51 protein-coding genes and 2 pseudogenes (2 of these 53 cut by a window edge) are annotated in these 55,899 nt (G+C 70.6%); 22 read left to right on the forward strand and 31 right to left on the reverse strand.

Features of this window, described 5'->3' with window-relative positions; genetic code table 11:
* The 7 genes from AB0D14_RS22190 to AB0D14_RS22220 all read right to left on the reverse strand — a co-directional run.
* A protein-coding gene (locus AB0D14_RS22190; protein WP_362781510.1) for an acyl dehydratase crosses the window boundary here: on the reverse strand, nt 1-343 show its 5' portion. The gene continues 113 nt to the left of window position 1, outside the view; only the first 343 of its 456 coding nucleotides appear in the window; its start codon is at nt 341-343; the stop codon falls past the left edge of the window.
* On the reverse strand, nt 340-897 hold the full coding sequence (locus AB0D14_RS22195) for a MaoC family dehydratase N-terminal domain-containing protein (protein ID WP_362781511.1): 558 nt from the start codon (nt 895-897) through the stop codon (nt 340-342). The genes AB0D14_RS22190 and AB0D14_RS22195 overlap by 4 nt, the downstream gene beginning before the upstream one ends.
* A complete protein-coding gene (locus AB0D14_RS22200) occupies nt 894-1,628 on the reverse strand; it encodes an IclR family transcriptional regulator (RefSeq protein ID WP_362781512.1) in 735 nt (244 codons plus the stop codon). The genes AB0D14_RS22195 and AB0D14_RS22200 overlap by 4 nt, the downstream gene beginning before the upstream one ends.
* Nucleotides 1,629-1,791: 163 nt before the next feature.
* Nucleotides 1,792-2,652, reverse strand: coding sequence for an alpha/beta fold hydrolase (locus AB0D14_RS22205; RefSeq protein ID WP_362781514.1), 861 nt, complete (start codon nt 2,650-2,652; stop codon nt 1,792-1,794).
* Nucleotides 2,649-3,614 (reverse strand): catechol 1,2-dioxygenase, encoded by a 966-nt coding sequence (locus tag AB0D14_RS22210; RefSeq protein WP_362781516.1) that lies wholly within the window; start codon nt 3,612-3,614, stop codon nt 2,649-2,651. Before AB0D14_RS22210 ends, AB0D14_RS22205 begins: the two co-directional genes overlap by 4 nt.
* Nucleotides 3,611-4,966 carry a deacylase gene (locus tag AB0D14_RS22215; RefSeq protein WP_362781518.1) on the reverse strand — a complete coding sequence of 452 codons (1,356 nt, stop codon included), beginning with the start codon at nt 4,964-4,966 and terminating at the stop codon, nt 3,611-3,613. Before AB0D14_RS22215 ends, AB0D14_RS22210 begins: the two co-directional genes overlap by 4 nt.
* A 115-nt stretch (nt 4,967-5,081) precedes the next feature.
* Nucleotides 5,082-6,296 carry a Rieske 2Fe-2S domain-containing protein gene (locus AB0D14_RS22220; protein ID WP_362781519.1) on the reverse strand — a complete coding sequence of 405 codons (1,215 nt, stop codon included), beginning with the start codon at nt 6,294-6,296 and terminating at the stop codon, nt 5,082-5,084.
* 362 nt (nt 6,297-6,658) lie between these two features.
* On the opposite strand from AB0D14_RS22220, the gene AB0D14_RS22225 reads away from it, so the two are divergent.
* The 6 genes from AB0D14_RS22225 (at nt 6,659) to AB0D14_RS22250 (ending at nt 14,418) form a co-directional block, all read left to right on the forward strand.
* The gene (locus tag AB0D14_RS22225; RefSeq protein ID WP_362781521.1) at nt 6,659-7,606 is read left to right on the forward strand and encodes an ABC transporter ATP-binding protein; all 948 of its coding nucleotides are present in this window, start codon (nt 6,659-6,661) and stop codon (nt 7,604-7,606) included.
* On the forward strand, nt 7,603-8,421 hold the full coding sequence (locus AB0D14_RS22230; RefSeq protein WP_362781523.1) for an ABC transporter permease: 819 nt from the start codon (nt 7,603-7,605) through the stop codon (nt 8,419-8,421). The genes AB0D14_RS22225 and AB0D14_RS22230 overlap by 4 nt, the downstream gene beginning before the upstream one ends.
* A gap of 32 nt (nt 8,422-8,453) precedes the next feature.
* On the forward strand, nt 8,454-9,431 hold the full coding sequence (locus AB0D14_RS22235; RefSeq protein WP_362781525.1) for a zinc-binding alcohol dehydrogenase family protein: 978 nt from the start codon (nt 8,454-8,456) through the stop codon (nt 9,429-9,431).
* A gap of 157 nt (nt 9,432-9,588) precedes the next feature.
* The gene (locus AB0D14_RS22240) at nt 9,589-10,455 is read left to right on the forward strand and encodes an alpha/beta hydrolase (protein ID WP_362781527.1); all 867 of its coding nucleotides are present in this window, start codon (nt 9,589-9,591) and stop codon (nt 10,453-10,455) included.
* 28 nt (nt 10,456-10,483) lie between these two features.
* A complete protein-coding gene (locus AB0D14_RS22245; RefSeq protein WP_362781529.1) occupies nt 10,484-12,823 on the forward strand; it encodes a CoA transferase in 2,340 nt (779 codons plus the stop codon).
* Nucleotides 12,824-12,888: 65 nt separating this feature from the next.
* Complete coding sequence (locus AB0D14_RS22250; RefSeq protein ID WP_362781531.1) at nt 12,889-14,418, forward strand: AMP-binding protein; 1,530 nt, start codon at nt 12,889-12,891, stop codon at nt 14,416-14,418.
* Here AB0D14_RS22250 and AB0D14_RS22255 read toward each other — a convergent pair.
* Nucleotides 14,387-15,358: an SGNH/GDSL hydrolase family protein gene (locus tag AB0D14_RS22255; RefSeq protein WP_362781533.1), complete on the reverse strand. Its 972-nt coding sequence runs from the start codon at nt 15,356-15,358 to the stop codon at nt 14,387-14,389. The genes AB0D14_RS22250 and AB0D14_RS22255 overlap by 32 nt on opposite strands.
* Nucleotides 15,359-15,577: 219 nt before the next feature.
* Here AB0D14_RS22255 and AB0D14_RS22260 point away from each other — a divergent pair, with 219 nt between their 5' ends.
* The gene (locus AB0D14_RS22260; RefSeq protein ID WP_362781534.1) at nt 15,578-16,840 is read left to right on the forward strand and encodes an MFS transporter; all 1,263 of its coding nucleotides are present in this window, start codon (nt 15,578-15,580) and stop codon (nt 16,838-16,840) included.
* Here AB0D14_RS22260 and AB0D14_RS22265 read toward each other — a convergent pair.
* The 3 genes and pseudogenes from AB0D14_RS22265 to AB0D14_RS22275 all read right to left on the reverse strand — a co-directional run.
* The gene (locus AB0D14_RS22265; RefSeq protein ID WP_362781536.1) at nt 16,827-18,221 is read right to left on the reverse strand and encodes a pyridoxal-dependent decarboxylase; all 1,395 of its coding nucleotides are present in this window, start codon (nt 18,219-18,221) and stop codon (nt 16,827-16,829) included. The genes AB0D14_RS22260 and AB0D14_RS22265 overlap by 14 nt on opposite strands.
* 132 nt (nt 18,222-18,353) lie before the next feature.
* Nucleotides 18,354-18,920 carry a hypothetical protein gene (locus AB0D14_RS22270; protein ID WP_362781538.1) on the reverse strand — a complete coding sequence of 189 codons (567 nt, stop codon included), beginning with the start codon at nt 18,918-18,920 and terminating at the stop codon, nt 18,354-18,356.
* A gap of 255 nt (nt 18,921-19,175) precedes the next feature.
* Nucleotides 19,176-20,195, reverse strand: a pseudogene (locus tag AB0D14_RS22275) (MMPL family transporter); the annotation flags it as partial.
* 222 nt (nt 20,196-20,417) lie between these two features.
* Here AB0D14_RS22275 and AB0D14_RS22280 point away from each other — a divergent pair.
* Together AB0D14_RS22280 and AB0D14_RS22285 are read left to right on the forward strand one after the other, a co-directional pair.
* Nucleotides 20,418-21,113 carry a L,D-transpeptidase gene (locus AB0D14_RS22280; RefSeq protein ID WP_362781540.1) on the forward strand — a complete coding sequence of 232 codons (696 nt, stop codon included), beginning with the start codon at nt 20,418-20,420 and terminating at the stop codon, nt 21,111-21,113.
* 106 nt (nt 21,114-21,219) lie between these two features.
* Nucleotides 21,220-21,924 (forward strand): response regulator transcription factor, encoded by a 705-nt coding sequence (locus tag AB0D14_RS22285; RefSeq protein ID WP_362781542.1) that lies wholly within the window; start codon nt 21,220-21,222, stop codon nt 21,922-21,924.
* Here AB0D14_RS22285 and AB0D14_RS22290 read toward each other — a convergent pair whose 3' ends face one another.
* From AB0D14_RS22290 to AB0D14_RS22305, 4 genes are read right to left on the reverse strand one after another with little or no spacing between them, the layout of a single operon-like run.
* The gene (locus AB0D14_RS22290) at nt 21,925-23,121 is read right to left on the reverse strand and encodes a Gfo/Idh/MocA family oxidoreductase (protein WP_362781620.1); all 1,197 of its coding nucleotides are present in this window, start codon (nt 23,119-23,121) and stop codon (nt 21,925-21,927) included.
* A gap of 44 nt (nt 23,122-23,165) precedes the next feature.
* The gene (locus AB0D14_RS22295) at nt 23,166-24,527 is read right to left on the reverse strand and encodes a sugar ABC transporter substrate-binding protein (RefSeq protein WP_362781544.1); all 1,362 of its coding nucleotides are present in this window, start codon (nt 24,525-24,527) and stop codon (nt 23,166-23,168) included.
* Nucleotides 24,528-24,537: 10 nt separating this feature from the next.
* Nucleotides 24,538-25,491, reverse strand: a complete 954-nt coding sequence (locus tag AB0D14_RS22300; RefSeq protein ID WP_362781546.1) for a carbohydrate ABC transporter permease — start codon at nt 25,489-25,491, stop codon at nt 24,538-24,540.
* An 18-nt stretch (nt 25,492-25,509) separates the two neighbouring features.
* On the reverse strand, nt 25,510-26,481 hold the full coding sequence (locus AB0D14_RS22305) for a sugar ABC transporter permease (protein WP_362781547.1): 972 nt from the start codon (nt 26,479-26,481) through the stop codon (nt 25,510-25,512).
* 163 nt (nt 26,482-26,644) lie between these two features.
* Between AB0D14_RS22305 and AB0D14_RS22310 the strand changes: the two genes are divergently transcribed.
* Both AB0D14_RS22310 and AB0D14_RS22315 read left to right on the forward strand, forming a co-directional pair.
* Nucleotides 26,645-27,811: an ROK family transcriptional regulator gene (locus AB0D14_RS22310; RefSeq protein ID WP_362781549.1), complete on the forward strand. Its 1,167-nt coding sequence runs from the start codon at nt 26,645-26,647 to the stop codon at nt 27,809-27,811.
* 100 nt (nt 27,812-27,911) lie between these two features.
* Nucleotides 27,912-28,124 carry a hypothetical protein gene (locus AB0D14_RS22315; RefSeq protein WP_362781551.1) on the forward strand — a complete coding sequence of 71 codons (213 nt, stop codon included), beginning with the start codon at nt 27,912-27,914 and terminating at the stop codon, nt 28,122-28,124.
* A 54-nt stretch (nt 28,125-28,178) separates the two neighbouring features.
* Here AB0D14_RS22315 and AB0D14_RS22320 read toward each other — a convergent pair whose 3' ends face one another.
* From AB0D14_RS22320 to AB0D14_RS22335, 4 genes are all read right to left on the reverse strand, one after another.
* Nucleotides 28,179-29,006 (reverse strand): carbohydrate ABC transporter permease, encoded by an 828-nt coding sequence (locus AB0D14_RS22320; RefSeq protein ID WP_362781553.1) that lies wholly within the window; start codon nt 29,004-29,006, stop codon nt 28,179-28,181.
* On the reverse strand, nt 29,003-29,902 hold the full coding sequence (locus AB0D14_RS22325; RefSeq protein WP_362781555.1) for a sugar ABC transporter permease: 900 nt from the start codon (nt 29,900-29,902) through the stop codon (nt 29,003-29,005). Before AB0D14_RS22325 ends, AB0D14_RS22320 begins: the two co-directional genes overlap by 4 nt.
* On the reverse strand, nt 29,892-31,238 hold the full coding sequence (locus AB0D14_RS22330) for an extracellular solute-binding protein (protein ID WP_362781557.1): 1,347 nt from the start codon (nt 31,236-31,238) through the stop codon (nt 29,892-29,894). Before AB0D14_RS22330 ends, AB0D14_RS22325 begins: the two co-directional genes overlap by 11 nt.
* 64 nt (nt 31,239-31,302) lie before the next feature.
* A complete protein-coding gene (locus AB0D14_RS22335; RefSeq protein WP_362781559.1) occupies nt 31,303-32,037 on the reverse strand; it encodes a sugar isomerase domain-containing protein in 735 nt (244 codons plus the stop codon).
* Nucleotides 32,038-32,236: 199 nt separating this feature from the next.
* Between AB0D14_RS22335 and AB0D14_RS22340 the strand changes: the two genes are divergently transcribed.
* From AB0D14_RS22340 to AB0D14_RS22355, 4 genes are all read left to right on the forward strand, one after another.
* The gene (locus AB0D14_RS22340) at nt 32,237-34,429 is read left to right on the forward strand and encodes an alpha-N-acetylglucosaminidase (RefSeq protein WP_362781561.1); all 2,193 of its coding nucleotides are present in this window, start codon (nt 32,237-32,239) and stop codon (nt 34,427-34,429) included.
* Between the two features lie 27 nt (nt 34,430-34,456).
* Entirely contained in the window at nt 34,457-35,209 is a 753-nt protein-coding gene (locus tag AB0D14_RS22345; RefSeq protein WP_362781562.1) for a GntR family transcriptional regulator, read from the forward strand.
* A 153-nt stretch (nt 35,210-35,362) separates the two neighbouring features.
* On the forward strand, nt 35,363-36,052 hold the full coding sequence (locus AB0D14_RS22350; RefSeq protein ID WP_362781564.1) for an ATP-dependent Clp protease proteolytic subunit: 690 nt from the start codon (nt 35,363-35,365) through the stop codon (nt 36,050-36,052).
* Nucleotide 36,053: 1 nt separating this feature from the next.
* On the forward strand, nt 36,054-36,659 hold the full coding sequence (locus AB0D14_RS22355) for an ATP-dependent Clp protease proteolytic subunit (RefSeq protein ID WP_362781565.1): 606 nt from the start codon (nt 36,054-36,056) through the stop codon (nt 36,657-36,659).
* A gap of 10 nt (nt 36,660-36,669) precedes the next feature.
* On the opposite strand, the gene AB0D14_RS22360 is transcribed toward AB0D14_RS22355, so the two are convergent.
* The 4 genes from AB0D14_RS22360 to AB0D14_RS22375 all read right to left on the reverse strand — a co-directional run bounded on the left by AB0D14_RS22360 (nt 36,670) and on the right by AB0D14_RS22375 (nt 41,179).
* On the reverse strand, nt 36,670-37,113 hold the full coding sequence (locus AB0D14_RS22360; protein ID WP_362781567.1) for a helix-turn-helix transcriptional regulator: 444 nt from the start codon (nt 37,111-37,113) through the stop codon (nt 36,670-36,672).
* An 83-nt stretch (nt 37,114-37,196) separates the two neighbouring features.
* Nucleotides 37,197-38,201, reverse strand: a complete 1,005-nt coding sequence (locus tag AB0D14_RS22365) for a cation diffusion facilitator family transporter (protein ID WP_362781569.1) — start codon at nt 38,199-38,201, stop codon at nt 37,197-37,199.
* Nucleotides 38,202-38,397: 196 nt separating this feature from the next.
* Nucleotides 38,398-39,816 (reverse strand): CAP domain-containing protein, encoded by a 1,419-nt coding sequence (locus AB0D14_RS22370; protein ID WP_362781571.1) that lies wholly within the window; start codon nt 39,814-39,816, stop codon nt 38,398-38,400.
* 103 nt (nt 39,817-39,919) lie between these two features.
* Nucleotides 39,920-41,179, reverse strand: a complete 1,260-nt coding sequence (locus AB0D14_RS22375) for a serine hydrolase domain-containing protein (RefSeq protein WP_362781572.1) — start codon at nt 41,177-41,179, stop codon at nt 39,920-39,922.
* Nucleotides 41,180-41,470: 291 nt separating this feature from the next.
* On the opposite strand from AB0D14_RS22375, the gene AB0D14_RS22380 reads away from it, so the two are divergent.
* Nucleotides 41,471-42,454 carry an aldo/keto reductase gene (locus tag AB0D14_RS22380; protein WP_362781574.1) on the forward strand — a complete coding sequence of 328 codons (984 nt, stop codon included), beginning with the start codon at nt 41,471-41,473 and terminating at the stop codon, nt 42,452-42,454.
* A gap of 107 nt (nt 42,455-42,561) precedes the next feature.
* On the opposite strand, the gene AB0D14_RS22385 is transcribed toward AB0D14_RS22380, so the two are convergent.
* Nucleotides 42,562-42,885, reverse strand: coding sequence for a YkvA family protein (locus AB0D14_RS22385; protein ID WP_362781576.1), 324 nt, complete (start codon nt 42,883-42,885; stop codon nt 42,562-42,564).
* Nucleotides 42,886-43,082: 197 nt separating this feature from the next.
* Between AB0D14_RS22385 and AB0D14_RS22390 the strand changes: the two genes are divergently transcribed.
* The 3 genes from AB0D14_RS22390 to chvE all read left to right on the forward strand — a co-directional run bounded on the left by AB0D14_RS22390 (nt 43,083) and on the right by chvE (nt 49,352).
* A complete protein-coding gene (locus AB0D14_RS22390; protein WP_362781622.1) occupies nt 43,083-44,324 on the forward strand; it encodes an FAD-dependent monooxygenase in 1,242 nt (413 codons plus the stop codon).
* A gap of 79 nt (nt 44,325-44,403) precedes the next feature.
* Nucleotides 44,404-47,595, forward strand: a complete 3,192-nt coding sequence (locus AB0D14_RS22395; protein ID WP_362781578.1) for an amidohydrolase family protein — start codon at nt 44,404-44,406, stop codon at nt 47,593-47,595.
* A 665-nt stretch (nt 47,596-48,260) separates the two neighbouring features.
* Nucleotides 48,261-49,352, forward strand: a complete 1,092-nt coding sequence (chvE, locus tag AB0D14_RS22400; RefSeq protein ID WP_362781580.1) for a multiple monosaccharide ABC transporter substrate-binding protein — start codon at nt 48,261-48,263, stop codon at nt 49,350-49,352.
* Nucleotides 49,353-49,432: 80 nt separating this feature from the next.
* Here the strand turns inward: chvE and AB0D14_RS22405 are convergent, their stop codons facing one another.
* On the reverse strand, nt 49,433-50,098 hold the full coding sequence (locus AB0D14_RS22405) for a Tat pathway signal sequence domain protein (RefSeq protein WP_362781582.1): 666 nt from the start codon (nt 50,096-50,098) through the stop codon (nt 49,433-49,435).
* Nucleotides 50,099-50,871: 773 nt separating this feature from the next.
* Between AB0D14_RS22405 and AB0D14_RS22410 the strand changes: the two genes are divergently transcribed.
* Together AB0D14_RS22410 and AB0D14_RS22415 are read left to right on the forward strand one after the other, a co-directional pair.
* Nucleotides 50,872-51,564 (forward strand): DUF6230 family protein, encoded by a 693-nt coding sequence (locus AB0D14_RS22410; RefSeq protein ID WP_362781584.1) that lies wholly within the window; start codon nt 50,872-50,874, stop codon nt 51,562-51,564.
* Nucleotides 51,564-51,959: a DUF6114 domain-containing protein gene (locus AB0D14_RS22415; protein WP_362781586.1), complete on the forward strand. Its 396-nt coding sequence runs from the start codon at nt 51,564-51,566 to the stop codon at nt 51,957-51,959. The genes AB0D14_RS22410 and AB0D14_RS22415 overlap by 1 nt, the downstream gene beginning before the upstream one ends.
* 60 nt (nt 51,960-52,019) lie before the next feature.
* Here AB0D14_RS22415 and AB0D14_RS22420 read toward each other — a convergent pair whose 3' ends face one another.
* From AB0D14_RS22420 to AB0D14_RS22445, 6 genes and pseudogenes are all read right to left on the reverse strand, one after another.
* Entirely contained in the window at nt 52,020-52,646 is a 627-nt protein-coding gene (locus tag AB0D14_RS22420) for an alpha-ketoglutarate-dependent dioxygenase AlkB (RefSeq protein WP_362781588.1), read from the reverse strand.
* Nucleotides 52,647-52,798: 152 nt separating this feature from the next.
* Nucleotides 52,799-53,635, reverse strand: a complete 837-nt coding sequence (locus tag AB0D14_RS22425; RefSeq protein ID WP_362781590.1) for an EamA family transporter — start codon at nt 53,633-53,635, stop codon at nt 52,799-52,801.
* 54 nt (nt 53,636-53,689) lie between these two features.
* A complete protein-coding gene (locus AB0D14_RS22430) occupies nt 53,690-53,914 on the reverse strand; it encodes a CDGSH iron-sulfur domain-containing protein (protein ID WP_362781591.1) in 225 nt (74 codons plus the stop codon).
* A gap of 6 nt (nt 53,915-53,920) precedes the next feature.
* Nucleotides 53,921-54,967: an iron-containing redox enzyme family protein gene (locus AB0D14_RS22435; RefSeq protein ID WP_362781593.1), complete on the reverse strand. Its 1,047-nt coding sequence runs from the start codon at nt 54,965-54,967 to the stop codon at nt 53,921-53,923.
* 105 nt (nt 54,968-55,072) lie between these two features.
* On the reverse strand, nt 55,073-55,231 hold the full coding sequence (locus AB0D14_RS22440; protein ID WP_362781624.1) for a DUF6479 family protein: 159 nt from the start codon (nt 55,229-55,231) through the stop codon (nt 55,073-55,075).
* Between the two features lie 10 nt (nt 55,232-55,241).
* A pseudogene (locus AB0D14_RS22445) lies at nt 55,242-55,430 on the reverse strand (DUF6479 family protein); the annotation flags it as partial.
* A 314-nt stretch (nt 55,431-55,744) separates the two neighbouring features.
* On the opposite strand from AB0D14_RS22445, the gene AB0D14_RS22450 reads away from it, so the two are divergent.
* A protein-coding gene (locus AB0D14_RS22450) for an RNA polymerase sigma factor SigF (RefSeq protein ID WP_362781594.1) crosses the window boundary here: on the forward strand, nt 55,745-55,899 show its 5' portion. Its footprint extends 742 nt past the window's final position; the window shows 155 of its 897 coding nt (coding positions 1-155); its start codon is at nt 55,745-55,747; its stop codon lies beyond the right edge, outside the window.

The raw sequence follows: 55,899 nt of genomic DNA on the forward strand, positions 1-55,899 counted from the left end.
GGACGTCGAGCGTCACCCGCACCCCCGAGTCGCAGGGCGCCACCGTACGCACGGTCGCGGTCCAGATGAGGGGCTCGCCGGCCACGGCGGTCGTGACGTTGCGCCAGCTCACCGACTCCGGGTGCGCGTCGGGCCCGGCCCACTCCAGCGCGTACCGGGTGAGCGTCTGACCGTGCAGCGTGGACTGCACGACCACGTCGGGGAAACCCTCCGACGCGGCGAAGTCGGCGTCGTAGTGGATGCGATGGGAGTTCCACGACACGGCGCTGAACCGGAACAGCTGCAGCCTGCTGTGCGTGTACCGGCGCGAGGGGCAGACGTCGCCGACGGCAGGGGTGTTCACGGGGCGGCTCCGCTCTTCGGGGCGTCCTCGGCGTCCTGGACGTCCGGGACGGCCAGGGCTTCCAGGACGACGACCGACTCGGCCACGACGGTCAGTTCGTTCCCGTCCGGCGAGGTGAAGCGGGTGGTCAGACCGAGCAGGACGAAGTCACCGGACCGGCCGTGCTTCAGCTCGGCCGAGGTGACCGCACGCGACGCGGTGACCCGGGTGCCCGCGAGGGGCGCCCGGGTCAGGCGTACCGACTGCCCGCCGTGCACCTGACGGACCGGGAGGCCCTGGGTGCAGGGCGACTCCCGGACGGCCAGGCCGTCGGGCCGCAGATCCTCCTCGGCGGGTCCGTCCTCCCAGCTCATCGTCGCCGCGAGGAAGAGCGGCGGAGCCTCGACCGGTTCCCCGGCCGCCTCACGGGCCCGCGCCCGCCGCACGTAGCCGATGTCGTCGACCGCCGCCGCGTACCGGCAGAAGTCCTTGACGGTCACCGTCCCGCAGTCCTCGGCCTCCCACCTGCCGATGAGTCCACGGGACCGGGACAGTACGTCGTCCAGCGCGCTCACAGGGCCGCCCGCAACGACCGGCCGATGCCCAGACCCGCGGCGCGCAGCGCGCTCGCGTGCGCGGTGGCGTCCACGCGGTACGTGGGCGCGGTGATGGACAGCGCGCCCACCGGCGCGTCCTGCCGGCCGAAGACCGGCACGGCCATGCTCATGTAGCCGAGCCGGATCTCCTCCGCCTCGGTGGCGATGCCCTGCTCCCGGATCCGTTCCAGCTGACCGCGCAGCAGACCGGGCGACGTGATCGTGCGGCGCGTGAACGGCTTCAACCCGTTCCTGACCACCTCACCGAACAGGGTGGCGGGGGAGAAGGCGAGGATGGCCTTGCCGGTGGCGGTGCAGTACAGCGGGAGCCGGCCCGCCACCCGGGACTCCTCGCTCAGGCCACGGTGGGGCAGGATCTTCTCCAGGTAGACGACGTCGAGTCCGTCGTGGATCGCGAAGTGGATGGTCTCCCGGGTGGCCAGCAGAAGGTCCTCCATGTACGGCTGGGCCACGTCGCGCAGGATTCGCTGCCGGTGCACCCGCTGGCCGATCTCGAACAGCCGCAGCCCCAGCCGGTAGTTGCAGTCCGCCCTCTCCAACAGCCCCCAGACGACCAGCTCCTGGCAGAGCCGGTGCACGGTGGCCTTCGCCACGCTCGTACGGCGCACGAGGTCGGCCAGCGAGAGGGAGTCGTCGTCGACGGTGAACGCCTCAAGGATGGGCCTGACCTTGCCGAGGACGGAATTCATCGGGTCGGGACCAGGAGGGGCGACGGAATCAGGAGTGGCGGGACAGGGCGGGGCGACGGGGCAGGGAGAGGGAGAGGAGTCGGGACAAGGAGCGGAGGAGGCCGGGGCCGGCGCGGACCGCGCCACGGCGTGCTCGATCGGGATGACGGTCATGGCAGGCACCTCACGACGACTCGGCGAGAAAGGCCAGGCTCAGCGGATTGTAGAGATCGGCCTTCTCGTGCTGCGGCCAGTGTCCGCACTCGTTGAACACCTCAAGGCGGGCCCCGGGGATCGCGGCGGTGATCGCCTCGGCCTCCGGGACGTCGCCGAGCGGGTTCTTGTTGCCCCAGACCACCAGGGTCGGGGCCTTGATCCGCGCCATGCGGTCGGGGCGGAGCAGATTGCGTTCGCGCGCCTCGGGCTCCTGCAGGGCCAGCAGGTTGTGCAGGTTCCGCTGGAACTCCGGGTGGTGGTAGATCTCGTACCGCACCCGGGTCAGTTCCTCGCCCAGTTCCTCGTCCCAGTCGGCCCACAGCAGCCGCAGCCGCTCCCTGGTGTAGGAGAGGTCGTCCTTGAGGGCGGCGTCGCGGGTCGATGTCTTGAGCCGCTCCATCACCTTGGGGTTGACCTTCGTACCGCCCATGCACAGCAGCTGGAGGGAAGCGACCCGGTCGGGGAACTCGCTCGCCGCCCAGGACGACACCCAGCCGCCCAGTGACTCCCCGACCAGATGCGCCCGCTCGGCGCCCACCGCGTCGAGGTAGGCCGTCAGGTGCTCGACGTAGGCCGGGATCTCGCCCGGACGGTCCGGCTTGCCGGTGTATCCGTGGCCGAGCATGTCGATGGCGTGGCAGCGGTAGCCGGCCGAGGCGTGCGCCGGGATGTTGCGTACGAACGCCTCCAGATGGCCGGTCGTGCCGTGCAGGAAGACCACGTGCTCGCCGTCCTCGGGCCCCGCCTGCAGGGCGCGGGTCCTGTAGCCACCGGTTTCGACGTACGCGTGCCGGTAGTCGATGCCCGACAGTTCGGTCCAGATGCTCATGACGTCCCTTCCTGGGGGTGTTGGGGGTGTGCGGGGTCGAGGACGGCGACGGCCATCCCGGTGAGCCACTCGGGTATGGGCTCGTACGCCAGCGGCCGGCCGGGGACGTGGTCGAGCAGCGCCGACATGACCAGCCAGGTGCGCACTTCCTGCGCCCCGTTGCCGGCCGCCTTCCCCAGCTCCTCGGTGGTGTACTCGGTGACGCGGTGCGTCTCGCCGCGCCGTACGAGGGACAGGAACTCCTCGTCGAACTCCGGGTTGAGCGAGGCCTCCGCGGCCCGGATGATCTCGCGGCGCCTGACGTCGTACTCCTGCCAGTTCTCCCGGCCGTCGAGCCAGGCGCCGACCATGAACTCCTCGTCGTCGCCGTGCGGGTCGCGCCAGTCCGGCCACGGCAGCCGGTGCGAGAGACCGCCGGAGCCGATCACCGCGACGCGGCGGTCCGCCGGGAACGCCAGCACCGCGTCCCGTATCGCCCGGCCCAACTGCTCGCAGCGCGCCAGGGTGGGCAGGGGAGGGGCGAAGACGTTCACGACGAGCGGCACGATCTCCACGTCGAGCCCGTCGAGCAGGTACTGGATGGCGTGCGACTGGCCGTGGTCGATCTGCAGCCGTGCCGAGAAGGCCGGATCGAAACGGCCGTTCTCCACCAGGGAGCCCGCGATGTGCCGGGCGAGCGGTACGTCCACCGGCTGCGGCCCCTTCGGGGTGCCGGACTCGCCGCTCGCGACACACTCGCCCACGCCGATCGTGAAACTCGGGATCAGGTCCAGCCAGAACCCCCGGAAGTGGTTGGAACCCACGAGGATCACCGTGTCGGGCCGGGCCGCGGCCAGTTCGTCACGCGCCGACCGCAGCGCGTCCCGGAACCGTTCGGCGCGATCCCTGTGGAGCGTCTCCTCCCAGTGGGTGTTCATCAGCGTGCTGTGCGACGCGCCCACACCCAGGACGATCTCGGTCATGCTCGCTTCCCTTCCGACTCCGGCTCAAGTCCCAGTTCCGCGCGGGACCGGGTGGCGGTGTCGACGGCCGTACGGATCAGCTGGCGCGTCAGCTGCTCCATGGCCCGTACGGAGACGGTGTTCATGCCGCGCGCGAAGTCGATGTCGAACGGAGCCTCCGCGACCTTCGGCATACCGACCCGCACGGTGGGGATGCCGCGTCCGCGCAGGATGTTGGCGTCCGTGGCGCCGCTGTTGCCGCGGACCACGTCGTGCGGCCGCCCTTCGGACGCCTCCCACGCGGCCGTCGCGCTGCGGCGGATCCAGTTGTCCGGGTCGGTCCGTGTACCGGGGACGGCGAGGACCATCTCGGCGGTGACGTCGACCCCGGGCGTCCGGTCGCGGATGGCGTCCAGCGCGGCGGCGAACTCCCGCTTGGCCTGCATAGGCGTCGTGTCGGGGCCGATACGCAGATCCACCATGAGGGTGCAGGCAGCCGGGGTCACCGCCGCCATGCGGGGCCAGCCGCCGCGTACGGAGGCCACGATGCCCTGGGGCGCGACCGTGCCGCCGGTGTGGCGCCGGGCGTACTCGACGAACCACTCCTCCAACTGCCGGGCGACCTCACCGGCGCGGGCGATCGCGTTGTCGTACGGGAGCCGGTGGCGCGAGCCGACATAGGTGTGCGTGCCGCGGACGGTGACCTCGAACCAGACGAGGCCGACCTCCTCCCAGGAGACCGTCCAGCCCGGCTTGGCGATGACCGCGTAGTCGGTCCACACGCCCTGTTCGAGGAGGAACGAACAGCCCACTCCCTGACCCGTGTTGTGCCTCGGCGTGCCCGGCCGCGCGTTGGTGGGCATGCCGCCCGCGCCGAACGCCGCCACCAGGTCCCCGGTGAGCGGGATCCCGGCCAGCGCGATCGCCTCGGCGGCCATCATCACGCAGGCGGCGTGCCCCTTCGGATTCGAGGCTCCCAGGCCGGTGACCAGGTCGTCGTACACGGTGGCCCGCGGACGCATGTCGTCCCGCAGCTCCGGGCCGATCCAGGGCAGGTCCTCGCTCTCCTCGCCCACGGTCAGGGTGTCGATGGGCGCGTACAGCATGAGATCGGGGCCGGTACCGTCGCCGTCGAGCCGGGCCCAGGCGTTGGCCTGTTGGTCGTCGAGGGGCTGGACCGCGGCCCGGCAGCCGGCGGCCGTCAGGGTGGCGGCGATGTGTTCGGCGAGCGGGCCCTCGTCCCCCGTGGGGCTGGGGATGTCGACGAGCCCGATGATCAGCTCGCGCAGCCGGTCGCCGGTGACGTGCCGCCAGGCTTCCTCGGCCCAGACGCCGCGCCGGCCGTCCAGCCCCGCCGACTCGTCGGCGCTCACTGGTTGATCCGGTGGACCTGGGTCATGGTGGTGCGCTCGAAGCGCCTCCTGGCCAGCGGGAGCCCGACGGCGATCGCGGCCCCGACCAGCAGGGTGAGCACGGTGCGGCCCATGGTCAGGCCCCCTTCTCTCGGGTCTCGGTGCCGGAGCCGGCCAGTTTCTTGCCGTACTCCTCCTCGCTGAGGTTGCGCCAGGCGGTCAGTGAGATGTCGGGGCGGTAGAGCTTCTCCGGGGGCGCGTCGGTGATGTCGACCATCCACGCGTCCTGGCCGGAGAACTGGCCGTGGAACAGCCAGCGGATCGCGCCCAGGTACTTGGCGTAGAAGCGCAGGGTGTCCCAGCCCTCGGTGAAGTTGACCATCACGCCGACATAGCGGTGGTTGTCCTCGTCGACCGGAACGTAGAACTCGTAGTGGATGAAGTTGGGATACGCGATGCGCAGCACGCCCGGCATGGACAGTGACGCGAAGCCGGGGAACTCCTGGGCCTCGATCACCGGGTCGACCCGGTCGGGTTTCCCGGTGTTGCCGATGTTGAAGGTCTCCTTCGGCGGCCGTTTCTTCCACCAGCGCTTGTTGGTCCAGTGGCCGACCCCCGGGAAGTCGGCCTCCCAGTGGACGTCGTCCTGCACCCGGAAGATCCAGCGGCCCTTCGGCACGATCCGCGTGATGTTCCAGGTCGGCATGGGTTTGAACAGCCGCCACAGAGCCGTGCGGTGCAGGTACTTGGCGTGGCCCTCGTCGAAGCCGTTCTCGCAGGCGAAACGCCAGTTGCCGCTGCGGGGGTCGATCCGGCCGCCCATCACGAAGGCGTTGTCCACGAGCTCCTCGGGGAGCTGCGAGTCGATCGGATGAGGCTCCTCGTCGGCGAGGGGGATGTACACCCACACCATGCTGAGGCGCTCCTCGACGGCGTAGGTGCGCACCGCCACCTTGCCGGTCAGCCGACAGCCGGGCCCGTCGGTGATGACGGCGGCGAGCTTGCCGGTGGGCAGGTCGAAGGTCCAGCCGTGGTAGGGGCAGCTGACGGTGCCGGGAAACTGCTGGTCGCCCTCGGACAGCGGTACGCCGCGGTGCGGGCAGCGGTTGTGCAGCGCGTAGGCCGTGCCGCCGTCCCGGATCAGCGTGATCCGCTCACCGCAGATCGTGAACGGGAGCGGCTTGCCGGTGATCTGGCTGGACCAGGTGACCGGGTACCAGTAGCCGCGGAAGCCCGCGCCCGCCGCGTCGTAGTGGGGCCATGACGCCCAGTCCTGGCGGCCCGGTTCTCCCGCTGTTCTGCGGCGGTTCCGGACGGGGGTCCTTGCGTCGGGCGAGTCCTCGACCGTCATCGTGCGTGTCCTCCTGCTGCCGGCTGAACGGTGATTGCGAGCATGCGGGGACCCGGCCGATCCGCCCAAGGGACCTGTCCCGCTGAGCAGACCGCACGGTGCGAACGCCGGGAAATCGCCGCATCGAGTACGTGTGGGCGGGTGTCGCTGTACCGCGTACGTGTCGGCCGGTGTCGCCGTCCGCGTAGGCGTCATCGGGTGTCGGTGCGCCCGCCACCGGGATGGCTTCGTTCGTGTGTCCCGCTCAGCGGACCCTCTTCGATGCGTGCGCGATGCGGGGCGTTCTACGGTGCGCCCATCCCCGGGCCGCACCCCGATCAACTGCCGGAACCGGCGGTCTCTCCCCAACCACCGAGGTGCTCATGGCGAAACGCTCCAGCACAGAACCCCTCTTCACCGATCCCGCAGCGCTCACCCCCGCCGAAGCCGTTCGGGAGGCCGGCTCCGGGCCGGGGCGCGGAGCGGCGCTGTCCGTCGACGGCGTGGGCATCCGCTTCGGCTCCTTCCAGGCCGTACGGAACATCTCCCTGGACATCGCCGCCGGGGAGTTTCTCTGTCTGCTCGGTCCGAGCGGATGCGGCAAGTCGACCCTGCTGTCCGCGATGGCGGGCTTCGTCGCCGTGGACGAGGGCGACCTCCGGGTCGGCGGCGCCCCGATCACCGGACCTGATCCCGGCCTCGGCATGGTGTTCCAGAGCAGCGAGGCGCTGTTCGACTGGATGACCGTGCGGCAGAACGTGGCGTTCGGCCCGCGGATGCGCGGTGCGACGCGCGCTGCGCAGACGAAGCTGGCCGACGAATACCTCGGCCTGGTGGGGCTGCGCCACTGCGCGGACCGGTTTCCCGGCCAGCTCAGCGGAGGCATGCGCCAGCGGGTGCAGATCGCCCGGGTCCTGGCCAACGAACCGGGCGTCGTGCTGATGGACGAGCCGTTCGGGGCGCTCGACGCGCAGACCCGGCAGGTGATGCAGGAGGAGACGGACCGCATCTGGCGCGCCTCGGGCTGCACCGTCGTCTTCGTCACCCACGACATCGACGAGGCGATCCTGCTGGCCGACCGGATCGCCGTCATGACAGCGGGCCCGGCGGCCTCGGTCAAGTCCGTGTACCCGGTGGACCTGCCCCGGCCCCGGGACGAGGCGGACCCGGCCGCTGCCGAACTGCGCCGCGCGCTGCGGACGGACATCGGCGAAGAGGTCCGCAAAACCCTCCACGACCAGGGCCTCGACCAAGACATGAACGAGGACATGAAGGAAGACATCAAACGAGGCATCAAGCGAGACATCGACCTCAAGGGGAGCGTCCGATGACCGTCGCAGCGGCAGGCGCCGCCACCCCGCAGACCCGGCGCCGCCCGGTCGGGACGACAGCGAGGAGCCTGCGTGCCCTCAGCGTGTACGCGCTGTCCGTCGTCGTCGGAATCGGTGTCTGGCAACTGCTGGCGACGCACTACGGCTCCGCCCTGGTCGCCTCCCCGCAGGAGACCCTCGACGCCGCCGGGGAGCTGGCGCGCGAGGGCACACTCACCAACTCGGTCATCGCCTCGGGGCGCCGGATCCTCATCGGCTGGGGACTCGGCGTGCTCGTGGGCGCACCGGTCGGCCTCCTCGTCGGACAGATCAGGATCGTGCGGCAGTTCCTGGAGCCGTACATCGAGTTCTTCCGGTTCATCCCGCCGGTCGCCTTCGTGACCCTGGCCGTGGTGTGGCTGGGCATCGGCGAGTCGTCGAAGGTCGTCCTGATCTTCTACACGGCCGTCTTCATCGTCACCCTGAACACGAGTGCCGGCGTGATGGCGGTGAGCGAGTCGAAGCTGCGCGCCGCGGCCAGTCTGGGCGCGAGCCGCGGGCAGATCCTGCGGGGGATCGTGCTGCCGTCGGCCGTGCCGCACATCGTCACCGGCGCACGGCTCGCGATGGGCAACAGCTTCCTGACCATCGTCTCCGCCGAGATCGTCGCCGCCCAGGTCGGGCTCGGATCGCTGATCTGGACCTCCCGAAACTACGGGCGGATCGACTGGGTCTTCGTCGGAATCATCACCTTGGGAATCCTTGGGTTCGTCTTCGACCGCGTCCTGCGGATCGTCGCCTCACGGGCCCTGCGCAGGTACGGAGTGAAGCTGTGAGCGAATCCGTGAGTGCATCAATGAGTGCATCAATGAGTGCATCAGTGAGTAAAACCGGCGGCGGCAGGACGTCACGTGCCCTGGTCCTGGAGCGGTTCGGCGCGCTGCCGCGGCTGCTGGAACGGGCGGTGCCGGAGCCACGGCCCGGCCACACCCTCGTACGGATGCGGGCGGCCCAGGTCGGCCACCTCGACCTCAACATCGTCGACGGCAGGTTCGGCGTCCTGCCGGAACTCCCGGCCGTGCCCGGCACCACCGGGTGCGGCGTCGTGCTCGCCTCGGACACGCACCCCGAGGGCAGCCTGGTCAGGCTCGGCGGCAAGGGGCTCGGCATGCGGCGGGACGGCTGCTGGGCGCAGCACGTGCTGGTACCGGACGCTGCCGTGGAGGTGGTCCCACAGGACATCGACCCCGCTCTGGCGTGCAGCTACTTCTCACCGGCCGGCACGGCCTGGGCCGCCGTGCACGCGGTCGCGGCGGTCCAACCGGGGGAGCGGGTCATGGTGACCGGCGCGGCGGGTGCCGTCGGCGCGCTGACCGTGCAGGTCGCGGCACGGGCCGGCGCCGAGGTGGTCGGAGTGGTCGGCCGGGCGGCCAAGCTCGGCCACGTCCCCGCTCCCGCCAAGGCGGTCCTGGCGGCCGAGCTGTCCCCGGAGTCGGTGGGCGGACCGGTCGACGTGCTCGTCGACACCGTGGGCGGCCCGGTACTGCGGGACGCCCTCCCTCTGGTCCGTCCACGCGGACGTGCTGCCCTCGTCGGCTACACCGCGGGCCGCGAGTTCGGCGTGGACCTCGCGGACTTCCTCCTGGCCGACGTGTCGCTGCTGCCCGTCAACCTGATGACGCGGGGCAAGGAGGTCGCCGCGGACGCCGAGCGGCTGCTGGCGGATCTGCGGGCGGGGACCCTGACCCTGGCGATCGAGCGTCACGGCCTCGACGACCTGGCACAGGCCGTGGAGCGGCTGCGTACCGGGGAGGCCGTCGGCAAGGTGGTCCTCGATCTCGGGTGAACACCGCAGAGCCGACTGCCGTCATGAAACGGCTGCCATGGAACGCCCACATGGAACGCCCGTCGCGGACCGCCCCGGACCGGACCGCTCAGCGCAATGGCCCGCTCAGCGGACCGGTCCGCTTGGGCAGAACCGGCCCCCATCACACCATCGGAGCATGGAGATCATGGACATCCAGGTGCCCCCGGAGGGCAGCTACGCGGAAGCGGACGGCGTCAAATACCACTATGTCGAGCTGGGGGAGGGCAGCCCCACCGTCTTCCTGCACGGCGGCGGCCCCGGATGCACCGGATGGTCCGACTTCGGGCAGGTGGCACCGCTGTTCGCCGCGGACCGCCGGTGCCTCCTCGTCGACATCCTGCAGTACGGGAAGTCCGCGAAGCCCGTCATCGAGGGCCCCATGTGGGACTACCACGCGGCCAGGACCGTGGCACTCCTCGACACCCTCGGCATCGAGCGGGCCGACTTCGTGTGCAACTCGTGGGGCGGCACGATCGCGCTCAACCTGGCGGCCAGGTACCCGGAGCGCGTGCGGTCGTTGGCGATCACCGGCAGCATGCCCGTCTTCCACGGTCCGCTCGCTCCCCTCCCGGAGGGCGGCCGTCGCGGACGCAACGCCCGCGACCGCTACTACGGCGGAACGGGCCCCACCTGGGAGAAGATGCGCGAGCTGATCGCGCGCCTGGAGTGGTACGACCCCGACGCCGTCCCCGACGGCACGGTGACGCTCCGCTTCGAGCAGAGCCTGGACCCCGAGGAGACCGCGCTCGCCGGCGCCTCCGACAACCCCCGCGGCGACTGGCAGGACCTCACCGCCGAACTCGGCCGCATCACCGCGCCGACCCTCTTCCTCTGGGGCATGTACGACGCGTTCCTGACCCCGGACTACCCGCTGATGCTGGCCCGCATGGTCCCCAGGGGCAGCCTGCACGTCATGAGCGAGGCCTCCCACCATCCGCAGGAGGAACGGCCGCACGACTACCACAGCGTCGTCACCGGCTTCCTGGACCAACGCCACCACTGACGCTCAACCGACTCTCCGTGGAGGAAACGTGAGCGAGCAGGCTCCGCGTGTCGTCGAACTGTCCAGCCCGTTCGCCCGTTTCGCCGGCAGGCTGCTGGTCGGTCTCGGTCACGAGGTGGTGCTGGTCGAGCCACCGGAAGGCGACGAGACCCGCCGCGAGCAGGGCGGCGCCGCGTTCGTCCACTGGCACGCCGGGAAGCGCTCGGTGAGCATCGACCTCGCCGCGCCCGCCGGAACCGTGCGGCTGCGCCGACTGCTGCGGGGCGCCGACATCCTGCTCGACGGCACCGCGCACGGGGCGGAGGCGGCCGCCGCCGGACTCGACCAGCTCGTGCACGTACGCGTCACTCCGTTCGGGCTGGTGGGCCCCCGCAGCGACTGGCAGGGCACCGACCTCGTGGTGGCCGCGCTGGGCGGGATGCTTGCGCAGGTCGGCGACCCCGACGGTCCGCCGCTGCGGCTCCCGGAGAACCAGGCCGAGCAACTCGCGGGCGTCAACGCGGCGATCGCCGCCCTGCTCGGCCTGCGCGCCCGGCGCCGCGGACCGGGACAGCTCATCGACGTCTCCGCGCAGGCGTGCGTGGCGGCGGCCCTGGAGGCCGGAGCCCTCGCCTACCTGCACGAGGACCGTGTCCCGCCGCGCCCGGGCAGAGTGCATCCACTGGTGCCGCACGGGCTGTTCCGCGCGTCCGACGGCCACCTGGGCGGAGGGCTCGGCGGCAGCCCCCGCATGTGGGACGCGCTGCTCGACTGGCTGCGCGAGGAGAAGGCGGACGCCGACCTCGCTGAGCCGCGCTGGCAGGACCCGGTCGAACGCAAGAAGCACCAGGACCACGTCTTCAAGGTCGTCCAGGACTTCGTGGGCACCCGGCCGAAGGCCGAGTTCGCCCGACAGGCCCAGGCCAGAAAGCTGCCCTGGGCCGCCGTCGACCTGCCCCACGAGCTGCCGGACAACCCGCAGCTCGCGGCCCGCGACTTCTTCACCCGGGTCACGACACTCGACGGGGAGCGGACCGACCTCGGCTTTCCCTTCGCGTTCCCCGAAGGCCGGCGCAGGACGGAACTCGTCGCACCGGGCCAGGGCGACGACCAGAACCTCCTCGACGACCCGCCCCGCCCGGCGCGCACCCGTACGGAACCGGCGGCCGACGAACCCGTACGGCCCGCCCTGGACGGTGTCCGCGTCCTGGACCTGACCTGGGTGCTCGCCGGCCCGTACTGCACCAAGATCCTGGCCGACCACGGTGCCGAAGTGATCAAAGTCGAGTCCGCGGGCCGGCCGGACCCCACGCGGTTCGCACCCTTCATGCATCTCTCCCGGGGACCCCACACGGACCCGAACACCAACGGCTACTTCAACGAGGTCAACCGGAACAAGCGCAGCCTCGCGCTGGACACCCGCACCGAGGAGGGGGTCGCCGTACTCCGCGACCTCATCGCCCACTGCGACGTCCTCGTGGAGAACTTCAGCTCCACGGTCATGACGAAGCTCGGCCTGGGACACGAGGCGCTGCGTGCGATCAACCCGGACATCGTGTACGTCAGCATGTCCGGCATGGGACACACCGGCCCGCGCAACGACTGGGTGTCGTACGCGGACACCGTGTCGGCCAGTTCGGGGCTGACCGGGCTGACCGGCTGGGGACCGGACGACGTCGTCGGGGTGATCTACGGCCACGGAGACATCGTGGCGGGCCTCCAGGCGGCGCTCGCCACGATCGCCGCGCTGGAACACTGTGCCGAGACCGGGCGCGGCCAGCACATCGACCTGTCCCAACTGGAGGCGATCACCGCCCACATGGGCACGAGCGTCCTGCGCGGGACGGCGGCGAGGGCGGCCGGCAACACCCACCCGCGCTGGAGCCCGCAGGGCGTGTACCGGTGCCTGGGCGCCGACCGCTGGCTGGCCGTCAGCGTGCGCGACGACACCGAATGGACGGCCCTCTGCGAGGTCATCGGCCGCCCCGGTCTCGCCACCGACGAGCGGACCCGTACCGCCGAGGCCCGCAGGCGCGAGTCCGCCCTGGTCGACGGGGCGCTCGGCACTTGGGCCCGCGGGATGTCCGCCGACGCCGCCGTCGAACAGCTCCAGGCGCGCGGTGTCCCCGCCGGCGCCGTGCAGGATGGTCGGGAACTTGTGGAACACGACCCGCAGTTGCGTGCCCGCGGCTTCTACGTGCACCAGGAGCATCCGGTCGCGGGCGCCTTCCTCCACGAAGGCGTTCCGATCACCCTCACCCGGACCCCCGGCGGTATCCGCGAGCCCGCGCCCGTACTCGGCGCCGACACCGACGCGGTACTGCGCGACGTGGCGGGGCTGACCCCGGAACGGATCCGGCACCTCCGCGCCGGCGGAGTGCTGAGGTGAACGGGCAACCGGGTTCTGAGGTGAACGGGCAACCGGGCGCCGCACCGAACGGACAGCCGAGTGCCGTGACGAGCGCCATGACCGTGCCCGGACTCCTGGCCGCGGCCGCCGAGGAGTTCGGAGACCGGGTCTTCCTGCGCCTGGGTGACGTGTCACGGACGTACCGGCAGGCCCGGAGGGCGGCGGCCGAGACGGCCGGAGCGCTCGCGGCGCGCGGCTGTCGGCCGGGCGACCGCGTCGCCGTCATGGTCGGCAACCGGATCGAGTTCGTCGACCTGATCCTCGGCTGCGCCTGGCTCGGCGCCGTCCTGGTACCGCTGAACACCGCCCTGCGCGGCCAGGGACTGCGGCACGTCCTGCGCGAGGCGGAGCCGTCCTTCCTGCTCACAGAGGCCGAGTCGGCGGACCGGGTCGTGGCGGCCGGCTTCCGCGGGACGCTGTGGGTCGTGGGCGGGGACGACGTCCCGGCGCCGGGTGAGGCCCCCGCGATCCCGTCGCCGTCCGTCCGCCCGGACGACACCGCCTTCGTCCTGTTCACCTCGGGAACCACCGGGACTCCGCGCGGCGTGCGCTGCCCCCAGGCCCAGACCGTCTGGTGGGGCCGCAACGTCGCGGACTCGCTGCGCCTCACCGCCGACGACGTGCTCCACACCTGCCTCCCGCTGTTCCACACCAACGCCCTCAACACGCTCGCGCATGCCATGACCGTGGGCGCCACCTGCGTCATCGGGGAGCGGTTCTCCGCCACGCGGTACTGGGACCAGGTGGCGGAGACCGGTGCCACCGCCGTGTACCTGCTCGGCGCGATGGCGCCCATGCTGCTGGCTCAGCCACCCGGCCCGCACGACCGTGCGCACCGCGCCTGGCGCGGCCTCTCACCGGCCACGCCCGCCTCCGCGTGGCAGCCGTTCCGCGAGCGCTTCGGCGTCAGCCTCGTCGACGGGTTCGGCTCCACGGAGACGAACCTCGTCATCGGATCGACCCCGGAAACCCAACGCCCCGGCCGCATCGGCACGCTGCGCGACGGCTTCTCCGCCCGCGTGGTCGACGAACACCTCGCTCCCGTCCCGGACGGGACAGCCGGTGAGCTGCTGGTCCGCAGCCATCGGCGATCCGCCTTCTCCACCGGCTATCTGGGAGGCCCCGAACGGCATCCTGCCTCCTGGCGACGCACGGGCGACCGCGTGATCCGCGAACCCGACGGCTCGTACCGCTTCGTCGACCGGGTCAAGGACGTCATCCGACGCCGCGGCGAGAACATCTCCTCGTACGAGGTGGAGTCGGCGGTCCGTTCACATCCCGCGGTCGCCGATGCCGCGGCCTTCCCGGTGGCCTCGGAACTGGCGGAGGACGAGGTCATGGTGGCGGTGCTCCCGCGACCGGGGAGTGTCCTGGACCCTCGCGATTTGGTGCGCCACTGCGAGCGTGAGCTGCCCGCGTTCGCCGTGCCCCGGTTCATCGAGACCGTCCCGGAGTTGCCGCTCACCGAGACCGGCAAGGTCCGCAAGACCGTACTGCGCGAACGGGGGGTCACCGCGGGCACCTGGGACCGGGCCGCAGGGGTCAGTCCAGCTGTGAGGCCACGGCCCGCGTGATCGCCCGGGTGATGCGCAGGATGCCGGGGGAGCGGACCGGGCAGGGCTTGGGTGTCGAGGTGGTCGGAGCCATACAGAAGTGCAGGTAGTCGTCGTCGCGGTGCAGGGCTGTGCGGCCGCTGCCCAGCTGGGTGCAGTACGGCGTGTGCTCGCGTTCGTACGCGGTGCACGGCAGGTACTGGGTCCAGGTGTAGCGGGCCGAGGCCGGGCTCACCGCCTTGCCGGCATCCGCGAGCAGGTCCCCGGAGGCGGCGGCCTGCCGCTCGTAGACCGTGTTGACGCGTCGCACTCGGTCGGGCGTGATGGGGTCCGGACCCTGGAGCACCCAGACGACCTGCGGCCGGCCCCCGCCCGCCGCGCCCGCGATCTGGTCGGTCAGCCGTCGCGCGTCGTCGGTGTAGCGCGTGAGGTACTTGGCCCGTGCCTTGTCGTAGGTGATGCCGTCCATGCACGGCGTGTAGCCCCACGCGTTGCCCCAGAACTGCAGCACCACGAAGTCCGGCCGCAGCGTACGCACCAGCGCGGCGGCCTTGTCCTTCGGCGGTACGAGGGAGTCCTCGCCCGTGCCCTCCAGGTAGTCGCAGAGGGTGGTGCCCGAGTAAGGGGCGCTGGTGTAGCGCGCCTTCAACTCGTCGCGCATCAGGCCGCCGAGGACCTTCTGGTTCTCCATGGCGAGGGAGTCGCCGAGGTAGAGGACGGTGGCGCGGGAACGCTGTGAGGGTGCCCCGGTACTGGTTCCGGTGCCGGCCCCGTTGTGGGGCTCGGCCTCGGTTCCGGGCCCGGCTTCGGGGGTGGCGGCCGGCCGCTGATGCGTGGTCGAGGAGTTCTTGGGTGCCGAGGGGACGGGCGGCGCCGCGGACTCGGGTCCGGACGAGGGGTCCCCGCACGCGCCGAGCAGCAGCAACCCGGCCAGCATCCCGACCATCCACGGCTTGCGCATACGGCAACTCCCGCCCCGGCCACAGAAAACGGCCACCAGACAAGCACAGCGGGAGGCAAGGGGGAAGAGCCGTTCAGGCCTCGGCCGCCCGGAGGAGGAGCGGACCGGCCTCGGCCCGCCCGGAGGAGGACCGGACCGCAACAACGTAGCCCTGCTTAAGGCTATGTGGAGAACTCTTCACTTGTGCTGCGCTGTCCAGGTCGGGCACGGTTGTGGATCATGCAGCCCAACTCCCCATGGCGGACGGCCGACTTCAGGACGCTCTTCAGCGCGACCGCGTTCAGCCAGCTCGGCACGAACGTCAGCTATGTCGCCGTCCCGCTGATCGCGGTCGCCGAACTCGACGCGAGCCCCGGCCAGGTCGGCGCCCTGGCCACGTTGAGCACGCTCGCCTTCCTGCTCATCGGCCTGCCCGCCGGAGCCTGGGTGGACAGGATGCGTCACCGCAGAGTGCTGATCGTCGCCGACCTGGCGCGGGCCGTGCTCTTCGCCTCCGTCCCCCTGGCCTGGTGGCTGGACGCGCTCACGCTGGGCCAGTTGTACGCGGTGGTGCTGCTGAACGGCTGCGCCACCGTCTTCTTCGACGTCGGCTCGCAGAGCACCCTGCCCGGACTCGTCGGCCGCGACGCCCTTGTGCAGGCCAACGCCGCCATGATGAGCCTGATGGCCGTGAGCAACGTGGCCGGCCGGAGCGCGGGCGGCGCGCTGGTCCAGTTTCTCACGGCACCGGTGGCCGTTCTCTGTACGGCGGCGAGTCATCTGGCCTCCGCACTCCAGCTCACCCGGGTCCGCCCCGATCAGGCTCCGCCCACGCCGGACCGGACGGTCGGACTGCGCACGCAGATCGGTGAGGGGGTCCGCCACGTCTTCGGCAACGTGGAGCTGCGCGCCCTCGCGCTCACCGCTGCTCTCACCAACCTGGGCTCCCAGATCATCAACACCATGCTCCCCGTGCTGTTCGTGCGCGAACTCGGCCTGCCCGCAAGCGCGTTGGGCCTGTACTGGGCGGCGGGCGGCGTCGGCCTCCTGCTCGGCGCCCGCTGCGCCCGCCCCCTCGCCGGGCGCCTCGGATACGGCCGCACCCTCGGCATCATGGGCCTGTGCCTCGCGCCCGCGGGGCTGCTCGTTCCGCTCATCGATCGCGGACCGTGGCTGTGGCTCGCGGGCGCCGGGGGAGTGCTCGTCCTGTTCAAGACCGGCGTGGACAACGTGCTCGGAGTGAGTCTGCGGCAGCGGATGCCCGCGGACGAGCTCCTCGGCCGCATGAACGCGACGTTCAGGTTCGTCCTCACCGGTGCCCTCGCCGTCGGCGCGGCGGTGGCGGGGCTGATCGGTGAACTGGCAGGTGTGCGCGCCACGTTGTGGGTCGGTGCCGGGCTGCTCGCCACGGCCTTCCTGCCGGTTTTCCTCTCCCCGGTCCGCGGACGCCGTGAACTGCCCCACGAACAGCCCCTCTGGGCAGTACCCGTCACAAAGAACTGACCGCACGCTCCAGGGCATCCGCCACCCGGTCCGTGTCGGCCTCTGTCGTACGCCAGTTGCTGAACGCGGCCCGCAGCGCGTGCGTCCCCTCGTAGAAGGTCGGCGTCATGAACGCCTCGCCGGATTCGGCGACGGCCCGGCCCAGCGTGTGCACCCGTTCCCGGGTGACGTCCCCGTCGAGGGTGAAGCAGACGACGTTGAGACGGACCGGCGCGAGCAGCCGCAGGCCCGCTGCGTCCGTGATCCGGTCGCCGAGGCGCCGGGCGAGCGCGATGTTCCGCTCGACGATCTCCCGGTGTCCTTCGCGGCCGTACGCGGCGAGTGAGAACCAGGCCGGGAGCGCGCGCAGCCGGCGTGAGTTCTCGGGTGTGAGGTGGACGAAGTCGGGCTCACCGGTGGGCAGTCCGAGGTACGGCGACGCGTTGTGGAAGACCCGCACCTGGAGGTCCCGGTGGCGGGTGAACTGCACGGCCGCGTCGTAGGGGACGTTGAGCCACTTGTGCAGGTCGACGCAGACCGAGTCGGCGGCGTCGAGGCCGTCGGTGAGATGTGCGTGCTCGGGGGACAGTGCGGCGAAACCGCCGAAGGCTGCGTCCACGTGCAGCCAGAAGTCGTAGCGCTCCTTGAGCTTCGCGATGGCTCGCAGGTCGTCGAAGTCGACCGTGTTCACGGTCCCGGCATTGGCCACGACGACGGCCGGGCGCCCGTCCAACTCGTCGAGCGCCTCGGCCAGCCGCGCCACGTCGACGGCTTCCCGGCCACCGGGCAGCACCGGCATCGTACGCAGCCGGTCGCGGCCGATGCCCAGGACGGACAGGGCCTTGGGGATGCTGGAGTGCGGGCTGCCGGACAGTACGTCGACCGGTCCGAGGGCGGCGACTCCCGCCTCGGACACGGAAACGCCCAGACGCTCGCCCAGCCACTCCCGTGCGAGCGCCAGCCCGACGGTGTTCGAGACGGTCGCACCTGTCACGAACGCGCCGCTGTGCGCCTCGCCCAGCCCGAACAACTCCCGCAGCCAGCCCAGCGTCTCGTGCTCCAGCGCGGTCGCCGACGAGTCGCCGGTGCCGGTGGCGTTCTGGTCGTACGCGCTGGTCAGCCAGTCCCCGGTGAGCGCGGCCGGGGTCGCGCCCCCCGTCACGAAGCCGAGATAGCGCGGGCCCGCGGAGGCGGAGAACCCCGGCGCCCACCGCTCGGCGAACCGCGCGAGCGCACCCTCGGCACCCGCGCCCCCGGCCGGCAGCGGTTCGGCGTCCGGAGCCTTGCCCAGGTGGGCCACGGGGCGTGCTTCGAGCCCCGACACCTCACGTGCGGCGAAGTCACGGGCGGACTGGAGGAGTTCGGGGAGCCGGGAGAGATCGTCGGCGAGTATGTGGTCCATGAGCGGCAGCGTAGGCGGGCGGCCTCACTGAACTCCCGGTCCAGTCGGGGGAAACTGGCCTCATGTGGGAGTGCGTCGCCGCCGCGCTCGATGACCGTCGCCAGATCCCGCCGACGCCGCGGAACGCCCTCGTCACCGCGAACGCCGCAGCATGCCCCGCTGCCGGGCGCCCCGGGCGGGCGGAGCCAGGATCTTCTCGGCCGCGGCGATGAACTGTCTGCGGGCGTCGATGAGGTCACTGTCCGCCTGACCGTTCTGCACGAGGCGGTCGTCGAGATCCAGCCGCATGCGCCAGACGTCCGTCTGCCGGACGGCCGCCGCATGGACGGTGTCGGCCAGCTCACCCATCGGCGCGGGGCCGGTGATGGCGACGTTCGTGGCCGCTCTGCTCAGCGCGCCCAGGGCGTCCATGGTCGGCTCCCACAGACCTCGATGCTCGTCCTCGCTCCGCCATTCGAGAGCCACGCGGGCCTCGATGACGGCGTTGATGCTCTGCCGGAACGCCTCACACTCGTCGAGCACGGTCGCGAAGGCGGCACGCCGCTCGTCGCGCAGACGGTGCCGGACCTGGAAGGTCTCCTGCTGCTGTGCCTGCCGACGTGAGGACCTGGCATGGAGAAGCGGTCCGGTCAGTCCGGCGGTCAGGGTTCCCCCTATGCCCAGAGCGGTCGCCCAGATGACCGTGTTGGCTTGGTCCATGCCGCACATCATGCCGCCGCCACACCCGTCAATGGCCGAACTTGACTGATTGATACGGCAGTTGGGCGGCCACAGGGTCCGCTACGCACCCGATGCCGTGGAAGTCGGCACGCGGAAAGACCTGGCGACGACCCCTGCGGGCGTCAGCCGGGTGGAGCGCCATGGCCCGGGTGTGGCGCCCGCCACAAGGGGACCGGGCGTGGCTTCCCGGACGGGACCGAGCCCGAATGTGCCGTCACGAATCGGCCCGCCGCCACGCCTCACCTGGCGTGCGAGGACGGCGTTCGGCCAGCAGCCGAGCAGCGCCGGGACCACGGTCAGCGCGATCAGCACGCCGGTCAGGACCGCGCCCGCGGCGCCCAGGCCCATCTGCGTCAGCATCGGGACGCCGATCACCGAGAGTCCGGCCAGCGCGATGACGACGGTGAGTCCGGCGAACACGACCGCGGAACCGGCCGTGCCCACGGCCAGACCGGTCGCCTCCTGGGGACCGTGCCCCTTGGCCCGCTCCTCGCGACAGCGGGAGACCACGAACAAGGAGTAGTCGATGCCGACCGCGCGCCCGAGCATCATGGCCAGCTCGCCGGTCGTCGAGGACAGCCCGAGGACACTGCCGAGGGCGGTGATCGAGGCCATGCTGACGCCGACGCCGAGCAGGGCGGTGAGCAGCGGAAGACCGGCGGCGGCCAGCGACCCGAAGGTGATCACCAGCACCACGGCGGCGAGGGCGACGCCGATCACCTCGCCCATCCCGGACGCGGCCTCGGTCTCCAGTGCGCTCCCGCCCGCCTCGACGGTCAGGCCCGAATCCCGGGCCTCCTCGATGGCGCGTTCCAGCTTCTGCTTGCTCGCGGCGGTGAGGTCATCGGCCTTCACGTCGTAGGTGACGGTGGCGTACGCCGTGGACGCGTCCTTGCTCACCCCGCGCCCGTCGAACGGGCTCACCACGTCCGCGACCTGCGGTCCGTCGGCCGCCTCGGTCACCAGCGCGTCGATGGCCGAGCGGTTCTTCGCCGAGGTGACCTGCTGTCCCTCCGGCGCGACGAAGACGATCCGGGCGTCCGCCCCGTCCGCCTCGGCCCTGGGGAACCGCGCGTTGATGAGGTCGAACGCCTTCTGGGCCTCGATCCCCGGCATCGACGACGAGTCGTCGGGAGGGTCGGAGGCGTTGAGGGCTCCGAAGGCGACGACGCCCAGGGCCGCCACCCACAGCAGTCCGACGTAACGGCGCCGCCGGAAGGCCCAACGGCCCAGTCGATAAAGGAAGGTCGCCATGGAAGAGGACTCCGTATCTGCTCTCGGGAACCTCTCCAGCCTTTCCGGACGGGCCCTGTCCCGTCGTCGTCCGCGTCAACCCTCCCGGCTACTCACTATCAAGTACTCCACGGCGTGGAATGTCATCGTTTCGTCTCAGCCCGGTCTGCCCCCACAACCCGTGCCGCCCCACGCGGGTCTAGCTGGCAGAGATTGACCGGATCGAACGAGAAAGGCCTGATCATGGGGGACATACGCAGACGGGCGGCCGTCGTACTGGGGGTCACCGGACTGATGGCGCCGCTGGCTGTCGCGCTGGGGGCGGCTCCGGCCCAGGCGGCGAGCTGCACCACACAGACCGGCCCCTACCAGAAGAGGGTCGAGAAGTTCCTCGGCCGGACGGTGGACGGCAGGCAGTCGGCTGCCGACTGCAAGGCGATCAAGGCCTTCCAGACCAAGCACGGCATCACCCCGAACATCGGCTACGCCGGCTCCGTCACCTGGGGCGTGATGGACCTGATGAACAAGCAGAAGGCCGTCGGGAACAATCCCAACAAGGACGGAAAGTGCCCAGTCAACAAGGGCCGCATCGCCTGTGTGAACCTCACGCTCCAGCTCAGCTGGATCCAGGACGGCAGCACCCTCGTGTACGGCCCGGTGCCGGTCCGCACCGGCCGCAACGGCTACGAGACCCGCACCGGTCTGAAGAAGATCTACTGGCGGAACATCGACCACGTCTCGACGATCTACGACGTGCCCATGCCCTACAGCCAGTTCTTCGACGGCGGCCAGGCCTTCCACTCGGTCGGCGTGAGCATGTGGAACCCGCCCGGCTCGCACGGCTGCGTCAACATGACGAAGACGGACGCCAAGAAGTACTGGTCGCTCCTGAAGAAGAACGACGACGTCTACGTGTACGGCCGCAAGCCGGGCACCTGACCGCACATGCCCGCGTCCCGCCCCGCCGGCGAGGCGGGACGGGACGCGGACTCCCCCGGTGTGATGGTGGTTCGGCGGAGCCGCCGGCGGTCAGAGCAGAGGAGCGATGAGCAACGGTTCCCGCGCTGTCCGCGTGGTCATCGCCGACGACCACCCCATGTACCGCTACGGCCTGGCCGCCGCGCTGGGTTCGAGCGGGGACGTCGAGGTCGTCGCCGAGGCCGCGAACGGCGACGATCTGCTGGCGGCCGTCGACCGTACGGCACCTGACGTAGTGGTGACCGACCTGGCCATGCCCGGCCTCGACGGCACCGCGGCCACGCGCGCGCTGTTGGCGCGTCACCGCGCGCTGGGAGTCCTGGTGCTGACCATGCACGAGGGCGACCAGGCGCTGTTCGGCGCGCTCCGCTCCGGGGCCCGCGGCTACCTGCTCAAGGACACCGACTCCGCGGAGATCGTCCGGGGCGTCCTCACCGTGGCCGCCGGAGACGCCGTCTACGGCGGAGCGGTGGCCCGGCGGATCGTGGACTTCTTCACCGGGGCGCACCGCGACTACGCGGCGAAGGTCTTCCCCGGACTGACCGAGCGCGAACGAGAGGTACTGGATCTCGTCGCGCTCGGCTGTGGCAACCACCAGATCGCCGGACGGCTGTTCCTGTCGGAGAAGACGGTCCGCAACCACGTGTCGTCGATTCTGTACAAGCTCCAGGTCTCCGACCGCGCCGCCGCCGTCGCCCGGGCACGCGACGCGGGCATGGGCGACGGCGGCCGCGCCCTGAAAGAGGGCGGAACGACGGGAGTTGACGGTTGATCAGCTCGCGTCCCCGAAGTCCGGGATCTCCAGCCGTGCCCCGCCCTGCCGGGCCGACTCGTGCGCGACGATGCCCGGCAGGGTGTAGCGGGCGGCCACCCACGCGTTCACCGACGGCAGGGTCCGGGTGTTGACGGCGGTCACGAAGTCGTCCACCAGGAAGTGGTGGCTGCCCTCGTGCCCGTTGTGCAGGTTCTCGAATTCCTTCGGCAGCCGCGACCGGTCGTGCACCGGGGCCGACCCTGAGGTGAAGGCGGCCCGCAGCTCCGGCGCGATGTGCTGGAGGGAGGGGTCGTCGGGGGACATGGTGGGCTTGGGCTCCAGGAGTTCACTGATGTCCTTCACCCCCTTCTTGTCCTGCCAGAAGGCCACCGTGGCGAGCTGCTCCATGCTGGCCTCCGTCCCGAAGAACCGGAAACGCGACTCCCGGATGTGCGAGGGATAGCCCACCCGCCGGAACTCGTTCGTACGGAACGAGCCGCCGCCCGCGACCTCGAAGAGAGCGGTGGCGTTGGAGAAGTCGTTGCCGAACTGGCTGACATCCTCGTCGAAGACCCCGTCGCCGCGGTCGTCCTTGACCCCGATCGCGGACACGCTCACCGCGTGCGTCTGCCAGGCGCCGAGGACCCCTCCCACCGAGTGCGTGGGGTAGAGCAGCGGGGGGTAACTGGCGGTCGCCTTCCAGTTCTCGCCGCCGCTGTACTGGTAGGCCTCGTAGAACCCGAGGTCCATGTCATGCACGTAGTCGCCCTCGGCGTAGAAGAGCCGGCCGAAGGAGCCGTCCGCGATCTGGTTGCGGGCATGGACGGTCGCCGGGTTGTACTGGCTGGTCTCACCCATCATGTAGGTGAGCCCGGTGGCCCGTACCGTGTCGATGATCGCGGTGATCTCCTCGTGGGTGATCGCCATCGGCACCGCCGAGTAGACATGCTTGCCGGCGTTCAGCCCCTGGATCACCAGGGGGCCGTGGGTCCAGCGCTGGGTGAAGATCGCGACGGCGTCGACCGCCTCCGACTCCAGCATCGCCTGGTACGAGGGGAAGGTTCCCGCCAGCCCTTCGGCGGCCGCCAGTTGCCCGGCCCGCTCCGGCAGCAGGTCGGTGACATAGATGTCACCGACGCCGGGGTGGGCGAGGAACAGCTTGGCGAACTGGCCGGAGAACTGCCCGGCGCCGACGATGCCGAGGGAGAACGTCATGGGGGCGTGCCTCTCACTGGGGTGCTTGGTCACCGGGTAGGTGCTCACTGGTCGAGAATCCGGTTGATCTGGTCGTTGGTCTCGTCTAGGCCGCCGACGGGCGCGTCGTTGGCGAAGACGTCCTGCATGGCGGGCTTCATCAACGCGAGGACGTCCGCCGCGTAGTTGGTGATCGGATACGAGAAGGTCGTGAAGTCCTTCACGTCGGCGACCGGCCGCGTGAACGCCGTCACGTCGATGCCCTTCTTCTCGTAGGCGGCGACGGCGGCGTCGGTGCCGTCCGGTGTCGCGGGGAAGACGATCCCGAAGCCACCCACCGTCTTCTGGCACTCGTCCGAGGCCATGTACGCCACCCACTTCTTCCCGCCCGCCTTGTTGTCGGCGCCCTTGGTGACGGAGTCGGCGAGGCCGTTCATCATGGTCGCCCGCTTACCCGTGGGGCCGGCCGGAGTGACGGCGCTGCCGATGTCCAGGCCCTTGAACCCGGCGTACGTGGAGATCATCCAGGCACCGTCGAACGCGGCCGCCGCCTTGCCCGAAGCCACCTGTGTGTTGGCCTGGTTGGACTGGGAGTTCCAGTCGGTGAAGGGGGTCATGTACCCCTTCTTCGCCAGACCGAAGTACCACTTGACGACGGACTGGAAGGTCGGGCTGTCGTAGTTGTACTTCTTGCCCCAGCGCTTCTCGTCCGTGTACGTCCAGCCCGCCGACCCGGTGAAGGAGCTCCACTGCGTCTGTCCGTCGCCGTCGCCGCCGCCGTTGGTGGCCAGGCCGTACACCTTGACGTTGTTCCTGTCGAAGCCCGGCTCGTCGCCGCGCTTGCCCTTCCTGTCGACGGTGAGGTGGGCGATCGTCTTCTCGAACGTGCCGCCGTCCTTCGGGTTCCAGTCGAGGCCGCCCAGCCGGCCGGCGGTGATCCCGGCGTCCTTCGCCATCTTCTTGTTGTAGAAGAGCCCGACGGTGTCCCAGTCCTTCGGGGCGCCGTAGCGGTGGCCGTCCTGGCCGACCCAGTTGGCCGCGAGGCCCGGCTGGTAGGAGGAGTCCTCGACGGAGAGGTCGTCCAGCGGTTCGAGCACCTTCAGGTCGGCGAACTGCCCGAACTTCTGGATGTGGTCGGTGAAGACGTCCGGTTCCGTGCCGGCGATGAAGCTCGCCGTGAGCTTGGTCCAGTAGTCGTCCCAGCCCATCTGGGTGATCTTCACGTCCAGGCCGGGGTTCTGCTTCTCGAAGTCCTTGGCGCAGGCCTCGTACGCGGGCAGCTGGTTGGCGTCCCACAGCCAGTACGTCACGGTGTTCGACGAGGATCCGGCGGAGTCGTCCTTCGCGCACCCCGCCAGGGACAACGCCAGCGCTCCGGTGAGCGCGACGAGTGTACGGAACCGCCTCGGGGGCGTACGGAATCGCATCAGGTGCCTCCTACTTGATTCCGGTGAAGCTGATGGAACTGACGATCCGGCGCGCGAAGACCGCGAAGAGCGCGAGCATCGGAAGCGCGGCGATGAGCGTCGCCGCCATCAGCCCCGACCAGTCGACGCCGGTCTGCGGGGTCTGCGCCCGGAAGATGGCCAGCGCGACGGTGAGCACGCGCGAACTGTCGCTGTACGACACCATCAGCGGCCAGAAGTAGTCGTTCCAGGAGGTGATGTACGTCAGTACCGCCAGCGTGATCACCGGGGTGGCCGCCATCGGCAGCAGCACTCTGAAGAAGATGCCGACCTTCCCGACGCCGTCGAGCAGCGCCGCCTCCTCGACCTCGCGCGGGAGGTTCATGAAGAACTGACGGAGGAAGAACACCGCGAACGGCGTCATGAACATCGTCGGGAGTGCGATCCCCGGCAGCGAGTCGATCAGACCGAGTTGCTTGATGAGGACGAAGTTCGGCAGCAGGGTGAAGATCGCCGGGACCATCAGTCCGGCCAGGAACAGGGCGAAGACCGTGTCGCGGCCCCGCCACCGCAGCCGGGCGAAGGCATAGGCGGCCATCGCGGAGAAGAAGATCTGACAGCCGGTGATCAGCGTCGAGACGATCGTCGAGTTGAGCAGATAGCGCCAGAAGTCGAGCCCGCCGCCCGCGCCGCCCTGCGCGATCGCCTCCTTGGTCGACTGCAGTCCGAGCGCCCGGGCGAAGCCGCCGCCCGTCGGGTCGGCCGGCAGGGGTGAGGTCGGATCGGTCGCGATGCCGGTGTTGGAGGAGAGCGCGGTGCGCAGGATCCAGTAGAACGGCAACAGGGTGATCAGCAGGATCGCCCCCATCGCCAGCCAGGCCATGACCCGCCCGAAGGAGGGCCTGGGCCTGGCACGGCGTACGGTCGGCGATGTCGGTGTCGATGTGGAATTCGACGGGGGTGGTGCGGTGGTCGCGGCAGCCATGACGGTGTCTCCTTCCGCTCAGCCGAGGTCGGTCTGTCCGGCTCGGGTGAGCCGGTACTGGAGGATGGTGATCGCGCTGAGCACGACCAGGAGTGCCACGGACATCGCCGAGGCGTAGCCGAACTGGAAGCGGCCGAACGCCGAGCCGTAGATGTAGAACTGGAGCACGTTGGTGGCGTTCGCCGGACCGCCGTTGGTCGTCACCGCGACGGTGTCGAAGACCTGGAACGAGCCGATCACGGTCATGATCAGCACCACGGCCAGCACCGGTCGCAGCAGCGGCATGGTGATGCGCCAGAACATCCGCCACTCGCTCGCGCCGTCGACCTTCGCGGCCTCGTACATGTCGCTGGGGATGGCCTGCAGTCCGGCGAAGAGCAGCAGTGCGGTGTAGCCGACGTGCCGCCAGACGTTGATCAGCGCGATCGTCGGGATCGCCCACGTCTCGTCCGCCAGGAACGGGATGCGGTCGAACCCGAGGCCCGCGATGATCTCGTTGCCGATGCCGAGCTGGGTGTCGAGCATCCACAGCCAGACGATGCCCGCGACGACGTTCGACATCAGGTACGGCGTCAGCACGATGCCCCGCAGCACCGCCGACTGCGTGAGCCGCTGGAGCAGGACGGCGATGGCCAGCGCCGCGACGGTCTGCACACCTATGTTGATGAACACGTACTCGACGGTGACCTTCAGCGAGTCCCAGAAGATGGGGTCGTCGGCCATGCGCCGGTAGTTGTCGAGGCCGACCCACTGCGGTGGGGTCAGGAGGTTGAAGCGGGTGAAGCTCAGATAGATGCCGCGCAGCGTCGGCCACAGCAGGAAGACCAGGAAGCCCAGCATGGCGGGTGCGATGAACAGCGCCGCGAGGGCTCCGTCACCGCGGCCGCCACCGTCACGTTCTCGCTTCCTGCCGGTCCCCGGCTTCGGAGCTGGTCCCTCGACGTCGCGCGGTGGCAGACGCGACGGTGGGCTGCTGGAGGCGACGGTCATCGGGAGACTCCCTCGTCTGCGGCTCGTCCTTGGGCCCCACTTACTTTTGGGGCGAAAGAATCCAACCGTCAAGAGGTGTGCGCAATCTTTTCCTTACAGGGCTTGCACGGCTTAGGGTGGCGTCATTACTTCTGCAACGAAAGAAACTATGGGGAGGGTCGGCATGACCGCACGCGCCGCCAGCTGGCTGCCGCTCAGTCCCGGTGAACGCTCCGTCGCGATCGAGGTGCTCACGCACGGCCCCCTGTCGCGCAGCGACATCGCCCGGCGGCTCGACCTGTCCGCGGGCAGCCTGACCCGGCTCACCAAGCCGCTCATTGAATCGGGCCTCCTTGTCGAGGTCGCCGAGGGCAGCGCACTCGCCGAGGTGCGTCAGGGCCGGCCCTCCCAGCCCCTCGACATCGTCGCCGAATCCCGCACCTTCATCGGCTTCAAGATCACCGAGGACATGGTCTACGGCGTCGTCACGACCCTCAGGAGCGACATCGTCGCCCGTCACGACCTACCTCTGTCCAGTCATGATCCGCAGCACGTCGTGGACGTGCTGCGGGCGGTCACGGAGGAGTTCGCCCGGGAGTTCCCCGGCCTGGCCGGGATCGGCATCGGACTGGGCGGCCGCTCCTCGGACGGCTCCGTCGTCGACGAGTCGGCCTTTCTCGGCTGGCGCGACGTCCCCCTGGCGCGGCTCCTGGAGGAGTCCACCGGACTGCCCGTCGTCGTCGCCAACGACGTGAACGCGCTCGTCGAGGCCGAGAACTGGTTCGGCGCGGGCCGCGGCCTCGACCGGTTCGCCGTGCTCACCATCGGCGCGGGTCTCGGCTACGGGCTGGTCAGCGGCGGCAAGCGGGTCGTGTCCGCGGAGGACGGACGGGGGGTGGGCCGCTTCTGGATCATGAACCCGAACGGCCCGCTCACCCCCGAGGGCGAGCGAGGCAGCGCCATCTCCCTGCTGACCATTCCCAGCATCCGCTACCAGGTCGGGGCCGCGACCGGCCGTGACGTCTCGTACGACGAGGTCCTCGCGCTGGCAGCCGAGGGCGAACCGATGGCCGCCCGGGTCATCGACGAGGCGGCGCGCGCCCTGGGCACGCTCGTCGCACAGATCGCCAACTTCGCGATGCCTGAGAAGATCCTCCTCGCCGGTGAGGGCGTGGGCCTGGTCGATGTGGCCGGACCGGTGGTCGAGCAGGCCGTCCTCGCCAACCGCCATCCACAGGCCGACCCGGTCAACCTCGAAACGAAGGTGTCCGACTTCCACGACTGGGCGCGGGGCGGCGCCGTCCTGGCCATCCAGATGCTGGTCCTGGGTTCCGGGTCCGGCGACGCCTGACCCCGGCACTGCCGGAACGGCCACCGAAAGGCGGTAACGGCCACCGAAAGGCGTTAAGGATCACAGTGACTACTCACATGGTCTTCACGCAGAGCGTCGTATGATTCACGGTATGTCCACCACTCACTGCCGTGCGCCAGGAGCCACGCAACGATCAGCCGCCGAGGTCAACGAAGAGATCCGGGCCCTGTGGCTCCGGGCCGGCGGGATGCTGAGCGGTGAGCAGCGGCGCGAGTACCAGTGCCTCGTCCTGGAGTGGTCGGCAGCCGCACCCCGGACCCACTCGCACGAGGACCCGTCGAAGGCGGCCTGACCGCCCGTTCCGCCTTCGCACGCCTGCCCACATCACCCCTTCGTCACTGCTTCGTCACCCCTTCATCGCCCCCTGGAGCAGCCCCGCGATGAAGCTGCGCTGGAAGATGACGAACAGGATCAGGATCGGCAGCATGACGATGATCGTTCCCGCCGCCAGGGTGGGAATGTCCGTGCTGTTCTGACCGACGAAGAAGCCGAGACCCGCGGGCGCCGTGTGCTTGGTGGTGTCCTGGATGAGGACCAGCACCAGCAGGAACTGGTTCCACGACCACATGAAGACGAGCAGGCCGAGCGTCATCAGGGACGGGCGGGCCAGCGGGAGCAGGATCCGCACCAGGATCGTGGCCGACGAGGCGCCGTCGATCCGGGCCGCCTCCACCAGCGACGTGGGCGTCGACAGGAAGTGGGTGCGCATCCAGAACACGCTGAACGGCATGAACAGCGCGATCTCCACCAGGATCACGCCCAGATACGAGTTGGTCAGACCGAGGCCCCGCAGGTCGAAGTACAGGGGCACCACGATCAGCTCGACCGGGATCGTGAGGCCGGCGATGAAGAACGCCGCCACCGCGTTGCCGCCGGGAAGTTTCATGGTGCCCAGCGCGTAGCCCGCCAGCGAGGCGAGGACCAGGCAGGCGGGGACCACACCGACCGCGATGACGAGGCTGTGCCGAATGAGGTGGGAGAACCCGGCCACCGTCCACGCCTGCTCGTAGTTGTCCCAGCTCCACCGCTCCGGCCAGGTCAGGCCCACCACCGGAGTGCCCGCCGGCTGGAGCGAGGCGAGGAAGACACTGAGGAACGGGATCACGACGACGATCGCCATGACGGTCAGCAGCGCGTAGCCGGACCAGCGTTCCGAGCGCGCGACGGTGTTCATGTCTCGGTCCTCGACAGACGGTTGATGAGGTAGACGATCGCGAGTATCAGAATGCTCAGGACGACGGCCAGGGCCGCGGCGAGCCCCACCTTGCCCTCCGAGAACGCCAGCCGGTACACGAGAAGACCGGGGACCGTCGTCTGTTCGCCAGGGCCGCCGTTCGTCGTCACGTACACGATGTCGAAGCTGGCCAGCGCGGCCACCGTCGTGACGGTCATGGCGACGGCGATCTCCCCGCGCAGATGCGGCAGTGTCACGGACACGAACTCGCGGACCGGACCCGCGCCGTCGATCCGGGCCGCCTCGTACAGGCTGGGGTCCACCTTCTGCACGCCGCTGAGGAAGAGCATCATGCACAGGCCGCTCAGCACCCAGGTGCCGACGAGCCCCACGGCGATCAGCGCAGCGCCGAAGTCGCCCAGCCACGCGCGGGTCACACCGTCCAGTCCCACCGCGCGGAACGCCTGGTTGACCACCCCGTCGTCCCCGTACAGCCAGCGCCAGGTCACGCCGACCGCGACGAGTGGAACGACCTGCGGCAGCATGAACAGGAAGCGGTACGCCCCCATGCCGGGCCGCCGGTAGCGGGCCAGGAGGCCGGTCGACAGCAGCCCGAGAGCGATGGGCACGAAGGAGAAGAACACCACCAGCACCAGGGCGTTGACCACCGACTGGCGCAGGATCGGGTTCTGGAAGATCTCCGCGTAGTTGCCGAGACCGACCCAGTCGCCGAGCGTGACGCCGTCCCACTCGAACAGCGACAGATACGCCGTGTGCAGGGCGGGCAGTACCGCGAACGCGAAGTAGACGGCGAAGGCGGGCAGGACGTACAGGTACCCGCGCCACCGGCTCCGCCCGCGCACCGGCCGGCTGGGGGCCGGCGGCCTACTGACCATGATGGTCCTCCCACTCGTCCTGAAGAGAGTCGAGGTAGTCGGCCGGCTTCACGCGGTCCGCGATGAGCTTCTGGACGCCGGAGCGCAGCCTGTCGAGCTCCGCGGGCGCGGCGAAGTCGGGGAACGTGGTGATCCCGTCGTCGGCGACAGCCCGTTCGTGGCCCTCCGCGATGTCCGCGAGCACGCCTTCCGGCTTCTTCACGGCCTCGGGGTTGGGCGGCAGGAAGCCGTTGTCACTGATGATCTGGCCGGCCTCGGGTGAGGTCAGGAAGTCGAGGAACGCGCCCGCCGCCTGGGGGTGTTCGGTCTTGGACGATACGGCGTACGACACGCTGAACCCCGAGGCCACCGTGGGGGAGCCGGCCCGTTCGCCGGGCATCGGGAAGAAACCGACGTTGTCCCCCATGACGGTCGCCAGCTGCCCGGCCGCCCAGTTGCCGTTGATCAGGAAGACGCTGTCGCCCTTGGCGAACTGGGCGGTCGAGTCGACCTGCGCGGTGCCGTTCGCGGACGCGTTGTAGTACCCCTTGCGGCCCCACTCGACCATGAGTTCACTCGCCTTGACCGCGGCCGGATTCTCTATCGTGGCGCCCTTCTTGCCGTTCACCCAGTCCCAGTACTCGTCCGTGGGCATCAGCTGGTTGAGCAGGGCGGCCCACAGGTGCAGGCCGCCGGAGTCCAGCGCGCCGACGCCGAGCGGAGTCAGGTCCGCGTCCTTGGCCGCGGCGAGTTGCTCCTCGAACTCCGCCAGCGTCCTCGGCGGAGCGTCGATCCCGGCCCGTTCGGCGAGTTCCTTGTTGTAGTAGAGGCCCGTCATGGACAGTCCGGCCGGCACCCCGAAGAGCGCCCGCCCGCCGGTGGCCTCGCTGGTCCGCCCCGCGGTGAGCTGGTCGAGGCTCACCGGCGGAATGGCCTTGTCCCAGCCGTACGCCTCCCGGTAGGGCGCCAGGTCGAGGATGTGGCCGTCCGCCGCGAGGTCGGTCATACCGACCGCGTACTGCGCGATGTCGGGGGCGGTGTCGGAGGTCATGGTCAGTTTGAGGTTCTGGACGTAGTCCGAGAACGTCTTGTACTGCGGCTCGACGTCGATGTCGGGTTGTTTCTTCTCGAACGCGGCGATCAGTGCGTCGACCATCAGAGGGGCGTCGGCGAACTGCAGGCGCAGGGTGATGTCCCCGTCCGGCACGGCGGTCGAGGACGGCACGCTGGTGGGACCCGGCGCCGCCGTCGCGCTGCCCGGGGTGAGCGCCTCGCACGCGGTGAGCGGGAGCACCAGGGCGGCGGCGCAGACCGTCGCGGCGACGCGGCGGCGCACCCGGTGTGTGCTGTCCATCATCGGCCTCCTTGCGTGGTCTCGTCGGTCGGATCAGTACGTCGGATCGATACGTCGGATCGGTACGTCAGCCCCTCGGGCAGCGGTCCTTGAACCGCTCAAGGAGCGCGTTGTTGCGGTGCTCGGCGTCGCCGTCGGTGTTCTGACTGACGATCAACGGCGGTGCCTGTCCGTGGTGTTCGGCGAGCAACTGGGCCGCCCGGCAGGTCAGCGCGTTGACGAGGGCCGTCCCCAGCACGGTCGACAAAGCTCCCACCGCCAGGTCGCCCAGGGGCACCACCGTGTCACCCGGGCTGCCGTGGGTGTCGATGACGATGTCGGCGACGTCGAGCAGGCGCTGCCCGCCGGAGTGCCGTGAGACGGCGGCCAGGGAGTGGGCCCGGCTGGTGACGGCGACGACGGTCGCGCCCAGCTCCCGGGCGCCGAGGGCGAATTCGACGGGCACCGGGTTGATCCCGGAGTTGGAGATCACGACCACCACCTCGCCCGCCCTGATGTCCGCCGTACGCAGGATCGCCGCGGCGTAACCGCTGACGCGTTCGGCCGCGCCGGCGTGGCGCGGGGCGACGGGGGAGAGCGCCGGATCGGCGATGACGTCGACCGGTGCGAGGCCCCCGGCGCGCAGCAACGGTTCGATGGCGACGAGTTGCGAGTGACCGCTGCCGAAGTAGTGGACGACGCCCCCGGCGGCGACACTGTCCGCGACGGCCCTGGCGGCACGCTCGATCGCGGGCCGCTCGGCGGTGGCCAACGCGGTGAGGTTCTCCTGGAGGGCGGCGAAGTAGGCGAGATCGGCGTTCATCGTATCGAGGCCACCTGAGGTGTCGAACGGAGCCGCTGACGTGGCTGTGGACCGTACCACCGGCGTATGGAGATGCCCAGCCCCTCGGTCAACCCTGCTTCTTTCCGGTCGAGTTCCTTGACCGCTCCGCGTGGCGCGGCTAGCTTTTTGAGTTCCGTGGTACGTACCACAGTCAACTTCGTCAGGAGCGGTCCGGACGATGACACCTCGCCAGGAACCGGGCGCCGGAAACCAGGCCGCCCAGCAGCTGCTCGGGCGTCTCCTCGGGGACCGGGCCGCGGAGTTCACCGCCGACGTGGTCCCCCAGGGCCTCGGCCCCGACCGGTACGAGAACGACTGGTACGAGAACGACTGGTACGAGGTCGACGCCGGGCCGGCGGGCGTGACCCTGCGCGGGTCCAGCGGTGTCGCGGTCGCCTCGGCGCTGCGCTGGTATCTGCGGACCGGCTGCGGGACGCAGATCACCTGGGACGCCCCCGTCCCCCGGCTGCCGGACCGGCTGCCGCGCACCGGTACGGCAGCCCGCACGACCTCCCCCCACCTCCACCGCTACCACTTCAACGTGTGCACCTTCGGCTACACCACCGCCTTCTGGGACTGGGCGCGCTGGGAGCGCCACATCGACTGGATGGCCCTGCACGGAGTGACCACGCCGCTCGCGATGACGGGGCTGGAGGCGGCGTGGCAGCGGGCCCTGCTGAACGTCGGCCTCGACGACGAGACCGCCCGGCGCTTCCTCGGCGGGCCGGCCTACCTTCCGTGGAACTGGCTCGCCTCGCTCGACTCCTGGTCCGGCCCCCTGCCGCAGAGCTGGATCGACGGCCACACGGACCTCGGCCTGCGCATCCTGGACCGGGAACGCGCCCTGGGCATGCGGCCCGTCCTCCAGGGTTTCTCCGGGCACGTCCCCCGAGAACTGATCACGAACCGGGGCGCCCGGTCGACGACCCTTCCCTGGTGGGACTTCGAGGTCGGGATGCTGGACCCGCGCGACCCGCTCTTCGAGGAGTTCGGCACCACCCTGCTGACCGAGCAGACCCGGCTGTTCGGCACCGACCACCTCTACGCCGCCGACCCGTTCATCGAGACGACACCCCCGGTGAGCGACCCCGCCGACCTCGCCCGGGTCGCGCGGGCGGTGCACGGCGTCATGACCGCGGTGGACGACCGGGCCACCTGGGTGCTCCAGGCCTGGCCCTTCTCCTACCGCTCCCGCTACTGGACACCGGAACGGACCCGGGCCTTCCTCGACGCCATCCCGGACGACGGAATGCTCATCCTGGACCTGTGGGCCGAGCACCGGCCGGTCTGGCAGCGCACCGACGGCTACTCGGGAAAGCCATGGGTGTGGTGCATGCTCCACAGCCTCGGCGGCCGGCCGGGCCTCTACGGAAAACTGGACGAGATCGCCACCGGCGCCGCCCGGGCCCGCGACGACGCACGCGGCGGGTCGCTCGCCGGAGTCGGCGCGAGCATGGAGGCGTTCGGCGGCGATCCGGTCCTGTACGAGCTGCTCGCGGACGTCGCCTGGCAGGGCGCCGTCGACGACGTACAGGCCTGGCTGGAAACGTGGACGCGGGCCCGGTACGGCCGAGCGACCCCCGGACTGCTGCGCGCCTGGGAGCTGCTGCACGACAGCGTCTACGCGTCCGACGCCCCCGGCCCGCCGGGCTCGGTCGTCGTCGGCCGGCCCACGCTGGCGGGCGATCTGCGGCACGAACTGCCCGTTCACCTGGCCGGCCCCGCGTCTCCCGACCCGCCACCGGGACTGGCCGAGGCATGGGCACTGCTGGCCGACGAGGCGACAGAGCGGGACAGCGCCGGACCGCTCGGGCGGGACCTGTGCGACGTCACCGCGCAGGTGCTCACCCACGCGGCGTGCGAGCGGCAGTGGCAGGCGGCGGACGCGGCCCTGGCACGGGACGCCGACCGTTTCCACCGGGCCGCCGGTGAACTGCTCGACACCATCGAGGACCTGGACGTGCTGCTCGCCACCCGGCCCGAGTACCGGCTGGACGCCTGGCTGGCCGACGCCCGCAGCTGGGGCACCACCCCGGCCGAGGCCGACCTGTACGAGGCCGGCGCGCGGCGCCTGCTCACCCTCTGGGGCCACACCCGCAGCAAGCTGCACGACTACTCGGGCCGCCACTGGGCCGGCCTGGTCCGCACGTTCTACCTGCCCCGCTGGCAGAGCTGGTACGAGCACATCGCCCGGGCGCTGAAGACCGGATCCCCATACCCGGCAGAGGAGTTCGAGGCGACCCTGCTCGCCGAGGAGGAGCGGTGGGCGGCCGACCGGAGCGGGACGACGGCACCGGGACCGGACACCGCCGGAACGACCCTGGACGTGGTGCGTACGCTGATGCCCCGCTACCGCGTCTCCCGGGGATAGCGGACAGGTGCGAACCGCGGAGTGAATGTGACGGTCGAGGACAGGCTTTCAGACGACGGCCCGGCGACGGACTCCGACAAGACGGACTCCTACAAGCACGAGGCGCTGCGGCGACGGCTCCAGGCCGACATCGCCCGGATGCGCCCCGACGAGGCGCTGCCCACCGAACGGCAGCTCGCCGAACGGTACGACGTCAGCAGGGCGACCGCCCGGCGCGCGCTCCAGGCGCTCCGTGAGGACGGCCTCATCCGCAGTGTGCGGGGCGTGGGAACGTTCGTCTCCCACCCCCGGATCACCAAGACGTCGACGCTCACCTCGTTCTCCGAGGACCTGCGCTCGCGCGGCTACCGGCCCAGCGCCGAACTCCTCTCCGCGGAACTCGTCGAGGCCGACCTGCACCACTCCACCGCCCTGGGCGTCGATCCCGGCACCACCCTGCACCGCATCGAACGGCTGCGCCTGGGCGACGACTTCCCCATCTGCCTGGAGACGGTCTACCTCTCCGCCGAGCGCTTTCCGGACCTGGACGAGTCACTGCTCAAGGGCTCGCTCTCGGAAGCCCTGCAGATCACCCAGGGCGTCCGGGTCGTGCGCGCCACCCAGCAGATCCGCGCGGTGAACGTGACCGGCCGCCAGGCCCGGCTGCTCGGCATCAAGGAGGGCTCCGCGGCCCTGCTCGTCCGGCGCACGGCGTTCGACGGCACGGGGCACGTCGTGGAGTACGGCGAGTCCCTGTGCCGGGGCGACCTGTACGAGTTCTCGCTGGTGGTGACGGTGTAGCCGCTGTCGTGCCGCCTCCGTGCCGCTTCCGTGCCGCGCACGCTCTGCCGTCGGCGAATCTGCTGCGGGCCGAGATTCCTTCCGTGCCGCCGTCGGCGGACCGAGGGTGGATCCACCGCGGCGCACCGGGCCGCGCCACCACCAGGAGGAACGATGGCACTCAGCAGCACCGGGCTCGACCTCGGCTCCAGGACCGGGCTCGGCTCCGGCCGGGCCCAGGCCCTGGCACCGCGGGCCGAGGAGGGGGACACCCCGCCGTCACGGTTCGACGACCACCTCGCCGCCCAACTCCTCAACCAGCGCATCGTGTTCCTCGGCACCCAGGTCGACGAGGTCTCCGCGAACCGCGTCTGCGCGCAGCTGCTCCTGCTCTCCGCGGAGGACTCCCGCACCGACATCGGCCTCTACATCAACAGCCCGGGCGGTTCCGTGCACGCGGGCCTGGCGATCTACGACACGATGCGGCTCATCCCGAACGACGTGTCGACCCTGGCCATGGGATTCGCCGCGAGCATGGGGCAGTTCCTGCTCACCGTCGGCACCCGCGGCAAGCGCTACTCGCTCCCGAACTCGCGCGTCATGATGCACCAGCCCTCGGCAGGCATCGGCGGCACCACCGCCGACATCGCCATCCAGGCCGAGAACCTCCAGTTCACCAAGGAGACCATCGAGCGCATCACCGCCGAACACACCGGCCAGAGCGAGGAGACGATCTCCCGCGACGGCGACCGCGACCGCTGGTTCACGGCCGAACAGGCCAGGGAGTACGGCATGGTCGACCGGGTCGTCGAATCCCTCGACGACATCCGCCCGGCCTCCTCGAAGCGACGGATGGGACTCTGACATGAGCCAGTACACGATCCCCAGCGTCGTCGAACGCACCCCGCAGGGCGAGCGCGCGTACGACATCTACAGCAAGCTGCTCTCCGAGCGGATCATCTTCCTGGGCACCGAGATCGACGACGGCGTGGCCAACGTCGTCATCGCGCAACTGCTCCACCTGGAGTCGTCGGGCCCCGAGCGGGAGATCGCGATCTACCTCAACTCACCCGGCGGCTCGTTCACCTCGCTCATGGCCATCTACGACACGATGAGCTTCGTCAGCGCGCCCATCTCGACGTTCTGCGTCGGACAGGCCGCCTCGACCGCGGCGGTGCTCCTGGCAGGGGGAGACCCCGGCCGGCGTTTCATCCTGGAACACGCGCGGGTGCTGCTCGGCCAGCCCGCGAGCGGTGGTGCGCGGGGCACCGTCTCCGACCTGGGCCTCCAGGCCAAGGAGATGATCCGGATCCGCTCCCAGGTCGAGGAGGTCCTGTCCCTGCACACCCACCACTCCGTCGAGACCCTGCGCGCCGACATGGACCGCGACAAGGTCTTCACCGCGCGGGAGGCGGTGGCGTACGGGCTCGCCGACGAGGTGCTCAGCCGGCGACTGGCGTTCGCCGCCTGAGGAGTTCGCGTCAGGCGGCGAGACGGATGTCGCCGGACCGGGAGCGCGACTCCGTGCGGCGCGGCGCGGTGCGGGACCTGAGAGACCGGGGCTGGGCCTGCCGCACGAGGTGGCGGTGTGTCAGGGCCAGCAGATCGGCGAGGCCGAGCCCGAGCGCGTGCGCGGCGGCCGCGAGAACCTCGGACGAGGCCTCCTTGCGGCCGCGCTCCAGCTCGGAGAGGTACGGCATCGAGATACGGGCCGTCTCGGCGACCTCCTTGAGCGTCCGCTCCTGCGCGAGCCGCTCCCGCCGCAGGACGTCACCCACGGCGTCCCGCCACAAGGGCTCCCTGGGTGCACGTTCCGCGGGTTCTGTGGGGTCCGTGGGTTTTGCCGTTCTCGCAGGCGCGACCGGCTCGGCCGGAACGGGGCGCAGGGGAATGACGCGGGCTCGGTTCGACGCGTGGCTGCTCACCTCCCCACCTTAAGAAGTGAGGCCCGGTTCAGGGAGGCCACCGCGTTCCGCCCTCGGCGAATCACCGGTCCCGGCCGTGGCGTTCAGTGCAGGTGCGGCTCGTCCCGGTGCACGGGTCCGTGCGCGACCTCGCAGTGCGTGTCATCGACGGAGCGGCCGGTGCGGACATCCAGAACGTCCGCGGGGGCGTGGTCGACCTGCAGGGTGGCGTGGCTGATCTCGTAGTCGCACTGCAGGATCTTCTCCAGGTCCCGGCGCACCGTGTGGCAGTCCGCGACGGGTTCGACCAGGACGTGCGCGGACAGCGCCGGCTGCCCCGACGTGATGGTCCACACGTGGAGGTCGTGCACTTCGGAGACCGAGGAGTGCGCGGCCAGCCGGTCCCCGATGACGTCCGGGTCCAGATGCGCGGGCGCCGCCTCCAGGAAGATCCGCCCCGACTCCCGTACGAGCCCGTAGCCGGCCTTGAACATGAGGGCCACCACGACCAGCGTGGCGATGGCGTCGGCCCGAGCGAACCCGGTCAGCAGCACCACGAGACCGGCGACGGCGGTGCCGATGAACGCGAACAGGTCGTTGAGGATGTGCTGGTAGGCACCCTCGACGTTGAGCGAGGTGCGGTTGGCCTTCGAGATGCACCAGGCTGCCGCCACGTTCACCACGATTCCCGCCAGGGCGGTGTAGAACATCAGCCCGCCCTCCACCGCGGGCGGATCGACCAGCCGCCGCACCGCCTCGTACGCCAGCCAGGCGCCGAGCAGCAGCAGCGTCAGTCCGTTCGCCTGGGCGGAGAGGATCTCGGCCCGCTTCAGGCCGTAGGTGAAGCCGCCGCGGGCCGGCCGCTCGGCCAGCCGCATCGCGATGAGCGCCAGCACGATGGACACGGCGTCGGTGAGCATGTGCGCGGCGTCGGAGATCAGGGCGAGCGACTGGGCGACGACGCCGATCACCACCTCGACCGCCATGAACGAGGCGATCAGTGTCAGAGCGATCGCGAGCCAGCGGCGGTCCGCGTCCGCGGTGACACCGTGCGAGTGCCCCGCGTGCCCGCCCGCCCCGTTCTCGTGGCCCTGGTGCGCGCTGGTCATGAGCGTCCCCCTCGATCCGGTGTCCGACCCCCGCAGTGAAGCGCACTTGGCGGAGATCGGCAAAGGCTGCATCGGTGACCGTTGTCATCACCGTTAACAGGCCTCTGACCTGCGGCGATGGTCTGCTCGGGGTCTGCGCGGCGGGCTGCTCGACGGTCTGCGGGGAGGAGCTCCGGTGGGGCCGACGGGGCTGGGGTCAGGCGCCGAAGAGCTGTGTCCAGTACGTGCCCGCCGAGCCGCCGCCGGCGAAGCCGACGCCTATGTGCGTGAACGCGGGCTTGAGGATGTTGGCGCGATGGCCCGGGCTGTCCATCCAGCCCCGTACGACTTCGGCGGGGGAGCGCTGGCCGCAGGCGATGTTCTCGCCGATGGTGCGGCGGGTGCTGCCCGCGGCGGCGGCCCGGTGCCAGGGCTCGCTGCCGTCGGGTGAGGTGTGGGAGTAGAAGGCCCGGGCCACCATGTCCGCGCTGTGGGCCTGCGCCGCCCTGGTGAGCGGAGCGTCCTCGGCCAGCGGCGGCAGACCTGCCGCGGCCCGCTCGGCGTTGGTGAGCGCGACGACCTCGGCGGTGGTCCGCGCCAGCCCGGCGGGGGTCAGGGGCCTGGCCCACAGTGCGGTCCAGTAGAGCGTCCCGGACCGGCTGTCGGGCACGCAGGCCACGCCGGCCTCGGTGAACGCGGAGTCCTGGACCGTTCGGCGGGACTGCTCGCCCGAGAGGCAGTACTCCACGAACTCCGCCGGATCGCGCGGACCGGAGACGAGATGCTCGCCGATGGTGAGATACGCGTAGCCCCCGGCGGTGACGCGCTGGTGGACGGAGAGTCCGTCGGCACCCTCGGAGCCCAGGCGGCCTCGCGCCGCCATCCCCGCGGCGTGCGCCCGCGCGGCGGCGGTCAGCCGGGCGTCGAGTGCCACGGGCGGGGAGCCGGCGGCGGCGCGGGCGGAGTTCACGAGGCCCAGAAAGCCGTCGGCAACGGGACCGCCGGGCCCGGACCCGGTTCCGGAACCAGCGGCTCCGGGGCCGGCGGGTGCGCCACGGGTACCTCCGGCGTCCCGGAGCCGCCCGAGTGCGACACGCGCGGCGCCCCCGGGGCCGGCGCTTGCGGCGGCGGTGTCCGAGCCGGCCCCCGCGTCGGCGTCCTCGCTCACCTCGACGCCGAAGTCACGCGCGATCCCCGCCAGCCCGTCGGCGTACCCCTGGCCCAGTGCGCGCAGCTTCCAGGCGGTCCCGCGGCGGTAGATCTCCGCCAGGAGCAGCACGGTCTCCTGTCGCGGGCGCGGCGGGGTGAACCGGGCGAGCACACGGCCACCCGGGCCGGTGACCAGCAGGGCCGGCGCGGGCAGCCGTCCCAGCGCGGTGCCGGGCTCGGCGGGGCTGACGACGACGGTGACGCGGCTCGACCCCGCCCGCAGCGCGGTCGGATCGACCGTGAGGGTCTCCCCGCTCAGGCGCGCGCCCGGAGCGGCCGGCTGGTTGTAGAACACGAAGTCGCCGTCATCCCGCACCGTGCCGCTGTCGTCCGTGACGAGCGCCGACATGTCGAACGGGCCGGGCACCCGGAGGGTCAGGACGCCGCCGGGCAGGGGCAGGTTTCCACCAGGGACCAACTCGCTCATCGCGCCGCCTGTCGGGGTGCCGGATCACTGTGCGCGCCCCGTGGGGCGTCGATTCGGACAACGCCCCACGGGTGTGCGTGGGTTCCTGGTACCCGGATGCCGGTCAGCCGCGGGCGACCGCTGTCGCGGCTGCTGTGGCTGACGGGGCTGTCGAGGCCGTCGCCGGCTTGCCGCAGAACGTCGACTCCAGCGTGCGGGCCATGGTGTTGAGGACGGTCGCGTTGTTGGACGTGTTGGCGAGCGCCGTGACACTGCGCGCGCCGTCCTTCGACGTGAACGCGTATGTGTAGTAGCCCTGCACGGTGCCCGTGTGGCCGTACACCGAGACGCCGCACGACAGATCACGCCGGCGCAGACCGAGCCCGTACCCTTGGGTGCTGTTGACGGTCACCCACTTCTGCATCTGCGCGAGCTGCGCGGCCGACGTCAGCTCGCCGCGCAGCAGTGCGGACAAGAAGGTGTCCAGGTCCCGGGTGCTGGAGATGACCGCGCCCGCGCTCTGTGCCCACGAGACGGTCTGCTCGGTCGAGTCCACGAGCGCCGCACCGGCCTCGTCGGGCGTGAGATAGCCGTTGGCGTGCCGGCCGGCGATCGCCGTCTCCGGGTGCACGTAGGAGGTGTCATTGAGGCCGAGCGGTTCGATGATGCGGGTCTGGTACGCGGACCGCACGGACTTCCCGGTGAGCTTCTCGATGAGCATGCCCGCGACGACGAAGTTGGTGTTGGAGTACGCGTAGGCGGCGCCCGGCGCGTTGCCGAGGGGCTGCTTCAGGGACAGGTCCACCAGTTCCTGATAGCTGAAGACCTTGTCGCGTACCGCCTCGAAGCCCGGGACCGTACGGGCGAACATGGTGTTGGTGTAGTCGTACAGGCCGCTGCGGTGGCTCAGCACATGGCGCACCGTGATCCGGTCGTCGGGGAGCAGCCCCGGGAGATAGGTGTTGACGGAGGTGTCCAGGCCGAGCGCGCCCTCGTCGACCAGCTGCAGCAGGACCACGGCGGAGAAGGTCTTGGTGACGCTGCCGATGCGGAAGCGGTCGGCGTTGTCGATGGCCCGTCCGGTGGCCTTGTCCGCGATGCCCTCGGCCACGTTCTGGACCGTGCCGTGGTCGTCGATACGCGCGATGGCACCGGGCGCTCCCTGCGTCAGGGCCGTTCGCAGCACCTCACGCAGCCCCGCGACGTCGGGCTCCGCGAGGTCCTCGGCCTTGGCCGCGGAACTGCCCCGTACGCTGCTGCTCTGCACGGAACTGCCCTGTACGGGACCGTTGTCGACGTCGGCAGCCGCCGCGGCGTCGTGTGCGGGAACAGCCAGGACGGACAGCAGGACCGCCCCCAGCGCCGCCGTACCCTTGACCGTCATTCCTGAGACCATCTGTGTCGTTCTCCCCGTCGTCGTCCGCCGAGCGGATTCAGGTGCGAGCCGCGCCGCGGTGCGCGGCGTCAGCACCATACCTACGCGCCGGACGCGCCGACGGGTTGCATCGGCGCGGGTGAATCTCCGGTGGTCGGCGTGTGAGTCTTTGGCGATCGGGCGTGGTGCGGTGCCGACCTGTCACCCACCGGGGCGGCTCTGCGCACCGCCGTCGCCTGAACGGACCCGCGGCCGGGGGCGGCGTCCTGCGGGGCACGGACCAGGTGCCAGACTGCCCTCATGGACGAGCGCGAATTCAGCAGGTCGGGACAGCACGCATCGGTCGTCGGACTCGGCACCTGGCAACTCGGTGCCGACTGGGGTGATGTGGACGAAAAGGACGCCCTGGCGGTCCTGGAGGCCGCCGCCGAGTCGGGGGTGACGTTCTTCGACACGGCCGACGTGTACGGCGACGGGCGCAGTGAGGAGACCATCGCCACCTTCCTGAGCAGCCGGCCCGACCTGCATGTGCTGGTCGCCACGAAGATGGGCCGTCGGGTCGACCAGGTCCCCGAGAACTACGTTCTGGACAACTTCCGTGCCTGGAACGACCGTTCGCGCCGCAACCTCGGCGTCGACCGCATCGACCTGGTGCAGCTGCACTGCCCGCCGACCCCGGTGTATTCGTCGGACGAGGTGTTCGACGCCCTCGACACCCTTGTCGAGGAGGAGCGCATCGCGGCGTACGGCGTGAGCGTCGAGACCTGTGACGAGGCGCTGACCGCGATCGCCCGTCCGGGCGTGGCCAGTGTGCAGATCATCCTCAACCCGTTCCGTATGAAGCCCCTCCAACGTGTCCTGCCCGCGGCGCGGGAAGCCGGTGTCGGCATCATCGCCCGTGTTCCGCTCGCCTCCGGCCTGCTCTCCGGCAAGTACACGAAGGACACGGTCTTCGCGGAGAACGACCACCGCACGTTCAACCGTCACGGCGAGGCCTTCGACCAGGGCGAGACGTTCTCCGGCGTCGACTACGCCACCGGTGTCGAGGCGGCGGCCGAGTTCTCCGCGCTCGCCCCGGAGGGTGTCACCCCGGCGCAGCTGGCGCTGGCCTGGATCGGCCGGCAGCCGGGCGTGACCACGGTGATCCCCGGCGCCCGCTCACCCGAGCAGGCCCGCGCCAACGCGGCGGCCGGCAAGCTCCCGCCGCTGTCCACCGAGACCCTGACGGCGATCTCGGACCTGTACGAGCGCCGCATCAAGGAGCAGGTGGAAGCCCGCTGGTGACAGCTGCCCGAGGGCAGTGGTCATGAGCTGAGCGCGCGGTTCCCCGCGCCTCCGTGGGGCGACCCCCATGAGGGGCCCGGGGAACCGCGCGACCAGCCACAGGTCCTTCAGCGGTCCTTGTCCGGCGGACCCAGCCAAGCGGAACCGCGAGTGCCGCGGCGCAGCGGGTCGGACGAAGCGCGCATCGACCTCAACGCCAGGAGCAGTACGGCGATGTCGTCGAAATAGGCCGGGTCGGGTATCAGATCGGTCGGAAGCACGACGTAGGCGATCGCACCCCAGAAGATCCAGCGGGGCCCGGTCGGCAATCCGGCGCGGCGCAGGTTCCGCCGGGTGCGGACCAGCCGGACGGTGAGGACGATCGCCGCCGCGAGTGCCGCCGCCAGTACGGCCGCGACGACGAGGACGAGAATCCACGTGTTGGTGTCCATGAGTCCTTCCCTGGCTCGACCAGTGCTGCAGTACAGATGCCCAGGTTCGCCCCGTCATCACAGTTGAGCCGGTCCGACACGCGGCGCGGCCCGACACGCGGCGCGGTGCGTCGAAGCGCCGCTCGCCGCACACCTATTCTGTGTTGTCGCTCCGTGCTGTCGGTCGACCACCTTGAGTGAACAGTGGGATGTGTGCGTTGAAGATCGCCTGTGTCGGCGGCGGACCCGCCGGCTTGTACTTCTCGATCCTGATGAAACGTCAGGACCCGGACCACGAGATCACCGTCCACGAACGGAACCCGGCCGGTTCGACGTACGGATGGGGGGTGACGTACTGGGGGAGTCTGCTCGACAAACTGGAGGCGGGCGACCCCGAGTCGGCGCGCGCCGTCAAGGAGAGCTCGGTCCGCTGGAGTGACGGTGTCGCGCACATCGGCGACCGCAGCACCACACACCACGGCGACGAGGGCTTCGGTATCGGCCGCGGCCGGCTGCTGGACATCCTCGCCGAGCGGGCCCGGTCCCTGGGGGTACGGGTCGAGTTCGAGGACGAGATCGCCGACGGGGCCGCACTCCCGGACGCCGACCTGGTCGTCGCCTGCGACGGTGTCCGCAGCGGGGTGCGCGAGCGCCACGCCGCCCGCTTCGGCACGGACGTCGCGCTCGGCCGGAACATCTACATCTGGCTGGGCACCACGAAGGTCTTCGAGGCGTTCACCTTCGCCTTCGTGGAGACACCGCACGGCTGGATCTGGTGCTACGCCTACGGGTACGGCGAGGGCCGCAGCACCTGTGTCGTCGAGTGCTCGCCAAAGACGTGGACGGGCCTCGGCCTCGACCGGGCCGACGAGGCGGGGGGACTCGCGCTCCTCGAGCAGCTCTTCGTCAAGCTGTTGGACGGCCATCGGCTGATCGGCCGGGCGAGTGCCGGCGGCAGCGCGCAGTGGCTCAACTTCCGCACCCTCACCAACCGCGTCTGGTCCCACGGCAACGTCGTCCTGCTCGGCGACGCCGCCCACACCACGCACTACTCCATCGGGGCGGGCACCACCCTCGCCCTGGAGGACGCCATCGCCCTCGCCGGGGCCCTGAGCACGCGATCCGGGGACGGGCAGGCCGAACTCGCCCCGGCCCTCGACGCGTACGAGAAGGAACGCAAGGCAGCGCTGCTGGCAGTGCAGAGCGCGGCCCGCCACAGCGCCCAGTGGTACGAGAACCTGCCGCGCTACATCGCGCTGCCTCCCGCGCAGATGTTCGCGCTCCTCGGCCAGCGGCACTCTCCGCTGCTGCCGTACGTGCCGCCGCAGCTCTACTACCGGATCGACCGGGCGGCCGGGCGGGTCGAGTCCCTGCGCAGGCTCAAGCGCTGGCTGGGCCCGAAGGTGGCACGGACCCTGCACGGAGCGAAGCAGGGCACGAAGCACGGCATGAAAAGCTGACGCCACGTCAACAAGGTGTCCTTTTGGCGGGAATGGCCCTGTTGCCCACGGGCCGGGTGATGCGCGAGCGTGCTGAGTCATGGACCAAGACCGGAGCGACGCCGCCCTCGCCCTCTCCCGCCGTCAGCTCCTCGCGGTCGCGGGCGCCGCCGGTGCTGTCACCGCCGTGGGCGTCGCACCCGCCGCCGCGTTGCCGCGTACCGGACTCACCCTGTCCTTCATCGCGGCCACCAACGGTGCGCCGACCCTCGCGCCCGGCGGGGACCGGCTGATCGCCGAGATCCAGAACGTGCTGTGGTCGGTTCCGCGCACCGGGGGCAGGGCCGTCCCCCTCACGCCGGCGGGTCTCGAACCGAACCGGCCCGTGTACGCGCCGGACGGCAAGCTCATCGCCTTCTGCGCCTACCGGGGCGGCGGCTTCCACCTCTGGACGATGCGGCCCGACGGCTCGGACGTACGCCGCCGCACCGACGGCCCCTTCGACGACCGGGGCCCGGCCTGGTCACCCGACGGCACCCGCATCGCCTTCGCCTCCGAGCGCGGCGGCGACCCGGTGACCGGCAGCCCGTACCGCGTCCACGTGCTGGACCTGCGCACCGGCGACGTCCGCCGCCTGACCGGTCTGGCCGGTCAGGCGGGCCCGCTGCAGGACGGGGCCTGGGAGGACTTCGACCCCACCTGGTCGCCCGACGGGAAGCGGATCCTGTTCGTACGCGCGAAGGGCGTCACCACCGCCAACGGTGCCGGACTCGATGCCCGCACCGTCGCCGCCGTCCCCGCCGAGGGCGCAGGACCGGTCGTCGTGGAGCACACCGACAGCACGACCGCGCAGATCATGACTCCCGCCCTCGCGCCGGACGGCGCCCGTCTGGCGTATCTGCGGATCACCGCGGCACCCCATGGCTCCTGTGTGCTCGTCGTCGACGGTGAGCCCGTCGCGGTGGCCGGGGACATCGCGCCGGTGCCGCCCCGCTGGACGGCGGAAGGTGAGCTGCTGCTGGCCGTGGACGGCGACTTCACCCTCGTACGACCTGAGAAGCCGGCCGAGACGGACACGATCCCCTTCGAAGGTGTGCTGCCCGTGGACCGGCCGCGCTACGAGGTCAAGGAGTACGACCTGGGGGAGGGGCGAGCCCGCCAGGTACGGGGTGTTCATCTGCCCGCGCTGTCGCCCGACGGACGGCGCATCGCCTTCGCCGCACTCAACTCCCTCTGGCTGGCGGACAGTTCGGGCGGCGGAGCGCCGAAGCGACTGCGCCGCGCGGCGGCCACGCAGTACCTGCTCGGGCCCTCGTGGTCGCGCGACGGACGCGCACTGCTGTACGCGGACGACCGTGACGGCCTGCTCGGCGTGTACCGGCGGGATCTGGCCACCGGCGAGGAGACCGCGCTCGCGACCGGCGGGCGGGTCCATCCCGCGCTCTCACCCGACGGGACTCAACTCGCCTGCCTGGACCTGACCGGGCGGCTCGTCGTCCGCGACCTCGCGAGCGGCGCGGAGCGGGTGCTCGTCACCCCGCTGGGCGGGGGAGGGCTGCCAGGGCGGCCCAGCTGGTCGCCCGACGGCCGGTATCTCGCGTTCTGCGACCGCAACCGCCTCAACCTCCGTTTCCGGGAGGGCTACAACCTCGTCCGGGTCGTCGACACCACGACCGGGAAGGACCGGCTGCACGCGGTGGCGCCGCACGTCTCGCTCGCCGACCGGTACGACTCGGGGCCCGTCTGGTCGCCCGACGGCCGCTGGATGGCGGTGATCGTCGAATCCGCGCTCTGCCTGCTGCCCGTCACGCCGGACGGCACCCCGCGCGGCGCCCTGCGCACCCTCACCACCGAACCGGCCGACCACCCCTCCTGGTCCGGTGACTCGGGGACCCTGCTGTACCTCTCCGGAGCCCGCCTGCGGCTGATCGGAGTCGGCGGCGGCCCGGCCCGTACCGTCAGGGTGCCACTGGACCAGCGCAGACCCGTGCCCGCCGACACCGTGGTGCACGCCGGCCGGCTCTGGGACGGCACGGGCGACTCCGTACGCGAGGACGTCGACATCGTCGTACGCGGCGGACGCGTCGCCGCCGTCGAACCGCACCGGCGACGCGGGGCGCTGACCCGGATCGACGCCTCCGAGCGGACCGTCGTGCCCGGCCTGTGGGACACGCACACCCATCCGTGGCAGGTCACCTACGGCGGCCGTCAGACGGCCGGCCAGCTCACCTACGGCATCACCACCGCCGTGTCCCTCGGCGGATTCGCCTACGAACAGGCCCGTATCCGCGAGGCGGTGACCGCCGGACAGCTCGCCGGGCCCCGGCTGCTGACCACCGGTGAACTCCTCGACGGCTCCCGGGTCGCGTACAGCATGGGGCGCGCCCACCGTACGAGGGACGGGCTGCGGCGCACGCTGGAGCGGGGCGCGGCGCTGGACTGGGACTTCGTCAAGACGTATGTACGGGCGCCGGGTTGGGTTATGGAGGAGGCCGCGCGCTTCGGACACGAGCGGCTCGGGGTGCGCTCGGGCAGTCATCTGCTCTCGCCCGGCGTACAGCTGGGACAGGACCTGACGACTCATCTGCAGGCCACTCAGCGCGTCGAGTTCGGGCACGCGATCACCGCGTCGGGGCGTGCCCACCAGGATCTGCTGGAGATCTACACCGCGCGGGGCGTCGACTTCGGTCTCATCGCCACCCCGTTCACCGCCGCGCCCCTGCTGGGCGCGGATCCCGGGCTCGCCGACGATCCCCGGGTCACCGCCGTGATGCCGCCCTGGGACACCGCGCTCGTCCAGCAGGGGGCGGGCGTACCGCCGACCCCGGCCCAGCTCGCCACCCTGCGCGCGGAGACCGACATCTACCGGCGGATCCTGGCCGCCGGCGGCCTCGTCGCCCTCGGTACCGACCAGCCGCTCGTGCCCGTCGGCCTCTCCCTCCACCTCGGTCTGCGCGCACTGCACCGGGGCGGCCTGTCCCCGGCCGAGGCCCTGCGTACGGTGACCGTGCTGCCCGCCCGGCTCTTCGGCCTCGACGACGACCTCGGCACGGTCCTGCCGGGCAGGCTCGCCGACCTGACGGTGGTGGACGGCGATCCCTTCACCGACTTCGACACGCTCGTCCGTACGGTCGGCGTGCTCCGAGGCGGGGTCCCGTACACGACCGACGACCTCGTGGCCGCGTACGAGCCCCTGCCCTCGCCCGCCTCCCGACGGGCGGCCGGCGAGGACGACTGGCTTCAGGTGGGGCGGCTGATGCGGCGGGAGGGGTGCTGCGGCACGCTTCTCTGAGGCGCGCCTCTCCGGCCTTTCAGGCCCTGTCCATGTTCCGTGTCCAGGCTCGACCTCAGGGCGGCGCCCGGCCGCGACCAGTGCGATCAAGCAACCGGTTGCTGAAGGACAGCAGTTGGAACCGGATCATCCACAAAACGCCATTTGTGCCGCCCGACTCGACAAGGCCGATCGTGCGCCGTCGCAACTAATGTGACGAAAGGGGGCCACGGTGGCCCTGCGTCCGGATAGGCTGCCCCGCGCACCCCACGTTCGAGGTCCCGCACGTGGGGGGCCGGTCATCCCGGCCTGCTCGTGTGCGGGTTCAGCAATGTCCCAACGCGAGAGACATACCGTCCGGTCTGACGCTCCACCCCTCACCGAGACCCGGTGAACCCAGCCCGCCCCGGAAGGCTCCACGCAGCCGGGCACCGATCAGCCTGGCGTCCGCCCCTGGTCCGTACGCGCAGTGCGGTCCTCGGGCAAGTCGCCCCGAACCCCCGTCAGGGCAGCCTCGGCTTGAACTCGGCACCGAACAGAACGCACCACGGACTCCGCCAGGAACCGTGCGCCGCGGACGGCTCCAGCACGACCTGCCGGCCCGGCCGGGATCGGACGCCCTCCCTGGTGCACAGCCGGCCGCCGAGTTCCGCCGACTGCCTTTCATCCAGTGAGGAACCATGAGCATGCGCGCCCGCACCACCGTAGCCGCGGCCATTTCGACGGTCCTGTCCATATCCCTCACCGCGTGCGGTGGGGACTCCGAGACAGGCGGCGAAGGAAAGGCCGCGTCCGTGGGTATCGCCATGCCCACCAAAACGTCACAGCGGTGGCTCAACGACGGCCAGAACATGGTCGACGAGCTCAAGGGGTTCGGCTACACCACCACCCTCAAGTACGCCGACAACGACCCGAAGAACCAGGTCGCACAGGTGGCGGCCATGATCGAGAGCGGTGTCGACGCACTGGTCATCGCCTCGGTCGACGGGAAGGTGTTCACCGACGTCCTGGAGAAGGCGGAATCCGCCAACATACCGGTGGTCTCCTACGACCGGCTGATCCTCGGCACCCCCAACGTCGACTACTACGCGAGCTTCGACAACGTGAAGGTCGGCACGCTGCAGGCCGACTTCATCGCGGAGAGCCTCGGACTCGTCAACGGGAGCGGCAAGGGCCCCTTCACCATCGAGCTCTTCGCGGGTTCCCCCGACGACAACAACACGCGCTACTTCTACGAGGCCGCCATGGAGGTCCTGGAGCCGTACATCCAGAACGGCGAACTGATCGTCAGATCGGGGGAGACCGAGATGGGTGAGATGCTCACCCCGCGCTGGGACGGTCCCACGGCGGAGAAGCGCATGAACAAGCTTCTCGACGAGGAGTACACCGACCAGGACATCGACGCGGTCCTCTCCCCGTACGACGGTATGTCGCTCGGGATCATCAAGGCGCTCAAGGAGCACGGTTACGGCACCGGGGCGAAGCCGCTGCCGATCGTCACGGGTCAGGACGCCGAGGTGCCCTCGATCAAGTCGATCCTGGACAAGGAGCAGTCGCAGACCATCTACAAGGACACCCGCGAGCTGGCGCTGGTCACCGCGTACATGGTCAATTCCATGGTCCACAACAAGAAGCCGGCCCTCAACGACACCAGGACGTACAACAACGGGAAGAAGGTCGTTCCCTCGTACCTTCTGGAGCCGGTGAGCGTCGACAAGGCCAACTACAAGCAGGTGCTTGTGGACTCGGGTTACCTCAAGGAGAGTGACCTGAGCTGAGCCACGTACGGGTGCGGGGCGGGGAGATCTCTCTCCCCGCCCCGCACCCGTACCTGTGCGTGGGTGGCCGCCGGCCGGCGTCAGTTGACGAAGACCGCCGGGCTGCCGGTCTGCGTGGTGTCGGTGACCGGGGCGTACTTGGCGGTGAAGTAGCCGTTGGCGAAGCACAGCGACGAGCCGGAGAACTTCGTGAACTGCTGGTTCACGAACGCGATGCTGTTGTCGGCGTTGTTCGACGTACCGGACAGGCTGGGTGTCCGGTAGACGCACGTGATGCTGCCGAGCAGTGTGCGCAGTACGACCGTTGTCTGGACGTTCGATCCGGGGGCCGCAGTGATGGTGAGAGCGCCCCCGGAGGTCACGGCCGTGGTGTAGGGCAGGTTGTCGACCTTGATGCTGGTGACACCGAGAACGCCGACCACGTTGCTGGTGCAACTGGCGCTGTTGAAGGTGTGGTTGGTGACCGACTCGGTGGCCGTGCCGGGCGCGGTGGGGTTGTCGACGACCTTGGCCACGAAGGCCGACGACGAGCAGGAGATTCCGCTCGTGCCGGTGCTGCTGGAGTAGAGCGTGGCGTTGGTGCCGGTGGCCAGGGAGGCGCTGAGGACGTCACCGGTGGCGGCCGCCGTTCCGCCGGCGCCGCCGGTGGTCAGGACCGAGCCGTCGGCCGCCGAGGCGGGGCCTGCCGCCGAGAGGGCGAGGGCTGTTACGGCGGCGGCCAGGGCGAGGGAAGTCCGAGTGCGCATGCGGGTGCCTCATTCTGAGAGTGGGGTGAGCGTGCGGGTGGGAGAGGGGGGCCGCCACCGGCCCGTCGCGCCTTCTCCGTACGCGACGGGCCGGTGGTGGCTGCCGGATGGTCGGCCGGAGGCGTCGAAGGACGGCCCCCGGCGCAGGACCGGCGGACAGGGCGACCGGGCGCGGTCCCGGAGAACGGGAAGCGGCCGTGCCGGTGCCGTGGAGGAGCGAATGCGGATCGCACGTGCGGTCGGTCTGCGAGGGGCGGCATGTCCGACCGCGTCAAGGCCTGCCGGCCAGGTGATCCGGCCCGAGGACCGTGTGGTGGGCCCGCGGACCGTGTGACGGGACGGGACCCGGGAATCGACGTGCGTCGCCGACCGGATCCGGCGCCACGGATCCGTGCGTAACCAGGGAGAGTTCTAGACCCGCCTGCTGTTCAACGTCAAGGTGTAGTAAGCAAGTTGACGTTGGATCAGAGATTATTCGCGGTGATCCGTGGCTCCGTGCCGCACCGGCTCCGGTCTGCGCGGAAGGGTTTTCACCGGTGCCATGGAAGCGCCCTCCATGGCTTCGCCACATCTCCAACGCCCTTTTTGCACAAGATGCTTGACCCTCGCCACTTACCGCGGGTAACTTCCGTCGCGGCTACTGCTGCGTAACCAGAAAGTCCTCGCACCCGCCGGGAGGAGTGAGGAAGGGTGCGCCGCATTCGCTGTCCGCGCCAGGACAACGTGCCACCTGAAGCCCTACCTCGCGTTGATCATGCCTCTGGGAGCAGAAAATGGCCTCGTCCTCGGACGTCAACCCGTCCGCCGGTTCCACCCCCGAGCCTTCCGAAGTGCCGGAAGGCGATTCCATGTCGCAGATCACGGAAGGCCCCGAGAGACGGGGGCGGGTCCGTCTGCGCCGCGCCGCGGTGATGGCGGTTCCTGCTACCGCGATCGCCGCCGGCCTCATGATCCTCACCGCCCAGGGGGCCCTGGGTGTGCAGTTCGCGATATCCGGCATGCCGTTCACGGTCACCGCGACGGAGCTCAACGGGAAGGGCTTCGAGCAGTTCGGCGCCCTCGATCACATGGCCGAGGGGAGCCCGAACGAGGGTGACACCGGCGGCCAGGTCCTGGTGGTGGTCTCCGCGATCAAGAAGGCGACGCTCACCAAGCTGTGCCAGAGCGTCGACCTCGGCGGCACGAACCTGCTCATCAAGGCGGGCCAGGGCTCCAAGAAGGTGACCGCCACCGACCTCACCACCGACTCATCCGAGCTCACGGGTGACGCGGCCTTCGGCAACATCGAGATCGGCAACGACGCCAGCACTCTCGACAAGGCCGGCGTGCAGGGCCCCAAGGGTGTCTTCAGTCAGCAGGCCGACACGGTCAAGATCGCCAACCTGCGGCAGACCAACTACTCCACCACGGCAGCGGTGTTCAAGCTTCCCGGTCTGAAGCTCAGCTTCAGCGAGCAGGGCTGCTGATGGTCGCCTTCCGGCGCTGGCGCGCGGCCCGTCCGTTCTGGGGCGGGCTGCTGCTCGTCCTGGGCGGGGCGGAGATCCTGCTCACGGAGAAGGCGTCGCTGAAGGTCGTCATGCACATCGGCATGCAGGGCCTGGCCGGCTATCTCCTGCCGGGCCTGATGATGATCTGCGGACTGCTGATCCTCTTCAATCCCGCGCAGCGCCTCTTCTACTCGATCCTGGGCGTCCTGGCCACCCTGGGCACCTGGCTCACCTCGAACCTGGGCGGATTCCTCATCGGCCTCCTCCTGGGTGTCGTCGGCAGCTGCCTCACCTTCGGCTGGCTGCCGGACCAGGAGCCGCGCCCCGCCCGTTCGTGGCGGCGCCGCAACCGGGAGCCGGTCAGCCATCCGTGACGCGTCGGGGGCGCCGTCCGGGCGGCGCGCCCACGGTCACCGCACGCCATGCCCGCACGGTCACCGCACGCCCCGCGGCCGGAACTGGATGCTGACGCGGGGGCCCGCCGCCCGGGCGCTCTTGGGGATGGCGTGCTCCCAGGTGCGCTGGCAGGAGCCGCCCATCACGATCAGGTCGCCGTGCCCCAGCGGGCGCCGTATCGCGGCGCCGCCGCGCCGGGGTCGCAGGAGCAGGTCCCGCGGAGCTCCCACGGAGACGATCGCGACCATCGTGTCCCGGTGTGCGCCGCGGCCGGTCCGGTCCCCGTGCCAGGCCACACTGTCCCGGCCGTCCCGGTAGTAGCAGAGCCCGGCCGTGGTGAACGGTTCCCCCAGCTCGTCCGCGTAGTGCTCGGACAGCGCGTCCCGTGCCTCGTCCAGGACGGGATGCGGCAGCGTGACGTCCGCGCCGTAGAACGCCAGCAGTCGCGGGACGTCCACCGTCTGTTCGTACATCTGGCGTCGCTCGGCCCGCCAGGGGACCTCGTCGGCGAGCCGGGCGCAGAGCGCGTCCGCCCCGTGGAGCCAGCCGGGCAGCAGGTCGATCCACGCCCCGTCGCCGAGCACGGTCCGGCGCGGCCCGGTGAGCGGGCCGAGGCGGATGGTGTCGCTCTGGTCGAACAGTGAACCCTGGAAGTGCGTGGACATACGTCCAGACTACCCGCAGATTCGAATGTACGTTCTACCTGGGGAAGGCCTGACGCCGGCTGCGGCGGTCGCTGTGAACCACCCGCTTTCCCGCGTGCTCGCCGCTCTGTTCTTCTTGAGGGGCAACTACATCCCACAGGCGGGCAAGGTCGTCAGCCCAGCGTCAGAAGAACCACGGCGCCGCCGGCGGCCAGCAGCCCGGCCACCTGCTGTCGGCTCACTCTCTCGTGCAGCAGCGCGAGTCCCAGTACGGTCGGAATCGCCGGATACAGCGAGGCGAGGACGACGGCGAGGGCGAGCATCTGCTGGTGGGCCGCCCACAGGTAGAGCGCGAGGCCGAGGGCGGCGCCCGCCCCGATAGCCATCGCCTGGACCAGTCGGCGTCGCGGCTGCCGGAACTCGGGGAGATGCCGCCAGGCGCTGGGCAGCAGGAGGACCACGGCGGCGGCGCGTCCCGCGGCCACCGGCCACACCCCGCTCCCGGGATCGGCCTGGGCCAGGCCGATGTACTGGACGGCCACGCCGAGGCTGGCGAGCAGCCCGTCCGTGGTGGCCCGTGCCGTGCCCGTACCGCGCGCGCCGCCCCCACCGGACACGCACCACAGGGCGGGCACCGTGACGCAGATTCCTAGCCAGGCCAGGAGGGTGGGCCGGTCGCCCAGGAAGAGGACGCCGCACAGCACTGACAGCGCCACCCCGGTGACGGCACTCACCGGGACCACCACGCTCATGGCCCCCCGGCTCAGACCCCGGTTGAGGAAGTGCATGGCCAGGCCGCTGCCCACCCCCGACAGTGCGCCCCACAGCACATCGGTGGAGCGCACCGCGTCCGCGGGGACGGCCGACGCCAGGAGAAGCGCCAGCAGCAACCCGCCGACCTGACCGAGGAAGGTGACGACGGTGAAGTGCATCCGGCGGGACAGCAGCCCGCCCGCGAAGTCGACGATGCCGTAGCAGACCGCCGAAGCCAGTGCGAGAAGAGCGCCCATCCGTCCCGGGTGCCCGTACGCAGGTGCGTCGATGTCTCCTGGGGCGGCCGTGTCTCAGTGGTCGGTACCGGGGTGCGCGGTGGAGGAGTGCCGGCGGTGGCTGGTGTCGCACCAGGGATGGATGCGGCTGCGCCGGCATGTGCACAGAGCCACGCAGAAGCGGTCGGAGGACACGGTCGTGCCGTCCTCCAGTACGACTTCGACCGGCCCTTCGACGAGCAGGGGTCCCTCACGGCGGGCGACGATCCGACGCGGCTGTGCGGCGGGGGTGTCCGGCACGGCCGTTCACCACCTTTCTCTTGTTTCCCCCGACGACGACGTGTTCCGAGGATCCGAGGCGGTGCGCAACGACGACCGGCCGGACCGCCATGCCTCCAGCAACCGGTCCCCGAGGCGGTCCTCCAGCCATCCGGTGGCATCGACGCCGAACGCGATGTCACTGTCGAGGTGGGGTTCCTCCTCCAGGAGGCCGGCGACGACCTCCCGGCGTACGACCTGCTCGTGCACCGCGTCGGCCTCGACGTGCTCGGCGTAGAAGTGCTCGGCCGCCGGACCCGCCTCGTTGCGCCGCATCGCCTTCGCGAGCCGCCTGGAGCCGGGGGAGGAGGTGGTCTCCACCGCCGCGAAGTGACCCACCAGCGCGCCGCGCAGCGCGCGGTGCAGACCGAAGAGGGACATCAGATTGACAACGGCCAGCGCCTCGGCGCCACTCGCGTCGAGATAGCGCCCGTACGCCGGATCCAGATCGAGGTCGGTCATGAGGTCGGCGAACAGCTGGGCGTGCACGCGTTCGGCGCGCCCAGCTCCGAACTCGTCGAACTCCACCGCCGCCATACCGGCCTTGGCGCGCCCCCACAGTCGCGGCAGGACCCAGGCGTGCGGATCGGCCTCCTTGAGGTGGTAGACCGAGCGCTGGGCGGCGTACTCGCGCAGTTGCCACAACTCGCCCTTGTCCTGCAGGAAATGGGAGACGCCCTGGCCGTCGACGGGCTCCACGAGCAACTCGTCCAGCGCGTCGTCCGCGTGGTCGTGCCGGGTCGCCCCGGCGCGCAGAGCCGCCAGGAACGGCTTCTCCAGTGCCGCGCGGACCCGTAGCAGTTCCGGGTCCCACTCGCGGGCGCCGTCGACGCCCGCGAAGCCCCGGTAGTGCAGCTCGTAACAGAGGTAGAGCGCGAGCTGGAGATCGTCGCCGAGCGGCTCGGCGCCGGCGAGAACGGCCTCGTCGGGCAGCGGTCCTGTGCCGCGCAGGTACTCGATGAGCGCAGTGGAGATCTCTCCGCGACCCGGCGGGAGTTCCGGTTCCGTGACCGGGCGCTTGGCTACAGGTTCCATCCGCACCGGGTACCCGTGATCGAGAACCCTTCACCCGGACAGCCGGCGTGCTTCACCCGGTGCCGGTGCCGGGTGACGCGGATGCGGTTGCCGTCGGGGGCCGGGTCAGGCTCGCCCGGGGCCGCCGCTCCCGAAGCCGCCACTGCTGTTCTCGCCCCAGGTCGGAGGATCCTGGTCCGTCGCGCGATGCGACGAGCCGTCCCCCAGGTCGTGGGGGGGGCAGCCGATCACCCTTGGGTACCTCGTTGGGCTCGCGCCGTTCACTCACCTCGCGCACGGGACCCGACTCGGGGAGACGGGGCTGTTCCTCGGGGCGGGGCGGCGGGGGCTGCTGGGAGCGCTGCCGGCGACCCCACCAGACGGCGAAGATCAGGCCGCCGACGATGATGACGCCGATCAGGAACGGCACGATTCCGCCCACTGCGGAACCTGAGGCAGCCAGTGGTGTCGCGTTGTAGTCCATTGCCCCCGGGTACCCGGCGTCACCGTCCGAAACGGCGCGGCGGCTCGCGGACGCCTCTCACCTGCGCGGAGCGACGGGCCCGCACCCTCGCACCGTCACCTTGCAGGATCGGCCGATTGTGGTAAGTCGCGTTTTGGAGTGAATAGTTTGGCAATGTCTCTTTTGGGGGAATTTATGCATAGTGCTTCGGACTGGAGGCACGTCCGTGGGAGCCGGTGAGCCAGGCCTGCCTCGGTTGTGTCCCGGCCGGGCCGTTCGTGCGCCCTCCCATGGTGACTGTCCCGAGACCACCTCTGAGGGAGATGCGACGCACCATGCCGATCACTGTCAGGACGAAGCAGCATCCCCACGACGACGCCCCCGACACGGCGGCGGCCTTCGAGCGGCTCGCCACCCTGCCAGAAGGGGCTGAGCGTCAAGCCCTGCGCGACAGCCTGGTGCGGGACTGGCTGCCCATGGCGAACCGGAT

This window comes from Streptomyces sp. NPDC048484, from assembly GCF_040651415.1.
Classification (GTDB): domain Bacteria; phylum Actinomycetota; class Actinomycetes; order Streptomycetales; family Streptomycetaceae; genus Streptomyces.

Coding starts and splice junctions, on each gene's coding strand:
- AB0D14_RS22230 (WP_362781523.1), top strand. CDS start 7,603: ATGACCGTCGCAGCGGCAGGCGCCGCCACCCCGCAGACCCGGCGCCGC.
- AB0D14_RS22325 (WP_362781555.1), bottom strand. CDS start 29,902: ATGGTCAGTAGGCCGCCGGCCCCCAGCCGGCCGGTGCGCGGGCGGAGC.
- AB0D14_RS22315 (WP_362781551.1), top strand. CDS start 27,912: ATGATTCACGGTATGTCCACCACTCACTGCCGTGCGCCAGGAGCCACG.
- AB0D14_RS22200 (WP_362781512.1), bottom strand. CDS start 1,628: ATGAATTCCGTCCTCGGCAAGGTCAGGCCCATCCTTGAGGCGTTCACC.
- AB0D14_RS22355 (WP_362781565.1), top strand. CDS start 36,054: ATGAGCCAGTACACGATCCCCAGCGTCGTCGAACGCACCCCGCAGGGC.
- AB0D14_RS22225 (WP_362781521.1), top strand. CDS start 6,659: ATGGCGAAACGCTCCAGCACAGAACCCCTCTTCACCGATCCCGCAGCG.
- AB0D14_RS22305 (WP_362781547.1), bottom strand. CDS start 26,481: ATGACCGTCGCCTCCAGCAGCCCACCGTCGCGTCTGCCACCGCGCGAC.
- AB0D14_RS22240 (WP_362781527.1), top strand. CDS start 9,589: ATGGAGATCATGGACATCCAGGTGCCCCCGGAGGGCAGCTACGCGGAA.
- AB0D14_RS22405 (WP_362781582.1), bottom strand. CDS start 50,098: ATGCGCACTCGGACTTCCCTCGCCCTGGCCGCCGCCGTAACAGCCCTC.
- AB0D14_RS22365 (WP_362781569.1), bottom strand. CDS start 38,201: ATGACCAGCGCGCACCAGGGCCACGAGAACGGGGCGGGCGGGCACGCG.
- AB0D14_RS22205 (WP_362781514.1), bottom strand. CDS start 2,652: ATGAGCATCTGGACCGAACTGTCGGGCATCGACTACCGGCACGCGTAC.
- AB0D14_RS22295 (WP_362781544.1), bottom strand. CDS start 24,527: ATGCGATTCCGTACGCCCCCGAGGCGGTTCCGTACACTCGTCGCGCTC.
- AB0D14_RS22310 (WP_362781549.1), top strand. CDS start 26,645: ATGACCGCACGCGCCGCCAGCTGGCTGCCGCTCAGTCCCGGTGAACGC.
- AB0D14_RS22425 (WP_362781590.1), bottom strand. CDS start 53,635: ATGGGCGCTCTTCTCGCACTGGCTTCGGCGGTCTGCTACGGCATCGTC.
- AB0D14_RS22235 (WP_362781525.1), top strand. CDS start 8,454: ATGAGTGCATCAGTGAGTAAAACCGGCGGCGGCAGGACGTCACGTGCC.
- AB0D14_RS22435 (WP_362781593.1), bottom strand. CDS start 54,967: ATGGAACCTGTAGCCAAGCGCCCGGTCACGGAACCGGAACTCCCGCCG.
- AB0D14_RS22375 (WP_362781572.1), bottom strand. CDS start 41,179: ATGACGGTCAAGGGTACGGCGGCGCTGGGGGCGGTCCTGCTGTCCGTC.
- AB0D14_RS22220 (WP_362781519.1), bottom strand. CDS start 6,296: ATGACGGTCGAGGACTCGCCCGACGCAAGGACCCCCGTCCGGAACCGC.
- AB0D14_RS22280 (WP_362781540.1), top strand. CDS start 20,418: ATGGGGGACATACGCAGACGGGCGGCCGTCGTACTGGGGGTCACCGGA.
- AB0D14_RS22385 (WP_362781576.1), bottom strand. CDS start 42,885: ATGGACACCAACACGTGGATTCTCGTCCTCGTCGTCGCGGCCGTACTG.
- AB0D14_RS22260 (WP_362781534.1), top strand. CDS start 15,578: ATGCAGCCCAACTCCCCATGGCGGACGGCCGACTTCAGGACGCTCTTC.
- AB0D14_RS22335 (WP_362781559.1), bottom strand. CDS start 32,037: ATGAACGCCGATCTCGCCTACTTCGCCGCCCTCCAGGAGAACCTCACC.
- AB0D14_RS22330 (WP_362781557.1), bottom strand. CDS start 31,238: ATGATGGACAGCACACACCGGGTGCGCCGCCGCGTCGCCGCGACGGTC.
- AB0D14_RS22210 (WP_362781516.1), bottom strand. CDS start 3,614: ATGACCGAGATCGTCCTGGGTGTGGGCGCGTCGCACAGCACGCTGATG.
- chvE (WP_362781580.1), top strand. CDS start 48,261: ATGCGCGCCCGCACCACCGTAGCCGCGGCCATTTCGACGGTCCTGTCC.
- AB0D14_RS22270 (WP_362781538.1), bottom strand. CDS start 18,920: ATGGACCAAGCCAACACGGTCATCTGGGCGACCGCTCTGGGCATAGGG.
- AB0D14_RS22320 (WP_362781553.1), bottom strand. CDS start 29,006: ATGAACACCGTCGCGCGCTCGGAACGCTGGTCCGGCTACGCGCTGCTG.
- AB0D14_RS22340 (WP_362781561.1), top strand. CDS start 32,237: ATGACACCTCGCCAGGAACCGGGCGCCGGAAACCAGGCCGCCCAGCAG.
- AB0D14_RS22290 (WP_362781620.1), bottom strand. CDS start 23,121: ATGACGTTCTCCCTCGGCATCGTCGGCGCCGGGCAGTTCTCCGGCCAG.
- AB0D14_RS22300 (WP_362781546.1), bottom strand. CDS start 25,491: ATGGCTGCCGCGACCACCGCACCACCCCCGTCGAATTCCACATCGACA.
- AB0D14_RS22415 (WP_362781586.1), top strand. CDS start 51,564: ATGGTCGCCTTCCGGCGCTGGCGCGCGGCCCGTCCGTTCTGGGGCGGG.
- AB0D14_RS22420 (WP_362781588.1), bottom strand. CDS start 52,646: ATGTCCACGCACTTCCAGGGTTCACTGTTCGACCAGAGCGACACCATC.
- AB0D14_RS22255 (WP_362781533.1), bottom strand. CDS start 15,358: ATGCGCAAGCCGTGGATGGTCGGGATGCTGGCCGGGTTGCTGCTGCTC.
- AB0D14_RS22395 (WP_362781578.1), top strand. CDS start 44,404: ATGGACCAAGACCGGAGCGACGCCGCCCTCGCCCTCTCCCGCCGTCAG.
- AB0D14_RS22380 (WP_362781574.1), top strand. CDS start 41,471: ATGGACGAGCGCGAATTCAGCAGGTCGGGACAGCACGCATCGGTCGTC.
- AB0D14_RS22350 (WP_362781564.1), top strand. CDS start 35,363: ATGGCACTCAGCAGCACCGGGCTCGACCTCGGCTCCAGGACCGGGCTC.
- AB0D14_RS22285 (WP_362781542.1), top strand. CDS start 21,220: ATGAGCAACGGTTCCCGCGCTGTCCGCGTGGTCATCGCCGACGACCAC.
- AB0D14_RS22370 (WP_362781571.1), bottom strand. CDS start 39,816: ATGAGCGAGTTGGTCCCTGGTGGAAACCTGCCCCTGCCCGGCGGCGTC.
- AB0D14_RS22410 (WP_362781584.1), top strand. CDS start 50,872: ATGGCCTCGTCCTCGGACGTCAACCCGTCCGCCGGTTCCACCCCCGAG.
- AB0D14_RS22265 (WP_362781536.1), bottom strand. CDS start 18,221: ATGGACCACATACTCGCCGACGATCTCTCCCGGCTCCCCGAACTCCTC.